Below are 57,671 nucleotides of genomic sequence, written 5' to 3'. Positions count from 1 at the left end.
TTGGCACAGAAGACTTCACCGAAGGAACCACGGCATTTCTTGAAAAAAGAAAAGCTGAGTTTTAAGTCAGGTAAAACTATATGATTTAAAAAAGGCTGTAACCATTAGGTTACAGCCTTTTTTATTTTTTAAATCTCCCATCCTTTTCGATACTCACGTTTTACCCAGGCATTTGCCTCTTCATAATTAGTCACGCGCATATTATCTCCATCCCACTTAATGGTGCGACGCCCAGGGTAGTTATATGGATCCCAATCGCCAGACTTTTTGCCAGGTTTAAATTCTTTCTTTTGGTATGCTTTTATAGCAAGATTCCCCATTAAAACAGCCTCGGTAAGTGGCCCGCCATAAGAAAATGGTGATGAGGTGCTGCCTCCATTTATACAAGCTTCTACCCACTCACCTGCGTGACCGGTGGTTACTCTTTTTATAGTTTGTGGTACTGCCGCCATATCTTTCATACGCTCGCTGGGCAATAAGCGAGGGTTGCCGCTATAGGTGTCTGTTATCATAATACCATCACTACCATAAAAGATGCTTCCGCCGCCGTCTTTACCTGGTGTTTCACCTTCGCCTAGTTCGCTTGGTAGGTCAGGCATAATACCGCCATCATACCAGTTAAGACCCACATCACCTTGCGTAGGTGACTTAAACTTAAGTCTTACAATAGAACTAGGAGGGCAGGCTTCTGGATGATCTGCCTCTACAAAATCTCCAGACCAAATGGTGGTACAACTAGCCTCTGCTTCATAAGGAAAACCAAGTTCTAGCGCTTTAAATGGAGTTTCCATAATATGGCAACCCATATCACCCATTGCTCCTGTACCAAAATCCCAAAAGCCACGCCACTTAAAAGGTAGGTAGTTTTCATTATAAGGTCTGTAACTAGCTGGGCCTAGCCATAAGTCCCAATCTAGGTTTTTTGGGATAGGTTGCCCTTCTGTAATATGCTTAAACCCTTGTGGCCACACGGGTCTGTTTGTCCAGCAATCTACACGTGAGACGGTACCTATAACCCCTGCGTTTATCCACTCTTGTGCGGTTCTTATACCATCGCTTGAGGCGCCTTGATTACCCATTTGAGTCACAATACCTTGCTCTTTTGCCACTTGCGCCATAAGCCTAGCTTCATAAATATTATGCGTAAGAGGCTTCTCTACATAGGCGTGTTTATTTTCACGCATAAAGGGTATGGATATGGTGGCGTGTGTATGATCTGGAGTACCCACCATTATGGCATCTATATCGTTAATATGGTTATCATAGAGTTTTCTAAAATCTCTATACGTCTTTGCTTTAGGGTGCATCTTATAACTGGCTGCACCGCGATTATCATCTACATCGCATAGGGCAACAAATTTTACCTTACCATACTGAGTAAGCTCATTTACAACACCGCCACCACGACCGCCCACACCTATGGCCCCTATGTATAACGTGTCTGATGGAGCAACGTGATTACCACCTAAGACGAAGCTCGGGACAATTGTAAAAGCCGCACTTGCTGCAGCAGATTTTTGAAGAAAAGAACGACGTTTCATAGGGTTTAAGTTTTATGCTCACTAAAGATATTAAAATCATTTTAATAGATGTAAACCACTTAATTGATTCATTTATATATGAGGTATTACTATATGACATTGGTTAATAGTGTTTTTGGACTAATTGTTAACTAATTTTTAACGTGTTCGGTTGTTACATAAAAGACTATTTACTGTCATATTTGCACTTCATCAATTAATCAATAAAATGAATCATTTTCGTTTAATTTTTACGCTCTTAGTATCACTACTAAGTTTTTATTCTTATTCTCAAACGGTCTTTAGAGGTGTAGTCCTTGAGGAAGGCTCAAAAAAGCCTATTGTGGCAAAGGTGGGTGTATCTGGTCAAGGTGCCGGTGTGACCTCTGGAACCAATGGCAGATTTCTATACAGAAAATACGACCAAGTCGTTTCTCCAGAAAGTGAACTTGTTATCTCTGCAAAAGGATATGAGTCAGTAAGTATTTCTGGTGATGATCTTCGTAATTTATATAATATCACGAGTACTATTTATTTAAAGCCTGGTGTTTCTAAAGATGTAAAACCGCTTAACGAAGCAAAGGATGTAGTCGTTTTTTGGGACGTCTCTGCTTCGGCAAAGAGCCAAAATAGTAATAAGGCTATAGATTTTGTTAATGCCTACCTAGCAACACTTTCGTCGCCAGTCGTTCGTTTTGTAGCTTTTAATGATAAGGTTGTTTTAGATAAAAAAATCACAGCCGCGGCAGATGGTACTTTCGCTTTAAGCGAAATAATAAAAAATATTAATTACACTGGAGCGACAGATTACTCGCTTATAGATGGAAGTAATACTGATGTTGCTATTGTAGTGTCTGATGGAGAGCAAAGTTTTGGAAACATTGAGTTACCGAGCACAAGCCGTTTATATACGGTAAATACGGTTGCCACTGCAAATCACGAGAGTATGATGGCAGATGCCTCATTTTATAATGGGTCTTATATTCCTCTTTTTTCTACAAATCCAGATAAGGCTATAGCACGTATAAATGCAGGTGGTGTTTTTAAGAAGGCAGATTTTAGTAAAGCACAAGCAACGGTAAAAGGAATTGTGTCTAGTACAAATGGACCTATACAAGGTGCCGCAGTTTCTTTAAGAGGTACGCTTAACGAGTATCTTACTAAAGCAGATGGGACTTTTAATATACCTGCCGTAGAGGGTGATGTGCTTCAAATAAGATATTTAGGAATGTATCCTAAAGATGTGTTGGTTACAAAAGATCCAGTCATACAGGTGGAAATGATACCACAAGCAGATATGCTTGATGAGGTGTTACTTACTGGTAATGCTAAGTCTAAAGAAAAGAAAGTAGACGCAGGAAACGGTGTTGCAAAAACAAAAGAATCTGTAGGTTATGCAGTAAATACGATTACGGCAGAAAATATAAGACCTAGTGCAACATTTCTGGGTGATGCAATACGCGGTAATTTTGCAGGCGTACAAGTACTTGGACCTCCTGGTAGCGAGAAGTTTTTAATACGTGGTGGTAATATGTCTATTAATAATGAGCTACCTCCTCTATGGGTAATAGACGGAGCACCATTTTCTGGCGTACCGTATTATCTCGACCCTCAAAATATTAAAAGTATTACTATTTTAAAATCTGCAATTGCAACAGTACGATACGGTACAATTGCTAGTGGAGGTGCTTTTCTAGTAAAAACAAAGGCTGCAAATCCTGATGCAGTAAAAGGTAAGGGTAATGTAGATCAAGCCCTAGTAAAAGGAAATGATTACAGTGAGACACTAGCAGATATGGTGGTAGAAACTTCACCTTATATTACAGCACTTGATAAAGAATCTACTGTAGCTGCAAAGTATAAAAAGTATCAAGCGCTTTCAAAAAACTTTAAGAATTCGGTTTCCTTTTATGCAGATAATGCAGAGTATTTTCAAAAAATAGCACCCGCAAAGGCAGAGCTTATACGTCTACAACTTGCAGAGGTGGCTGGAGAAAATGTAAAGGCACTGCGCATACTTAGTTACTTATATGAAGCCGCTGGCTCTTATAAACGTAATGCACAAGTAAGTGAGCGCATCGTAGCACTAGCACCTAGAGAGGCACAATCATATCGTGATCTGGCACTAGCATACACCTTAAGCGGTGATTATAATAAAGCGCTAGAGCTATACATTAATATGCTAGGAGAGCGCATACTAGGGGTAGATTTTTCTGAAATAGAAGGACCTCTAGGTAACGAGTTGAGACACCTTGTCGCACTACATAAAGATAAAATTGAATTTAACAGGCTACCTAACGAGTGGCTCACTAATGATCTTGAAATGGACATCAGGTTAGTCATAAACTGGTCTGAGCAAGATGCTCCATTTATTTTCCAGTTTGTAAACCCTAAGAAGAAATTTTACACGTGGGATCACACCTTATTTGATAATAAAGAGCGATTACTTAAGGAGCGTAAAATGGGATTTCAGTTTGAGGAGTTTGTTATAGATGACGCAAAAGCCGGTGAGTGGATTGTAAACGTACAGTACCTAGGAGAAGAGGCCACCTTTGCCATACCTCCTTACTTAAAGTACACGGTATATAGAAACTACGGAACTTCAAAAGAAACTAAAGAAGTAAAGGTTGTAAAGCTATTTGAACAAAAAGACAAGGTGTCTCTGGGTAGAATAAACTTATAAAATCACATCACATATACCGATATCTTAAAATTGTAAGATATATCTTTCAAAAAAGGCTTGCTTTAAAAAAAGTAAGCCTTTATCGGTTATACCCTACAACGCCGACATTTAAGTATCTTTAATTATCTAAAAACCAAACAGATGATTAAAAAGTACATTTGCTTTATTTTCTTAGTTCTTACATTTTTAAGCACTTCTTATTCGCAATATGGATCTCGCGTTACCGTAAAGGGAAAAATTGTAGATAATAAAACCAAAAGAGCAGTAGAGTTTGCAAACATAGGCTTTGTGGGTGCAGCTATAGGAACTGTATCTGATGTTGACGGTAATTTTAGCCTCAGCTTTGCGCCAGGTTTACTTTTGGCTACAGATAAATTTCAGGTATCTGTAATAGGTTATGAGCCACAAATTTTTTCAAAAAATGATGTGCTTAAGCAGGTAGGAAAAGATTTTTTTATTTCGCTTAAAGCGAAACCATATAGCCTAGATGAGGTCATAGTAGGAGAAACAAAACGAACTAAAAGTACCGTAGGTGATCTAGATTATGACGACCGAATTATAGGGTACTGGAAAGATGTAGAAGGACTAGGAGGAGAGATTACTACTAAAATTAAAATACGTCGTAAAAACACAAAACTTCACAACCTCCAGTTTAAGGTTTTAGAAAATGGGGCAGACAGTCTCCTTGTGCGTGTAAATGTGTATGATGTAAATCACTACGGCCTTGTGGGGCAAAATCTCTTATCACAAAGTATAAAACACACCATATCTACGAAACAAGGTCTAGTCTCTATACCTCTTGAAGATTATGGAATCTATGTGCACAGTAATATCATTGTGGGTATAGAACTCCTAAAGGTATATGGAAGACAGATAGGCTTCTCACTAGCGGGTAGTATGAGTAAGGGTACTTCCTTTATACGTTACAAAAGCCAAGATCACTTTAAGCCAGTAGAGAATACCGCTATGGCGTTTAGACTTGACGTTTCAAACCCAGCACGTAAAGGGAGTGGTCCAGAAAAAAGGGATATTCCAAGTATGATTACACTCTACTGGGACGCATCTACAGTGCATAAAAATAGAAACCTTGAAAGTGATATAGCACTAGTGAGTGATCTCCTCAAAAAAACAAAAGAAGCTCAGGTAGATGTGATAAAATTTTCTCAAGGTTATGAAGAGGTAAAAACCTTTTATATGCATAAAGGGAAGGCCGCACCCATAATATCATATCTTAAAAACACAGCCTACGTGGGATCTGCAAACTTTGAAAACCTCACTAGGCCAGAATTAAAAGAGAGTGCCGCTGTCATTTTAGTAACTCAAGGACAAACAGTGATTTCTAAAATAACACCTAGCTTTCCCTGCCCTGTATTTGTTATTTCTAGTAACTATGATGCAAATAAAAAGAGTCTTGAGGACCTGGCTCTATTTACTGATGGCGATTTTCTTGATGCCTCACTAGAGGACAAGAAAGATCTAATAAAAAGATATACGCACTTTATAGAAGATCGACCTGTACAGGAGTTGCCTACTTCTTTTGCTTCGGGTGGGGTAAGTTATCAAGGCAAACAAGGAGAAATAAAACTACAGGGCGCAAAAGTGACATTGCAAAACTCTTTTAGAACCGTAGAGACAGACGTAAATGGGTCATATCGCATTGCTGCAACCCCTGGAGATATATTAGAAATTTCATTCCCTGGTATGGAAAACCAAGCCATAAAAGTAGGAGAAAGAGGCAGGAATAATGTAAAAATGATTGCGACCTATGATGTGCTAGATGAGGTGATTCTGACTTCAAAGAAACAAGAAGAGGTGCTAGTACAAACTACGCAAGGTTTACGCAATGAAGATGCCGTAGGCTACAAAAACAACCTCATAGATGAGAAAGAAATTACAGCAAAGTATACAACACTGGGACAAGTATTACGAAGAGAGGCAGGCGTAGAGGTAAGACTAGACGTTTTTACCCGTAAGGAAGTCTACATCTTTCCGAGAACATTTTATAACTCTATCGAAACACCACAACCACCTATTATAGTTATAGATGGCGTTATCTATAATCAAACAGATGCTACAGAGCTCCCACAATTAGATATGCAAAACGTAAAATCTATAAATACAAATTCATCTCTTATCGCAACAACACTTTATGGTAGTATCGCTGCTGGAGGTGTTATAGAGATTAAAACAAAAACGGGTAACACAACCACAAAGGCGGCAAAGAAAAAGGCATCTGCACTAGCAACGGGTAATACCTATATAGAGCAGGTGCCAGTTTTTGAAAACGCTCGTGTAGTATCTAACACCTATAAAGCATTACAGCAAGGGTCAAGTCTAGAGGATAGTAAAGAAGTGTATTTTAATCTCCTTAAAAGACGCACTAACCCTGGCATCTCATTTTATATGGATGCTTATAATTACTTTAAAGATCAAGACGCACAGTTTGCAGAGCGTATTGTTACCAGTATTATTGCTGTTGCACCAGAAAATAAACAAGCATTGCGCACCGCTACTTTTGCACTTCAAGAGTTAGGACTAGATGATAAAGTAGTGTCTGTAGTAAAGCATATAAAAAGCATAGCACCTCGTGATGTGCAGTCATACCTAGATCTTGCACAAGCATATGATAGTAACGGTGATTATCAAGCTGCTTTTGAGGAGTATAAAACTATTCTAGCAAATCAACTTGAGGGAGTCAACTTTGAAAGCATTCAAGAAACTGCCGAAAATGAACTAAGAAGACTTGTAAAAATGCATAAGTCTAAGGTGTCATTTACAGATTTGCCACAGTCACTTCTTGATGTGTCTTTTTCAAAAAAGAGACGTCTCGTGTTTGAGTGGTCAGATCCATCTGCTCAGTTTGAAATACAATTTGTAAATCCAGAAGGTAAATTTTTTACTTGGGATCATACAATGTATAAAAATCAAGAAGTAATGGCTTCACAACTTAGGACAGGGACTCTTGTAAAAGAGTTTGAGCTAGATGATTTATCACAAGGCAATTGGATAATTAACCTTAATTACGTGGCAGACTCAGCGATTACTAAGACCACACCTTTCCTTACCTACACCAGCTATGAGGATTATGCGACAGACACAGAAAAGAAAAAAGTAAAAATCATCCCGCTAGCTCAAATCACTAGCAAAGTGACAATAGATAATTTCATCATCAATTCATCAAACTATGAGAACTAATGTATACATCATTGCCTGCCTATTGCTGGGAAGCTTATCGCTCAATGCACAAACCATTTTTAGAGGAACCGTGGTCGCAGCGGGGTCAAAAACGCCTATTGAAAATGCAAAAATAGGTATCACAAATCAAGGCGTGGGGGTCACGAGCAATGCCCAAGGAGCCTTTTCTTATAAGAAATATCACGAGACCCTCTCAGACACAGACCAGCTCTTCGTATCTGCACCAGGTTTTGAAACCATACACTTAAACGCGACAGATGTGAGAGCCTTGCTCAATAGATCTAGCGCTATTGTTTTAGAAAAGGGCTCACCACAAGAAACCCCAGCAATTACTCATCTCAAGATATTTTGGGATATCTCTGAGGGTATGCAAGATCGCAACCTCAATAAAGAACTTGCCTTTGTAAAACAATATTTGGCAGCTCTTAATGAGCCTATGGTTACCCTTGAGGTGTTTAATAAGGATATCATAAGAACGGAGGTTTGGAAAAAGTGGGATGGAGATATGGACCGCTTTCGCGAAAGCGTAACCCAGCAAACCTATAATGCCCCGTCTAATTATAGCATACTCAGTCTAGAAGGTGCAGATGCCGTTTTATTACTCTCAAATGGAGTGCCTAACTATGGTAAACTTAATGCAAATCAAGATATTCCAGTTGTACCATTTACCACAGTACAAACTACCGAAGGCCAGCAATACCTCGCTGCACTGGCTAAGTATACTTCTGGCACTGTAAAAAAAGCAGTTGCTCAAGCACCAGTTGTTGAGAATGTAACCCCAACAGTAAATCGCACAAACCGCATATATTCTGGTGAGATAACGTCACTTACTCAAAAAATATCTGGAACCGTAAAAAGCTTAGGGAGACCATTACAAGGAGCAACCATCGTAGTAAAAGGAGATTTAAAAGAATATACTACAGATGCAAATGGTGCTTTTCAAGTAGAAGCAGCAGCTGGAGATATACTACTTGTACAAGCGCTAGGGATGTTTCCTAAGGCAGTAGCGGTACAAGAGCAAAATAATTATGATATAAAAATGCTACCTAGTAGTGATCAACTAGAGGAGGTGGTGCTTACTGCAAGTCGTGAGAAAATTTTTGCAGGTGATAAAATTATAGAAGGTACAAATGAGCCTAATATGCCAGGAGGCATAACGAGCTTAGGAGATTTTTATATTACAGATAAAGACATCACACCAGATGGACAAAGTTTAGAACGCGTATTAAGAAAGAATTTTAAAGGTGTACAGGTTAGTTATACAGAAAGGGGTGAGGTAGTCACCATTTTTGGTAAGAGACCTAATTGGATTGTAAATGGGGTAATGGTGAGACAAGGACAACCTATACCATTATATATTCCAGATAATGAGATTCTCTCTGTAATTATAAAAGACAACCCACTTTCTACAAATATTAAATATGGTGGAGAAGGAGACCGAGGCTTACAAGTACTGGTAACTACAAAGAGTTATAGAAAAGATGCTATTAAAAACACAGCCCTTGTAACCGGTAATGATTATACAGAAGAGGTAAAAGACCGCTCTGTTACTGCGTTACAAGTGACAGGTGTGGTAACAAGTCCCAAAGGGCCATTACAGGGAGCAGAGGTTGTACGTAAGGGCTCCCTAGAAATTGCTTACACAAAGGCAGATGGAACCTTTAATCTCGCAGCAAAAAACGGAGATATCCTCATTATCTCTAGCCTAGGGATGTTTACAAAGGAGATTGCGGTTACAGATAAAGAGGAGTATACGGTAAATTTATTACCCAGTAGTGATTTACTAGACGAGGTAGTCTTAAATGGAGCTAAAACCGCAAGGGAGAAACTCTTCGAGAAAAAGGATGCGATAAGGAGCAAAAGTAGTTTTGCGTCTAATGTATTATTTAAAGAGGAGTTTGAAAATAAAGGGTATTCAAGTCTCATAGATGTGATGAATGGAAAGTTTGCTGGAATGGTATTGAGAGGGAGATATCCTGGGCGATATTTTGATAATACGCGAGGTGGACGACCATACGCTGTTATCATTGATGGTGCTCTACGGGAGCCTACTATTTTAGAAGAGATACCTCCCTCTAGTATAGCAATGATACAGATAACAAAATCAGTAGCCGCTGGAACAAAGTATGGCATACCAACTCCTAACGGATTAATAGATGTTACAACTCAGAGCTTAGCAGATTTTAAGAATAGAGATAAAAAACCTAAATCTGCCCTTGTAACCGGTAATGATTATACAGAAGAGATAGAAGACCGCTCTGCTACTGCGGTACAAGTGACGGGAGTAATAACCTCAGGAGCAAAACCATTAAAGGGAGCTGCAATCACAAAAAAAGGCACCTTTAACGAGGTATATACAGATGCAAATGGCCGTTTTACCATCACCGCAGCTATAGATGATGTCCTTGTAGTGAGTGCACCGGCTATGTTTACAAAAGAGGTGTTGATAGAAACTCAAGATATGGGTGCTATTACCTTAACTTCAAAAAGCAATGACCTAGATGAGGTCGTGCTAGAAGGGCGTGAGCGCGTAGATAACACGGTAGAGACCGCTTATGGTAAAACCAGTGGTGATAAAATAGGCTATGCCACGGGAGAGATTAGTACAAGAAATTATAGTGCTGGGTACACTAGTCTAGACCAGCTCATAAAGGGTAAGGTAAGTGGCGTGACGGTAAACAGTGGTCTACTCACAGGTCAAGCAACAACTTACAAAATACGTGGCGGCTCACAATCTCTTACAAACGAAGTACCTCCTATATGGATTGTAAATGGAACTCCATATCAAGACCCTCCATCATTTTTGGATGTAAACCAGATAGACAATATCTCGGTACTTAAATCTGTGGTCGCAACCTCTCGTTATGGGTCGCTTGCAGCAGGAGGGGCTTTTCTTATAAAAACCAAAGAAGCAAATTTTGAGGCAAAGGCTGCCAAAAATAAACAGAGCGCTCTAGTTTCTGGTAACGAGTATACGGGTGATGTTACTGGTAGTATAGACACCGCATTGCCTTCGTATATTTTACGCTTTCGCGAAAGCGGAACCCCGCAACAGCAATTTGCACTTTACAAGAAGTTGTCTCGTACCCAAGAGTCACCACTGGAGTATTATGTAGATGCCGCACAGTATTTTCAAACCATAGACCCAAAACTTGCAGATGAGGTGCGCTCAGACCTTGCCTATATCGCTCGTAATAATACAAAGGCACTACGTACACTGTCATATCTATATGAACTAGTAAATGATACGGGAAATATCGTGCTTGTAAATGAGCGCATTGCAAAAATTGCTCCAAGTGAGTCTCAGTCTTATCGAGATCTAGCACTGTCTTATCAAAATGATGAGCAGTATGATAAGGCACTTGAGTTGTACATAAATATGCTGGGAGAGCAAATAATGGGCGTAAACTTTAACGGCTTAGAGAAGCCACTGCGCAGTGAGTTGAGCCGTCTAGTTGCATTACATAAAGATAAAATAGATTATAGTAGATTGCCTAATGAGTGGCTACGCACAGACTTTAAGGTAGATATGCGTATGACCATAGATTGGTCTGACAAGTCGGTTCCTTTTGAGTTTCAGTTTGTAAACCCACAAAAGAAGTTCTTTAAGTGGACACACACGCTAGAAGAAACCAGAGACCGCCTTAAAGCCGAACAAAAGGAAGGTTTTCAGACCGAAGAGTTTATTATAGATGACGCTCCTGCTGGAGAGTGGTTAATTAATGTACAGTATCTAGGCAATGAGGGTGATTATGTATTACCTCCATTTTTAAAATACACAGTATATCGCAATTATGGGACTCCAAAAGAAACAAAGGAGGTGCGTGTTATAAAACTATTTAAGCAGGTGGATAAAGTGACACTTGGTAAAGTGACGATGTAAACCCTAAGTCTTAATTTTATATTGTAAAGCCCTCTTTTGAGGGCTTTTTGTATGCTTATACGAGCACACTTCTTAATGCTAGAAAATAAGATTTTTATAACAGCTAAGCATTTTAAAATCGAGTATCTTGTTGTTCTTAAAGAAGAACAAATCTTAGGTGTCTACATATCTTGATACCTTATACCAAACAGATTTAATGAAGACAGAAAAAACACTACCAGGTAATACAGCACTCCCATCTACCGCAGCAAATCTTGCAAAACTCATCGCTCAGGAAGATGGTGATTTTAAATACAAAGTAGAAGATTACTTTCAGACGCCAGAGGCGTACGCTTTTAAACTTTCTCCAGACGGAAATTATCTCTCCTATATGAAGCGTCGTGAGGACGGTAAACGTGATTTGTTTTTAAAAAACACAACCACTCAAGAGGAGCTATTGCTTGTAGAGCAGCAAGAAGATCTAATACGTAGCTACTTCTGGGCGAGCCCAGATAGAATAGTCTACTCTCAAGATAAGGGCGGTGATGAAAATTACCACCTCTTTGGCGTAAACTTAGATGGTAGTGGTAATGAGGAGCTCACGCCTTTTGATAATGTGCGTGTAGGCGTACTTGCCACGCTCAAAGAAGATAAAGACCACGTTATTGTGCAGATGAATAAGGATAACCCTGCGCAAGAAGAGCCTTATAAACTCAACATTAAAACGGGTGCTATAGAGAAGCTGTATACCGTAAAGGAAGGAGATAACCCTGTGGCTGGATACGATTTTGACAAAGATGGAAACCTAAGAGCTATCTCAAAAATTATAAACGGTGTCGATATGGAGCTCTTCTATAATGTAGATGGCGAGTTCAAAAAAATAATGGAAGTTCCCTTTGGAGAGTCCTTTGGTATTATTCGGTTTGATTATGCTTCAGATAATCCAGATGCGGCATATGTAATCTCAAATCTCGAGACAGATAAGATAGAAATACAACGTTACGACTTAAAGGCAAATAAGGTGCTCGAGACAATGTATAGAGATGATACGTATGATGTGAGCGGGATTACGCTTTCGCGAAAGCGCAATTACGAGATTGATTACTACTCGCATAACGGAGAGAAGGCAGTCATTGTACCTGTAAGTGAAACTTATAAAAAAGTGCAGGCACGTTTACAAAAAGATTTTGGCGACAAAGATTTTTATGTAGTAGGAAGAACAGACGATGAGCATAAAATGATGGTCGTAGTAACTAGTGACCGCATTATAGGTGAGTATCATTTATATGATGTAGAAAAGGATACAGTTACCTTGCTTTATAAAATACTCCCACAACTGGAGGAGGAAGATATGGCTGCTATGGAGCCTATCACTTTTACCAGTAGAGATGGTGTGACCTTACACGGGTATCTCACCTTGCCTAATGATATCGCAAAGGGAGAAAAAGTGCCTATGATTGTAAATCCCCACGGTGGGCCTCAGGGTATACGTGATAGTTGGGGTTTTAATGCAGAGGCACAACTTTTTGCTAGTCGTGGCTATGCAACCTTGCACGTAAACTTTAGAATTTCTGGAGGGTATGGTAAGGAGTTTTATACCTCTGGTTTTGGCCAGATAGGCCGCAAAGCGATGGATGATGTAGAAGATGGTGTAGATTATGTGGTAAGCCTAGGAGCAATAGATAAAGATAGAGTAGCCATTTATGGCGCAAGTCACGGTGGCTATGCCGTGCTGCGTGGTATGACAAAAACACCAGAAAAATATGCCTGCGGTGTAGACTATGTAGGGGTGAGTAATTTACACACCTTTATGGGTACGATACCGGCTTACTGGGAGAAGTACCGTGATATGCTACATACCATCTGGTATAACCCAAACAAGCCAGAAGAGAAGAAAATAATGGATGAGGTATCTCCTGCACTACACGTAGATAAAATTGTAAAACCTCTTTTTGTGGTACAGGGAGCAAATGACCCTAGGGTTAATATAGATGAGGCAGACCAAATAGTAGCACAACTACGAGCACGAGGGGTTGAGGTGCCTTATATGGTAAAGTATGATGAAGGCCACGGCTTTGGTAAAGAAGAAAACACCCTTGAGCTGTATAAAGCGATGATGGGCTTCTTTGCAACGCATCTTAAATAAATATTTTAGTAAGAGTTAAAAAGCCCTAAGCACTTATAATGCTTAGGGCTTTTTTATTAAATGCTCGCTAGGTTTATTTTGAACCCTCCCACTCAAGGTAGAATTGCTCCAAAAAACCTTCCATATAAGCGTGACGTTTTTCGGCAATTTTTTTTCCGGTCTTTGTGTTCATACGGTCTTTGAGTAAGAGTAGTTTCTCATAAAAATGATTGATAGTAGGAGCGGTACTCTTTTTATACTCATCTACAGTCATATCTAACTGTGGTTTGACCTCTGGGTCATACAGTTTGCGGTTTTTAAAACCGCCATAGTTAAACGTACGAGCAATGCCTATGGCACCTATAGCGTCTAGCCTGTCTGCATCTTGTACAACATCTAGCTCTGGCGAGGTAAACTCTTGGGCCTTATTACCGCCTTTAAAAGAGATATTTTTTATAATCTGTACCACGTGCTCTATAACGGCGCTGTCACAGTTTTGACTTATAAGGAACTCGGTTGCCATTTTTGGCGCAACGGTTTCATCTCCGTTAAAAAATTTTGAGTCTGCAATATCGTGTAGCAAGGCTCCTAATGCAACTACGAGCTCATCTACAAGCTCACCTTTTGCAATGTGCATTGCATTATTATAAACACGTTCTATATGAAACCAGTCGTGACCACCTTCGGCATTTGCTAGGGTTGCTTTTACAAAGGTGATGGTGTTTTCTATAAGAATTTGCTGTTGGCTCATACTATAATTTAATAATGCTATAAATATGGATTAAAGTTCGTGAGATTTATGGAGAGTAACAAGTCTGCTTTCGCGAAAGCGTGTATAAAAAAAGACCGCTCTATAAAAGCGGTCTTCGTATTGTTACAAGAAGTGTTGTACTAGCTTGCGTGCTCTTCAAAAGCATCCATAAGGTTTTCTGCAATCATCTCTGCAGGTCTTCCTTCAATGTGGTGACGCTCTATCATATGTACTAGCTCTCCGTCTTTAAAAAGTGCCATAGATGGGCTAGATGGAGGAAAAGGTACCATAAAAGAACGAGCAAGATCTGTAGCCTCTCCATCTACTCCTGCAAATACAGTATAGATGTTATCTGGCTTCTTACCATTAAGAACTGCGTGTACAGCCGCTGGACGGGCGTTACGAGCAGCACAACCACAAACAGAGTTTACAACCATAAGGGTTGTACCTTCTTTTTTCATTGCAGCTTGTACGTCTTCTGTTGTATGTAATTCTGTGAAGCCATTTCTGGTAAGGTCTTCACGCATTGGTTTTACTAAATCTGGTGGATACATAATCAATTTATTTTGAGTACAAATATACAAAAAGCATACCTTGATAATAAGACGGAAAAAATGGCAGATTATTACACAGTCTGATTATAGACATACAGGGGAGGCGGTAAGTATGGCGGGATGGCGTAACAATTAAATAGTCCTCACGTCTAATGGTTAGAACCCGTAAATTTGCGGGATAAGAATAGAATGTAAGTATGATTAAATATATAGGTGCTGTAGTAGGTTACTTTTTGGGACGTGGATTTTTTGGAGCTGTAATAGGATACTTTCTAGGTAGTGCTGTAGATATGTTTATGGACCAGGGTAAAAAAACGGGTCAAGGCGGTAGTACAGGCCAGCGTTTTAAAACCGTTTTTGAACAAGCTACACAGCAAAGTGTTTCTCCAGGAGATTTTGAGCTCAACTTGCTGTCGCTTGCTTCTATAGTCATTAAGGCAGACGGGAAGGTAAGTCAGAACGAGCTAGACTACGCTAGACAATACTTTGTAAGAGCGTATGGTAAGGAACGTGCAAATGCTACGTTTAGAACCTTTAACACAGTAATAAAGGATAGGGAGGTCTCTGCCACGCGTATATGTACCTATCTCAATAGTCGTACTCGCTATGAGGTACGATTACAAATTTTACACTTCTTATTTGGTATTGCACAAGCAGATGGTCACGTGAGCCAGCCAGAGGTAAACGTACTAGGTACTATTGCTGGATATTTTAGAATAAATCATCAAGATTTTGAGAGTATAAAAAATATGTTTGTTAAGAAAGCAGACAGTGCCTATAAAATCTTAGAGATAGATAAATCTGCTAGTAATGATGAGGTAAAGAAAGCCTTTAGAACAATGGTAAAAAAATACCACCCAGATAAACTTATGGATATGGACGAAGCCTACAGAGCCGGCGCCGAAGAAAAATTCCGTAATGTACAAGAGGCTTACGAGCAAATCCAGAAGGAACGCGGTATGTAATCTTACTATTTCTTTAAGAGTTCTTTGCGTTGTGGCTGCTTAACTTTGTTTAAAAAGACATAATGAAAAAGCCATCTACCCTATTTTTTGATGTAAATGAGACACTTCTTGATCTTAGTTTCTTAAAAGAAAAAATCACCACTGCACTAGATGATAGAGGAGAGCTCGTCTCGCTATGGTTTAGCACCTTATTGCATTACTCACTCGTGGCAAATACGATTGAGGCTTATAAAGATTTTGGCGAGATAGGCGTAGCCGCACTACAGATGGTAGCTGCTGGTAATGATATCACACTCACAAAACAGCAAGCAGAAGCTGCTGTAATAAAACCTTTTAAAAAGCTCAAGCCTTATAGCGAGGTAAGAACATCGCTGCTAGCATTAAGAGAACAAGGTTTTAGACTTGTAGCGCTCACTAACTCTTCACAAAAAGGCCTTGAAGAAAAACTAGAATTTGCGGGTATTGCAGATTGTTTTGATACCTTGCTTAGTTGTGAGCCCGTTCAAAAATTTAAACCAGCCCCAGAAGTTTATAACTGGGCAATGACTACTATGGGTGTACTACCCGAAAATGCATTGATGATTGCTGCACACGGCTGGGATATTGCCGGAGCGCAAAATGTAGGTATGCAAACCGCTTTTATAAATAGGCCAGGAAAACAGCAGTACCCACTTGTGCCAGAGGCAGATTATGTGGTAGATGATTTGAGCCAACTAGCAAGTGTAATCAAGTAACTCGCTATTTAAAAACAACCTTTAAAGCGGCTTTAAGAAAGGGAATTTTTGGTGCACTTAACACCACTTTTAATTCATCTGCGAGGGATGATTCTTCATCTAGAAATCTAAAAATATGAGCAGCTTTTCCCTTTTTAAACATTCGGGTAAAAATTGAGGCGCCTTGCTCGTTATGTTTTGCCAGCACTTCTAGTAATACAGCATCATAAAAGCGCCACCTGTTTGCAAGGCTATAAGTTGTAAACCTGCTGTCGGTTTTTAAAAAAGTGATGAGATCCTTTGATTTTTTGAGCGTGTGGGTAAATGTGTACCCTGTACTCGCCTTTGTCCAGCCTCCTGCAGTTCCTATGTGTAGTACGTGCGGTGTGTTGTGCTGTGTAAAATCATAGGTAGTCATAGGGATGCTTCCTTGCTCACGATCTATAATCTCATAGTTTTCTACACCTAGATTTTTGAGATAAGTTTTGATAGCATTTTCATATTCGGCTTTAGAGAGGAGCTTTTCAGAAAACAGGGTGTACTCTAAAAGTGCCTCTGTGGTAGATGTAGGTAAAACGTACATAAATCTACAATTTCCCTCCTGAGGAATGCTAAAATCCATATATGTAGCCTGTTTTGGGTCAAAAACAGGTTTTTCGGTCTTGACAAACCATCCTATAAAATGTTGCTGTAGTACAACAGCTTGCGTTTGCTCCTTGAGCAGGCTGGGTTTATAAATGCTATTAAGTACCGCAGGACTCTCAAATATACTTATGTCTGTAGTTACTGTTGCTTTCCCATCTAGTGTGGTTATAGTGCTAACAGATGCTTCTATAAACGTGATATTGCTATGTTGCGATAATTCCGCTTTCGCGAAAGCGTACAATCCAGCGCTTTCTATCTTTTTATACGTGTAAGGCGCAATATCGATATGACTATGCACTCCCTCACCTTTTATTAAAACCGAAGGCCAGTAATATGAAACGATCGCTTCATACATAGAAGGTTCTATCTCCCAGAAGCACCAAGTGCGGTCATTACTTTTATTAAGGTCTTGGTCTATGATGGCAATACTCTTTTTTGAAAAAAAGGGATCTCTTGCCATACGTAAGGCAGTAGTAAGTCCGGAAAGGCCAGCGCCTAGAATGATATAATCATAGTGAGTTTGCACGTGATAAAGATACGTGTAAAAGATGGAGTGCTGTATCTTTGTAAGGTGACAAAAACGAGCATTCATAACAACATATTTACACTCTTACCTACGGGCACAATGTTCTGGGAGGAACAAGAGATTCTTTTTATTGCAGATGTACACTTAGGCAAGGTGGCTCATTTTAGAAAACACGGTAGCGCGGTACCGCAAGAAGCTATACTCAAGAATTTTGAATTACTAGACGAGGCTATTTCTTGTTGTGACCCCAAGGAGGTTTGTTTTTTGGGAGATCTTTTTCACTCGGCAATAAATATAGAATGGCTTTATTTTGAAAAATGGGTCAATGCTCAAGCAGTTCAGATTACACTCGTTACCGGTAATCACGACATCATAAATCCTGAGCGCTTTGAGCAATTAGGTATAAAAATATTTGATGAGCGGGTGATTGATACATTTTTGCTCACTCACATCCCTGAGGAGCGTGAGGGGTATTTTAATTTTTGTGGCCACATACACCCTGGGGTTAGACTAAAGGGTTTAGGAAGGCAAGTAATGAAGTTGCCTTGTTTCTTTAAAAAAGAGAACCAACTTATTTTACCTGCCTTTGGAGAGTTTACAGGTAACTACATACTTGAGCCAGAGGCTGGTGATGAGGTATTTGTTGTAACTCCAGAAGAGGTAATCCTTGTGGAGTAGATTTGTGATTATGTTAATACAGCAAGTCTTTGCACGGCTGTAACTTTACTAAAAATCAGTGATTATGAAAAAGACATATGCGATTGTTAATTTTCTTTCTGTGTTATTAGTCCTAGCTGTAAACGGACTCTCACAAGCCCAGCGCTGGAATAATACTACGATAGGTGAAGCTTCAGATAAGTATGAGAATTTATTTACTCCAGCAGGATATGCATTTTCTATCTGGGGTGTGATTTTCTTAATGCTCATAGGATATTCGCTTTTTCAAATACGTCGTGCCTTTTTTAGCAAGAAAGAATCACCGTTTATTATACAGACCGGCTGGTGGTTTGCTATTGCAAATTTTCTTAACGCAGCTTGGGTAGTAGCATTTACGTATGACTACATAGGATTATCCGTTCTCATTATGCTAGGAATTTTGTCGAGCTTATTACTCGTAATCTGGCGCACTAATATGGAACGTTGGGATGCTCCCGCTGAGGTCATTGGACTTGTGTGGTGGCCTATTTGTATTTACTCTGGGTGGATAGCCGTTGCTACTATTGCAAACTTCTCTGCTTTCTTTTCTAGTATAGACCTAAAGGGTACAGATCTTAACGAGGTTGTGTGGACTATGGTAATGATTACTGTGGCTGTACTTATAAATGTACTTATGGTATGGTTACGTAATATGAGAGAGTTTGCGCTGGTTGCTGTGTGGGCACTTGTCGCGATATTCATAAGACATAAAGATCAATATGAGAGCATCGCTTACTACGCTTTACTAGGAGCAGTAGTATTAGTAATAATTACAATGCTACACGCCTTTAAGAATAAGGAAACCGCTCCTCATTTAAAATTCAAGGAACGGTTTCTTGATAATTAAACCATACTCTGCATATCACTTGCAAATGTAGGATATGCAAAAACCGTCTCTCTAAACTGTGTACAGGTTAGCTTTTGCTGTATTGCCATCGCAAATAAGTTGATCATCTCACTCGCCTCTGGCGCAAGAATCTCGGCGCCAAGTATCTCATCATTTTCACCTTTAAGCGTTTTGTAGCAATAGTTCTTTGAGTTTAATCTTTTTACACTAAACCAATCTGGAACGTGCTCACTTAGTACTTTATAAGAAATGCCTCGCTCTTTTGCTTGGTCTTCTGTGAGTCCTACCATTGCTAGCTGTGGTGTTGTATATACTGCAGTAGGTATTGCCGGAAAATCATATTTGGTATGTGTTCCAGTAGCTAGTTGTATACCTACGTGTCTACCTTCCTTGCTAGACAGTGGTGTGAGTGGCAGAGAACCAGAGTCTGCTACATCGCCACAGGCATATACACTAGGGTTAGTAGTGCTTTGTAAATACTCATTGACCTTAATGCCTCTAGGTGTAGTAGCTACATTTCCTTTGTCAAGCGCAAGCATATCTACAGAGGGTACACGTCCAGAGGTATTAAAAACCATCTCGGCTTTTACGCTCTGCTCTTCGCCATCACGTGTATAAAAAACGCGTGTATTTTTTTGAAGCATTTCGGCGCGGATAACATCTGCATTAAAAATAAAGTTGATTCCTATTTTTTTTGACTCTTCTTCTAAGAGCCCCGTGATACTAGCATCAAACATTTTTAAAACACGCTCCCCACGTTCTATAATTGTTACATCTACACCGCAGCGTGCCGCGATATGAGCAAACTCCATAGCGATATAACCTCCACCCACAAAGATAATGCTCTCTGGCAGGGCTGGTAACTCAAGAAAATCGTCTGAGGTTTTAAACAACTCAGCACCTTCAAAGTGCAGCGGTCTAGGGATAAGACCAGAGGCAATAACCACCTTATCTACCGTCACCTTTTTACCCTCAACGCTTAGAAGACCTTCCTCGATAAATTGAGGCGACTGGTGGTACATTGTAATCCCTAGTTTATCTAGCGATTCTTCCGTTTTTATGGGCATTGCAGAGACAAACTTTTCTTTGAATTTTTGAAGCGCTTGCCAGTCTATTTTTGGGATTTCGGTCACGCCTACCGCTGCCATATCGCTCGTTCTAGCAATGATTTCACTGGCGTTAAGGAGTACTTTTTTGGGGTCACAACCTCTATTTGCGCAGGTGCCGCCATACTCACGATTATCTGCAATGGCTACTTTCATTCCTTCTTTGGCACAACGTGTTGCCACCTGTCTACCTGCACTGCCTGATCCTATTACAAAAACGTCATAATGTTCAAATCCCATACCTTCTTTTTTTATAAAGGTACTGCGGTAATCTGCCTTTGGGTGTTATGGAAATTGTAAAATCTTAATCACGCTTTCGCGAAAGCGTACTCACAACCCATTCAAAATCTGTAAAAAATAATATTACTGCGGGTTTGTAAATCCGTCTACTACAGTCTTTGGTGTACCGTCTATGGCAAACGTATTGTGACGTAAATTTTTAATAAAGATGAAGAAGAAAATTACATAAATCATTTGCGAGCCTACCAGATCCCAGTCTTCCTTAAATGAAGTTCCCGCCATTAATAATGTGATTAATACAAAACTTAGTGCTGCGGCAATACGTGTTTTAAACCCTATAATTAATAAGATGCCCAGTACAAGCTCGACAATAGGTAGTCCAAAAGCGATAGGCTCCACCAGAGCGGGTGGTAACATTGTTCCCTCAAAACCTTTTGATAGTCCGCTGGCAAAGCCTTCCATTTTAGGAAGTCGCACTACCCCGTGCAATAAGAAGTTGATTCCTATGGTAATACGCGCGATTACAAATGCTAGCTGATGATCTGTCCAATGTTTCATACTTTAAAAGTAGAAAATAGAAAAGAGGTGTAATGTTATGAAAATGGTAAAAAGTAAATAGCGCTTTCGCGAAAGCGTACTCAAGACTATCTTTGTAAAAAATCTTATTTCTTGAGTAAATCAGAACTCTCACAGCACTTTGCACAGTCTCTGCCACTGCAGAAACTAGGGGAAGCTATTGCCCATTCTCAACGTATACAAGCAAAAGGTCTCACGGGATCGTCATTATCTTTTGCTGTAAGTCAGCTTTTTGAAGGCCAAGAGCGCCCCGTATTGTTAATTCTTAATGATAAGGAAGAAGCGGCCTATTATCTCAATGATCTTGAAGCCCTGCGCAAGGAAGAAAACGTACTCTTTTACCCTGGCAGTTACAGGCGTCCTTACCAAATTGAGGAGACAGATAATGCAAATATCTTGTTGCGTGCAGAGGTGCTTAATCGTGTAAACTCACGTAAAAAGCCAGCTCTTATCGTGACGTATCCAGATGCGTTATTTGAAAAAGTAGTGACACGTAAGGAGCTAGATAGACAAACGCTCAAGGTGACTGTAAATGATAAGTTATCGCTAGATTTTATAAATGAGATGCTCTTTGAGTATCGTTTTAAAAGAGTAGATTTTGTAACAGAGCCGGGTGAGTTTTCGGTGCGTGGAGGTATTGTAGATGTATTTTCATTTTCGCACGACAGGCCGTATCGTATAGAGTTTTTTGGCGATGAGGTAGATAGTATTAGAACCTTTGATGTTGAGAGTCAGCTGTCGTTAGACCAAGTAAAGAAAATATCAATAATGCCTAATGTGGAGAACAAGGCATTAGAAGAAACAAGAGCTAGTTTCTTAAAATATATCTCTGCAAAGACAGTCGTTTTTATTAAAAACAGGTCGTTGTTATATGATCGCACAGATCAAAACTTTTCTAAAGCCGAAGAAGCTTTTGAAAACCTCTCACAAGAGGTAAAACGCAACTCACCAGAAGAGCTTTTTTGTCACGGTAAAAATCTAAAAGAACAACTTGACTCTTTTACCACTATAGATTTAGGAAGTAGTGCAGAGGTAGGTGAGATAGAACATAGCATCACCTTTGATGTGGCGCCACAGCCATCTTTTAATAAGCAGTTTAACCTCCTTATAGAAAACTTAAATGATAACCACGCTCGTGGTTATAAGAATATTATCACTTGTAGTAGTGAGCAACAAGCAAAGCGTTTTCAAGACATTTTTGATGATGCAGATGCTATTGTATCATCCTATGAGACCATTGTGCTATCACTTTATCAAGGTTTTGTAGATAATGACACAAAAATGGTGGTGTATACAGATCACCAGATCTTTGAACGCTACCATAAGTTTAATATCAAAAATGGCTATGCAAAAAAGCAAGCCATCACGCTCAAGGAGCTTACTAATCTAAGTGTAGGTGATTATGTCACGCACATAGATCACGGTATAGGAAAATTTGGCGGACTCAAAAAGATAGACGTTGAGGGTAAAATGCAAGAAGCCATCAAGCTCATTTATGGTGAGCGTGACATCTTATACCTGAGTATACACTCATTACATAAAATCACCAAGTACAACGGTAAAGATGGTAAGCCGCCACAAGTATATAAACTAGGAAGCCAAGCCTGGAAAAAGCTTAAAGCCAAAACAAAATCTAAGGTAAAACACATAGCCTTTAACCTTATAAAACTCTATGCAAAACGCCGCCTGCAAAAGGGATATGCCTTTGGGCCAGACACCCATATGCAGCACGAGCTAGAAGCGAGTTTTATATATGAAGACACTCCAGATCAAAGCAGCGTTACAGAAGATGTAAAACGCGATATGGAGAGCGATCGCCCTATGGATAGACTAGTGTGTGGTGATGTAGGTTTCGGTAAAACAGAGGTTGCCATACGTGCCGCGTTTAAGGCGGTAGATAACGGTAAGCAGGTAGCAATACTAGTTCCTACCACAATACTTGCCTATCAACACGCGCGTACGTTTAAAGAACGCCTTAAAGGTTTCCCAGTGACGGTAGAGTATCTCAACCGTTTCCGTACAGCCAAGGAAAAAAGAGAAGTGCTCGCCGGCCTCGAGAGTGGCGCGGTAGATATAGTGATAGGTACGCACCAGCTCACTAGTAAAAATGTCATTTTTAAAGACCTAGGTCTTCTAGTAATTGACGAAGAGCAGAAGTTTGGTGTAGCCGTAAAAGATAAACTCAAGACTATCTCAGAAACGGTAGACACGCTCACACTCACAGCAACACCTATACCTCGTACCTTACAATTCTCACTTATGGCGGCTCGTGATCTTAGTACCATCACCACGCCACCACCTAACCGTTACCCTATAGAAAGTAATGTTGTGCGCTTCTCAGAAGAGGTGATACGAGATGCAGTCTCGTATGAGATACAACGTGGTGGGCAGGTATTTTTTATTCATAATCGTATAGAGAATATAAAGGAAGTCGCTGGCCTCATACAGCGCCTTGTGCCAGATGCAAAAGTGGGCGTAGGTCACGGCCAGATGGAAGGTAAAGCCCTAGAGGCAAAAATGCTCTCGTTTATGAATGGGGAGTTTGATGTATTGGTCTCAACCACCATTATTGAGAGTGGTCTTGATGTCCCTAATGCAAATACCATTTTTATAAACAATGCAAATAACTTTGGACTCTCAGACCTACACCAGATGCGTGGTCGTGTGGGACGAAGTAATAAAAAGGCCTTCTGTTATTTTATCACACCGCCATACTCTGTAATGACCGAGGATGCTAGAAAACGTATCCAGGCGCTAGAGCAGTTTTCTGTATTAGGAAGCGGTTTTAATATCGCGATGAAAGATCTTGAGATACGTGGTGCAGGAGATTTATTAGGAGGAGAACAGAGCGGCTTTATTAATGAAATAGGTTTTGATACCTATCAAAAAATCCTCAACGAGGCCATAGATGAACTCAAAGAAGATGAGTTTGCAGAGCTTTATAAAGATGATCCCGCTTTCGCGAAAGAAGAAAGAGAATACGTAAAAGACACCGTACTTGATACCGACTTTAGTCTTCTCTTCCCAGATGATTATGTAAATAGCATTACAGAGCGTCTAAGTCTATACACTGACTTGAATAATGTAAAAACCGAAGAACAGCTTGATGCCTTTGAGGCAAAACTTGTAGATCGTTTTGGACCCTTACCAGATGAGGCCGAAGACTTGCTGGACTCTGTGCGCATTAAGTGGGTAGCAACTAAGATAGGCCTAGAGAAAGTAGTAATGAAAAATGGCAAACTCACAGGCTTCTTTATAGCAGACCAGCAGAGCTCTTTTTACCAGAGTCCTACCTTTGGCCGTGTGCTTAAGTTTGTACAAGAAAATGCATACCGCGTGAGCATCAAAGAAAAGAAACTGTCGAAAGGACTTAGACTTCTCTTAAAATCTGACGATGCAAAAACTGTAAATGACGTTGTCGCATTATTAAGACCATTAATGCCAAAGAGTACTCAAAAAGTAACCGCAAAGACCTCAGGAGGTGATGAGTAAATCCTGGAAAAATTCGCTTGCGGTAATCGCTGCAATTATTACCATTATAGGCTTAGTAACTGGGAAGTTTCTGTTCTTTGTGATTTGGTTACCCTTGGGATGGCTATTTAACTCAAAAAAGGAAGATCGTGTGGACTAAGTATTCTTTTTTCTCAATGTGTATCTGTGTCTTGCTACAGACATCAGTGAGTCGTGCGCAAGTACAAGATGCCGTAAAAACCGAAAGAGAATACCGAATTAAACCCGAGCTTGTACCGCAAAAAGCAAAAGATTTTATTACCACCTTTGAGATAAATCGTTCTGTAAAATGGTTACAAGAAGTAGGTGATGATGGCGCTAGTATTGAAGCAAAGTTTAAATACAAAGGACAACGTCACAGTGTAGAGTTTACAACAGATGGTGTGCTAGAAGATGTAGAAATTATCATTGGCTTAGGAGATTTACCAGAAGATACTAAACAAGAGATAACCAGCTATTTTGAGCAAGAATTTGATTATTTTAAGGTAGAAAAAATACAAGCGCAGTATAACAATACGGTAAACGAAATAATAAATAGAACTGCAAAAAAGCTCGTAGCCTCAACACTCATTCCGTATTATGAGGTCGTTGTAAAAACACGTAATTCTGGTAAAAAATCAAAGCGTTATGAAGTTCTTTTTAACGAGAAAGGAGCCTTCATAAGTAGGTCTCAAGTAAGCATACGACGTGATAATATTTTACGCTTTTAAGTATGTTTAAATTCTCATCCTTTATACTCATATTTCTTACGAGCACGTTGCTTTACGGGCAATCGCTTTATGAAGTGGGTATACTTCCAGAAGTAAATATTGGCACAAAAATCAATGCGCTGTGGAACATCAATATAGAATTTGCGCCACGTTTTGAAGTAAGTGAAGGCGATTTTAAGGGTACTAATAATACAGATGTGTTTTACTCCTTGCTAGATGTCACCACCGTTGCCACGCGCACTGTGGGAGTAGATGCAAAAGTGGGGATAGGATATTTGGCTCGCTTCCGTGACAAGGACCTTATACACCGTGCGATACAACAGTACTCATTTACCGTACCTTATTTTGGTTTCCGTTTGGGGCATCGCTTCCGTACAGATCAAACATTTAATGCTAGGCAAAAAGTTGAGTTTAGAGCGCGATACAGATTATCTTCAGATATATCGCTCAATGGTGAGTTTATAGATCCAGGAGAAGTGTATTTAAAACTAGGGAACGAGTATGTATTTTCCATTCAAGGAGATGCAACAGATCTTGAGGTCAGGTTTGTGCCTACTTTGGGGTATTATGTAAACGATGCAAATAAACTAGAGGTTGGCGTAGACTACCGTATGGATTCATTTCTTAAAGCTACTGCAAATCATAGATTCTGGATAAATCTGGGGTATTACTTGAGTTTGTAGGGTTGCGCTTTCGCGAAAGCGTAAATAGCACAACGCATCATCAAACAACTTCTAAAGACTAGCCAACTTTTTTGAACTTTGAGGATTCAGATACCTTTTTAAAACTCCTCCTTTTACATTATTCACGTCAAACTCTACGATAAAAGCATCGGGATCGCAGGAGGCTATGAGCTTGTGTATTTTACGCAGGTGTATACGATTTATCACGGTTTGTATCACGCGGCGTTCATTATTTTGACCCGTACTGCCGTAACCTGCCGCCGCTTTGTAGACGGTGATACCAGTGCCTAGTTGGTTAAGAATCTTTTGTTCTATTTCTTCAGATGACGGTGATATGATAGTAATACCTATAAAGTCTTCAAATCCCTCTATAAAAAAATCGATAAATTTTGCTGTCACGATATAGGTAAGTATGGAATACAGAGCAACCTCTACACTAAGTACTAATGCAGTGATAATAAATAGAACAATATTGAATGCCAAAATGGTCTTACCTATACTTATTCCAAAAAGATCAAAGACATAAATTCCTAGAATTTCAGATCCGTCAAGTACCGCACCGTTGCGTATACTGATACCAATACCAGCTCCTAAAAACATACCGCCAAAAATCGCAATGAGCAACTTATCTTCAGTGATAATAGGAAATGACTCAACACCTATAAGGACTGCTAGTATTAAGATGGACATTGTACTTTTTAAAAGAATATTTCGCGAAAGCTTATAAAAACCCAACACTAGAAACGGAATACTCACAATAAAGAGCAGTAAGGAGATGTCTAGATCTAACTTTTTACTTAATAAAATAGCGATACCCGTTGCTCCACCATCCAGAAACCCATTAGGTAGCAAGAAAGCCTTGAGGCCTATACTCGCGAGGGCAATACCTATAGCAATTTGTACATACTCAGAAAGTGATTTTAATATCTTTGCCATACCTTTTGGTTTTATGTTAAGATAGTTATTTCTCTTTCTTTTCTAAGCTCATTACAAAATTTATGAGGTCTGTATCTGCATCTTTACCATAGGCACTGGTAAGGCAACCTTTTATAGAATCATTAGTCTCTATCAAAAATAAAATCGAACTATCCCCTGGGTCATTCATTCCCTCGTGCCTGCAATATTCTATAAGTGTGAGGTCTTCTATTTGATACCAGCGATTATTAGTTCTACACAATAAACGCCCCTCTCTATACATAAAATCTGAGGTAAAACCCGAGACTCTCGCTGCTGCTATATCTTCTGTTAGGGTATTGCTTTGTGAGAGAATCATAAAGTAAGGTTTTAGTACGCTTTCGCGAAAGCGTAATTAAAAATTATATTAGCTCCAGTTTATAATGCAGAGGTAAAGCGGCATTCCCAGTGTGATGTTAAAGGGAAAGGTAATGGCAAGTGCCATAGGTAAGTATAGGCCTTCGTTTGCTTTAGGTGCAGCGAGTTTCATAGCGGCAGGGACTGCAATATAAGAGGCACTTGCTGCAAGTATGGCAAAAAGCAATCTGTTACCTACAGATTCTGTTATAAAACCACTTAGTAAACTTACGATAATACCATTTACAATAGGGACGGCGATTGCAAATACATAAGGAAAAGCGCCATACTCTTTGAGGCTTCCTATTTTTTTACCACTTGAGATTCCCATATCTAGTAAAAAGACAGCTAGAAAACCTTTAAAAATATCTGTGGTAAAAGGAGCAATGCCTTGTGCTTGTGCATCGCTTGCCATAAAACCTATGACGAGACTTCCTATAATTAATAGTACACTCCCATTAGTCACAGAGTGCTTGATAATACTGCCCATAGAGATAGTTTTATCTCTGTTTGCCGTAAATAGCATCATAAGAAGCACTCCTATTATAATAGACGGCGCTTCCATAATGGCCATAACTGCAACCATATACCCGCTATATGCAATTTGCTCCATATCTAGATAAGCGACTGTGGTAACAAAGGTTACAGCACTTACAGAGCCGTATGCCGCGGCTATCGCCGCAGCATTTTGAACTCCGACGCGCTTTTTGAGCGTAAAAAACGCATACAGGGGAACTGAAAGAGCAAGGACTACTCCAAAAATTAATGACCAGACAATCTCCATATTAAACGCTGAGTGAGCGAGCTCTTGTCCTCCTTTAAATCCTATAGAAAGTAGGAGATAAAGAGAAATAAACTTTGAAGAACTAGGCGGTATGGCTAAGTCACTTTTGAGTTGTACCGCTAGTAATCCTAAAAAGAAAAACAAGAGTGCAGGGTTGGTCAAGTTATCAACCAGTAGATGTAAGTCCATAAAAGAGGGTTAGGTGTCTTAGTGTGGTAATTACTTTTTGATGCGTATCTCTACAGTGCTTTTTATTTCTAGTTTACCTCCATCTGCACGTACGTCACTTAAAAAGCTTTTTAATTTTCCTTTCTCATCTAGTAACTCTATAATACGTCCACTATCATACTCACAGGCATCATCTATATTACCTTCGGTGCGGCTTAAGCGTTGTAATTTGTGAAAGTTGATCTTCTTATCAAGCATTGCGTGTAAAATATCTCCAGCTTCGGTTGCTGTAAATACTCCATCTATGAGGTTGATTTTTTGATCTGTCATTGTTGCAGTTTCTGTTTGTAATGTTTTCATAGTAAATGATTTTTTTAAATGAATAAGAGATTAAGATGCTCTACTAGCAATGTTTATAAACACTAGAAGGGTTATTAAAAAACTAGCAGATAGAATTTCTGTAAGAAACAGGTAGTCTGAAAAAATGGAGAGTGTAATGGCTACCATAGGGATAGCAAGTAGCATCAAATTTTTTAAGACAAAAAATAGAGCCGTCCAGTTTATGGTTATACTGGTCTTCATCTCTTGAGGTGTGTACCTGTCATTTCTAAACGAGTCAATTTTTAGTTTTTGTAACATAGGTTCTCATTGTTTTGATGGTACAAAGATGTGGGCTAGAGTTCATATATTTTTATTTATATTTATAATGAATTACATAAATAATTTTAATGTATTATACATTGCACCAGCTTCAAGTCTTCTTGAAGGTCACAGAATTTAAGAGCATTACAAAAGCTGCAGAGGAGCTACATCTCACGCAGCCAGCGGTCTCGATACAGATTAAAAACTTTCAAAATCAGTTTCCTATTCCGCTTACGGAGGTTGTGGGGAGGCAATTATTTGTAACAGATTTTGGAGAAGAAATTGCAGCTGCAGCACGTAAAATAATTGCCGAAGTAGATGCAATTAATTACAAAACGATGGCTTATCAAGGTCAGCTCTCGGGTAAATTAAAGATATCAATCGTCTCTACGGGTAAATATTTGATGCCCTATTACATCACAGATTTTATGAATATGCATCCTGGTGTCGATCTAGAGATGGATGTGACAAACAAGACCAGAGTGGTACGTCATCTTGAAAAAAACGAAACAGATTTTGCTCTGGTATCTGTAGTTCCAGATCATATCGCGATAGATAAAGTGAGACTCATCCCTAACAAACTATTTTTAGTAGGAGGTAGGCAGCACACGTACTCAGGTAAAACCATTTCAAAAAAGGATTTTGATAAACTACCCGTGGTGTATAGAGAAAAAGGATCTGCAACACGGGCAGCTATGGAAAATTATATTGCAGACAGACAACTTCCTACTCGTAAAAAAATAGAGCTTACCTCAAACGAGGCGGTAAAGCAAGCAGTGATTTCTGGAATAGGGATTTCTATACTTCCGCTAGTGGGGCTTAAAAATGCACTTACGAGCGGTGATGCTCAAATCATCCCGAGCAAAGGATTGCCTATCACCACACACTGGAATCTCATCTGGCAAAAAAGCAAGCAGCTTTCTCCCACCGCACAAGCCTTTGTTAGTTACCTCGAGGAGCATAAAACAGCACTCAATGAGAAGCATTTTGGGTGGTTAGATACGTATTAAAGGGTACGCTTTCGCGAAAGCGTAAAACGTGAAAAACGCTGTCTTTACTGAAGTGACGTGCAAATGTCGGGTTAAATACTGCTCAAAAAATGAAACAAATCATAAATGAGCCATACTATTGCAGTGTAGAACTTCTTGTACATTTGATGCGCATCATTACAAGGCAAAACATTTATGATGAAACAACCAGAATTAGGACAAAAGATTTTAGAACTGCGCCAGCAAAAGGGATTAACGCAGGAAGAACTTGTAGCGCAATGTAATATCTCTGTGCGCACAATACAGCGCATAGAAGCTGGAGAAACAATGCCACGCGTTTACACGATTAAAACCATACTCTCTGCGCTAGATCGAGATCTAGATGACCTGCAAGAAGACACCATTTTTGAGGCCAAAGTAAAAATGGCAATGCTTTTTGAAATAGATGAAAGTAAGGATGTATCATATCTATTTAAACAACTTCACATAGGCTGGGTTGCTGGTATTTTGAGTATGATTGTGTTCATATTTCAGATTTTTGACACTTATTACTACGAGACTGAAAATGTATATTTTGCTGGAGATATAGGTTTTAGACTGCTAGCTCTTTTTGCAATCGTATTTTTTATATTTCATATGAGGGCTTTCATTTTAATAGGAAACCTCTTTAAGGCGAGTATACTAAAAGCGGCTGCACTAGTTTTTATCACGGTAGAGATTATTGCAAACTTAATTACCATTATAGATGTGCACGGCACGTATATCTCAGATATCGCTTATGGTATTATAACCTCAGTTTTGTATGGTGTAGCTTTTCTCGTTTTTGGATATGCGTTGTATAAGCTTAAAGGGCTAGGAGCCTTATCTCAAGGCACCGGTATCGGGTATATTATATTAGGTGTTTTCTTTTGCACAATAATTTTGGCCATTGTAGCACTGCCATTAAGTATCGTGGCACAAGTGTTTAATATCCTTATTATTTTAAAGGCGATTGATATGATCAAAAAGCAAGTAGGTTAATAAGAACTATCATTTTAAAAAAAGTAAAACGCATCCGCAAAATGCTCAAGGCGTTCTTGCTTTGAGTTTTTGAGTACTGCGATAATGTCAAAACGTACTTCGACATCTAGGTCATTTTCTAGTACGTATTCATTTGACACTTTTACGATAGACTTTTGCTTACCAGTACTCACAAAACTCTGCGGATCGCCAAAGAAATCTGAGTTACGCGCCTTTACTTCTACCACTACGAGGACGCCTTCCTCCTTCTGGCAGATAATGTCGACCTCATTTTTTCCAAAAAACCAATTACGTTCAAGAATCGTGTAACCCTGCTTTATTAAATGCAGGGTTGCTAGTTCTTCGCCGTATTCTCCTAGTTCTTTTGGGGTCATAATTTAGTTGTGTGATTAGTACCCATAATAAGCTCGTCTTAGCGCATCAACTCGTTTTTTTAACTTCCAAGGAGCAAGACCTACTGCAACACGCCTTTTGTCAACATTTTTAAAATCAAGAATATTGGTGCTATCCACATTGTCATAAATCCCATAATCATAAAAACCACGAGAGCGCTGTCTACTGTCGATCATTTTACCTAATATGTCTGCTGGAGCTTCACCATTCTCAATCATTTTTAGAAGCACTGGTTTAAAATATATCGTGTCGTCAAAATGAAAAAACAATGTTTTTATATCTACACGCTCACCTTGATCAAAATTATCTTTGCCCACAAGTTGAGCTGAAGGATATCCATATTGATTAAAAATCTCTTTGATTCTCTTTTGATGAACGCTATCTACGCGCTCCATCTCTATAAAATCTATAGGAGACTGTCTTACTTCTTGATCAAGACGGTTAATCGCAATAATCTCTGCTCTCAAATCTTGGTCAATATTTGCGTTAAACTCATCTTCGTAAGAAGAAGCGTTATGCGCTAGATAATTCCACTCTTCATATTCCTTGAGGATATTATATATTTCATTATTTTTAAAAGTATCAAAACTCATTCCTTCTTTAAGCATACGCTCCATATAAGGAAAGGCTTTTTGAGGTTCACCTACTTTGATGGAGAGTTTTGCCATCATTTCAGGCTCTCTAATGAGCGTCTGGTTCAATAGACCACAACGAGCTTCTACCTCTTTAAAAATATCATAGGCTTTCTGATAGTCTTCTTCATAAAATGCCAGCTCTGCTTGATAAACATCTTGATAGTAGGATTCTATAAAATTGCAAGAAGGTTTATCCACACAAGAAAACAAAAACATCATTATAAGTATAGAGAGAATTCTATTCATATTGTATACTTGTTTTAGTTGCTGTTACTTCAAGCGTAATCTCACTCCCCAACTTCAATGCGTTATTATTATCTACGTGACCTGCTGGGAAGTCAAACGCTACTGGGAAGTCACATTCTTTTACAGCATCTAGCACAATCTCTTGAGCCGTTTTCCCAAAAGGGATTCTGTTATCGTGCATCTTCGTCATACCACCTACTACCATACCCGCACAGTGATCCAGCATCCCGTTGCGTTTTAGGTTTACTACCATTCTATCTATGTGATAGAGGTACTCATCCAGGTCTTCTATAAATAAGATTTTACCCGCTGTATCTAGATCAGAGCTACTGCCACAAAGGCTGTAAAGAATAGAGAGGTTTCCGCCTACAAGCGTGCCTTTTGCAGTGCCTAGTCTATTAAGTTTATTTGTGGTGTTGTAACTAAAGTTAGGTTGCTCGCCAAAAAGCGATTGTTTTAATGACGCTTTCGCGAAAGCGGTATTATCTTCAAGAGATACAGGCATCGTAGCGTGTATCGTTTTGAAGCCTATTTTATGAATGTGACTATGTAACACTGTCACATCTGAGTAACCCACTACCCACTTTGGGTATTTGACAAATTTGTAAAAATCTATGTCATCTACTATGCGCACGGTTCCGTAGCCGCCACGGGCGCACCAGATGGCTTTAATCTCCGTATTATCCATCATTTGCTGAAAGTCTTGTGCTCTCTCAAAGTCTGTCCCAGCATACTGATTATCTTCTAGGCCAATGGTGTTGCCTAGCACGGGAACTAAGCCCCAATTTTCAAGAAGCGCGATGCCCTCTTCAAGTTCTTTTTTAGAAATTTTACGTGCCGTGGCAACTATTCCGACTTTATCGCCGTATTTAAGATATGGAGGTGTAACCATTGATTTATTTTTCACACCTCAATATACTAACATTTAAACTTTTTGGGTTTATAATGATCATATACCTAAGTCCCCACTTTTTGTTATATTGAAGTGCTCTAAATCAACCCCTTATGGAAATTATCTCCTCTTGCAACACAGCTTCCATAACCCCATATGTGCCTAGCACAGGTAATCCTTGGGATGTTATGAAGGTAAAACACTTATATAAAAGACTCGCATATGGTGCCACGGCTACAGTGCTAGATGCGGCCTTGTCACAAACGCCTCAAGAAGTTGTAGATGCACTGTTGCTAGATGCTCAAACTACGCCTAACACCACTGCACCTGCTTGGGCTTATTGGGATTTGAATGACTTTAATGATTATGATACAGAAAATAATGAGTTTATAAGCCAGTGGTATAGACAAGCGGCAAAAGATATAAGAGATAAAAACTTAAAAGGGCGTCTCACATTTTTCTGGCTCAATCATTTTGTGACGCAAATAGAGACCTACTTCTACGCGCCTTATACCTTTCAATACTGGGATATGCTGCAAACGCATTGCTTAGGTAATTTTAAAACCTTTGTAAGAGAGATGGGGCTTAACCCTGCGATGCTTCTTTTTCTCAACGGTTTTGAAAACTCTAGCCAAAACCCAAACGAAAACTATGCGCGTGAACTTTATGAGCTTTTTACACTAGGTGAAGGTAATGGCTACACACAGCAAGATATAGAAGAAACCTCCAGAGCGCTCACGGGATATAACCACTGGGTAGAGTACGGTGCTGCCATCACATTTGATGAGAGCACCTTTGATAGTTCAGAAAAGACAATTTTTGGACAGACAGGTCCCTGGGGATATGATGATGTAATAGATATTCTCTTTGAGCAAAAAGCGAGTATTATAGCCACTACAATTTGTACTAAATTATATACATACTTTGTAAGTCCAGACGTAAATGATACTATCGTAGCAGAGATGGCAACGCTATTTATGGACCAAAACTGGGAGATTAAGCTAGTGTTAGAGATGCTTTTTAAGAGCGAGCATTTTTTTGATCAAGATGCGATAGGGATGATTGTAAAAAGTCCGTATGATCTCATAATGACCTTTTATAACGAGCTAGATTTTGCCTATAATGATACAGATGATGGCTTTGCGAGTTATGCAAATTATATCTCAGATATGCTGGGTCAAAATTTATTTCAACCTATAGATGTAGCTGGCTGGCAGCGCAACCACGACTGGATAAACTCTAGCACTCTTACCGGGAGATGGCTAAGCCTTGAGAACCTAAGTTGGAATTTCTGGCTAGAGACCGGTTATCAATATCGAGATTTTGCGCAAGCCCTTACAAACTCAAGTACAGACCCAGTAGTAATTACAAAAACAATAGTAGACTACTTTTTATCACGACCACTGTATACAGAGGCAGATTATGAGATAGCAGAGGCTATTTTTAAATGGGAAACACCAGAAAATTACTGGGAAGATGGCATATGGAACTGGAATTTTGATTCGGCGGCATATCAAACCATCTTGCTTATTCACCATATTTTCAGAATGCCGGAATTTCAACTAAAATAACCCCGCCCTATGTGTACTCACGATAAGAATCACGCTTTCGCGAAAGCAAAAAAAAGAACAGCAACGGGACCTACAGCAAGTCTTAAAGACGCACACCACGATGATGAGCATAGCACTTGGAATAGAAGAAGTTTTATGCAGGCTCTAGGTCTAGTAGGTGGCGGAAGCATTATGCTTGGAGGTACAAATCTTACAGCATCTGCACCCTCAAGATTAACAACAGCCCTCACCACTGCCGAAAATGAAGACCGCGTACTCGTTCTAGTACGTCTTAAAGGTGGTAATGATGGTCTCAATACAATTGTGCCGGTTTATGATTATGATTTTTATGCAAATAATAGACCGTCTATAAGACACACAGAAAACAGTTTGTACAATCTCAATGCAGATTTTGGGATACCACAATCTATGGCAGACTTACAGTCATTATGGGGAGATGGTGCAATGCGTGTGGTGCACGGTGTAGGCTACCCAGATCAAAATCTGTCACACTTTAGAAGTTCAGATATCTGGGCATCTGGAGATGCTGTAAACTATGAGGAGACGGGCGTGCTGGGGCGTTATTTTGAAAATTTGTATCCAGATTTTCTTATTAATCCTCCAGAGATTCCTGCGGCTATACAGATAGGGAGTCAGGGTAATCTCATTTTTGATGGGGTAGATAATAGCTATGCATTTTCTGTAGCAAATCCTGCGCAGCTATCTAGCATTGCCGAAAATGGGGTGCTACACGATGTGCTAGATGTACCGGGATGCACCTTTGGTGAGCAGTTAGAATTTATGCGTGGTATGACTAACACCACATTTACCTACGCGAGTACCATAAACGAAGCTTATGAAAATGCGACAAATGCCGTTGAGTATGATACGCAAAGCTTAGGGAGGCAACTCGCTATTATCTCAAGAATGATCAAGGGAGGTCTAGGTACAAAGGTATATCTAGTGACGCTAGGCGGTTTTGATACGCACGCAAACCAGCAAGAAACCCACGATAATAGAATGGAGCAAGTAGCTCGTGGTATGAAAGATTTTTTTACAGATCTTGAGGCAAGCGGTATGCACACTAATGTGATGGCAATGACTTTTTCAGAATTTGGACGTCGTATAGAAGAAAACGGATCAAATGGAACAGACCACGGGGCGGCATCGCCTGTTATGGTTTTTGGCCCAGCGATGCAGGGCAACGGTTTTGTGGGTACGCATCCAGATTTACAAGATCCAGATCAAGTAGGAAATTTAAAGTACAGTACAGATTTTAGACAAGTGTATGCTACAATGCTTAAGCAATGGCTATGTATCGACGGCGGGCTGGTAGATGAGGTGTTGCTCGGGCAATCTTTTGAGAGTGTAGACCTAGGTTTTGACTGTGAGTCTCTCTCTTCTGGAAGTTTTGATATAGCAGATACTTTTCAGCACTGGAGCAGTGTGCAGGGTAATGACACCCTTATAGAGTTTACGATGAACAGCACGGCAAAGGTGACCGTTACCTTATACAATCTACTAGGGCAAGAAGTGGGTACAGTGGTAAATGACTTTATGTACGAAGGACCACAAAAGTTTAATGTTAAAGAACGCATTAATAAGCGATTGTTTACAGGACAATACATCTATCAGATTCAGTTTTCGGGTAAAAAATACAGTAAGAGTATTCTTGTAAAATAAGCAGTTTTATGTAGTTGTGAGTCCGCTTTCGCGAAAGCGTAATAAATCCCTCTCTACTTTGCATCATCTCAAGTTGCAGCTATTGTGACCTGGCTTGTAAAAGCTGTAGGTACTAGCTTGTTTTTCTTTATTTTTGTCGCTTCTTAAAGAACACAATATGTCTCAGAATCCACAACGATATACAATTACAGCGGCACTGCCGTATACTAACGGACCTATACACATAGGCCACCTTGCAGGAGTGTATGTTCCAGCAGATATTTATGCGCGTTACCAGCGTATGCAAGGAGCAGATGTTGCTTTTATATGTGGAAGTGATGAGCACGGTGTGCCTATCACCATCAAAGCAAAAAAAGAGGGCGTTACCCCTCAAGATGTGGTAGATAAGTACAATGCGATAATCAAAAAATCTTTTGAAGATTTTGGGATTACCTTTGATAACTACTCACGTACCTCTGCAAAAATTCACCACGATACAGCGTCTGAGTTTTTTAAGAATATGTACGACCAAGGTAAGTTTATAGAAGAAACAAACGAGCAACTGTATGATGCAGAGGCAAACCAGTTTCTTGCAGACCGTTTTGTGACGGGAACTTGCCCTAAGTGTGGTTATGAGGAGGCTTACGGAGACCAGTGTGAAAACTGTGGTACCTCCCACAACGCAACAGACTTAATTAACCCAAAGAGTGCGATTACGGGAGCTGTACCTACACTTAAGGAAACAAAGCACTGGTTTTTACCACTAGATCAATACAATGACTTCTTTAAGGAGTGGATCATAAAAGGACATAAAAAAGACTGGAAAACTAATGTGTACGGGCAATGTAAGTCTTGGATAGATGATGGACTACGACCTCGCGCCGTAACTCGTGATCTAGACTGGGGAATCCCAGTTCCAGTAGAAGGAGCAGAAGGTAAAGTGCTGTACGTTTGGTTTGATGCGCCTATAGGTTATATCTCTTCTACAAAGGAGTGGGCAGCACGTGAAGGTAAAGACTGGGAGCCGTACTGGAAGGATGAAAACACAAAGCTACTTCACTTTATCGGGAAGGATAATATCGTTTTTCACTGTTTGATTTTCCCTGCGATGCTCAAAGGTCACGGCGAGTATATTTTACCAGATAACGTGCCTGCAAACGAGTTTTTAAATCTTGAAGGGCGCAAGCTTTCTACTTCAAAAAACTGGGCAGTATGGTTACACGAGTATCTTGAAGAATTTCCAGATCAGCAGGATGTGTTGCGTTATGTACTTACAGCAAACGCACCAGAATCTAAGGACAACGACTTTACTTGGAAGGATTTCCAAACTAGAAATAATAGCGAACTTGTAGCGATTTTCGGAAACTTCATTAACAGAGTTACCGTACTTACGCACAAATATTATGATGGTGTTGTCCCTACCCCAGGAGTACTTAATGAGCTTGATAAACAGACTCTTGCAGAGATGGCTGCATATCCAGCAGTGATAGGTAGCAGTATAGAAAAATACCGCTTTCGCGAAAGCCAAACAGAATTTATGAACCTTGCTCGCCTAGGAAACAAATACCTAGCAGACGAAGAGCCGTGGAAGACAATCAAAACAGATGAAGAGCGCACTAAAACAGTAATGTATGTAGCCTTACAAATAGCAGCTGCACTAGCAAGTCTTAGTGAGCCTTTCTTACCTTTTACGAGTTCAAAGCTTAAAGGGATTTTAAATCTTGATGAAGATTTAAACCTTTATAAAAAGTCAGAAGAACCTTTTAACAACATTAAAGGAGATGATCTATCTATGAATGTACGTAAAACTACAAGAGAGATGCCATTACCTGCAGGTCACACCATTAACAAATCTCAATTACTCTTCTCAAAAATAGAAGATAGTCAGATACAAGTACAGCTAGATAAGCTAGAAGCAAGCAAAGCAGCAAACGAAGCAGAAGCCGCTGCCGAAAATGCAGTTGTAGAGCCACAAAAGGATACTATTACGTTTGACGATTTTACAAAACTCGATATGCGAGTAGGTACCATTATCGAAGCAGAGAAGATGAAGAAAACGAAGAAACTTCTCATCTTAAAAGTCGATACAGGTATTGATGTACGTACCATCGTTTCTGGTATCGCAGAGAGCTTTACTCCAGAAGAAGTAATAGGGAAACAAGTAACCGTACTCGTAAACCTGGCTCCTAGAGCATTACGTGGTGTAGAGAGTGAAGGAATGATCTTAATGACAGAGGATGCTAGTGGGAAATTGGTTTTTGTAAATCCTGATGCCGAAGGAGTGGTTAATGGGAATATGATAAGTTAAACGTGTGGAGGTTTTACAATACGTAATCAAAAGCTCAGGCTTATCAGAAAAAGGTGTAAAAAATACACTAGATCTCCTCAACGAAGACTGCACACTCCCTTTTATAGCGCGCTACCGCAAGGAAGCGACGGGTGGACTTGATGAGGTGGAGATAGGAAAGATTATCGAGCTCAAAGAGCAATTTGAAACCTTAGAAAAGCGCAAAAAATCAATTCTTAAATCACTAGAAGAGCAAGACGTTCTTACTAGCCAACTCAAAGATAAGATTGAAAAAACGCAAGATCTTACTACGCTAGAAGACTTGTATTTACCATACAAGAAAAAGCGTAAAACGAAAGCCGAGACAGCACGTGTAAACGGACTAGAACCACTTGCCAAAATCATAATGTCTCAAAATGCGCAAGACCCAGAAGGACTAGCGCATCGATATACTAATAAGGAGGTTCCAGATGCACAAAGTGCGCTAGAAGGAGCACGTCACATTATAGCCGAGTGGATTAATGAGCGTGCAGATATACGTAATAATATACGTGAGCAGTTAAAACGTTTTGCCACCATAGAGACGAAGGTGGTTAAGAAAATGGCAAACGATGAGAAAGCTCAGAAATTCCGTGATTATTTTGACTGGTCTGAGTCATTAAGTCGCTGTCCGTCACACAGACTACTTGCCATTTTAAGAGCTGAAAATGAAGGTTACATCCGTGTAAAGGTTGTCATTGACGATGAGCGCGCGCTTGATAAAATAGAACGCAAACTCATACGCTCTCGTGGCGACAGCGCCACACAGATTGAACTTGCTATAAAAGATGCTTACAAGCGACTATTATTTACTGCTTTGAGCAATGAGCGCCTCTCAGAAGCAAAGAAAACAGCAGATGAAACTGCTATTCAGGTTTTTGCAAAAAATTTAAAACAATTACTCCTTGGTTCACCGCTAGGTGAGAAGCGTATTCTTGCGCTAGACCCAGGTTTTAGAACAGGTTGTAAGCTGGTGTGCCTCGATGCACAGGGGCAGTTATTACATAATGAAACTATCTATCCACACGCACCAAAAAACGATGACAAAGGTGCGATAAAAAAGATCTCAAGTCTTACAGATGCTTATAAAATTGAAGCAATCGCCATCGGGAATGGTACGGCTTCCCGCGAGACCGAAAGACTCGTAAAGCGTATTCATTTTAAGAATGCAATGGAGGTTTTTGTAGTGAGTGAGGCAGGAGCTTCTATTTACAGTGCAAGCAAGATTGCCCGTGATGAGTTTCCTAATTATGATGTGACAGTTCGTGGCGCGGTTTCTATAGGTCGTAGGTTGCAAGACCCGCTGGCAGAGCTGGTGAAGATAGATGCAAAGTCAATTGGCGTCGGGCAATATCAGCACGATGTAGATCAGACAGCACTTCAAAAATCGCTAGATCAAACGGTAGAAAACTGTGTAAATGCCGTGGGTGTCAATATAAATACGGCAAGTGCCCCGCTATTGAGCTATGTGTCAGGTATTGGACCAAAACTTGCTGAAGGTGTAGTACGCTTTCGCGAAAGCGAAGGACCCTTCAAAACACGTCAAGAGATTAAAAAGGTGCCACGTCTTGGTGGAAAAGCATTCGTACAAGCCGCAGGTTTCTTGAGAATCACAGGTGCCGAGAATCCATTAGATAACTCGTCTGTACATCCAGAAAGATATAAATTGGTTGCAAGTATAGCCAAAGATCAAAAAGTGTCTGTCGCCGAAATGATTGGAAACACAAGCCTTCTTAAATCGATAGACCTTCAAAAATATGTAACCGATGAGGTAGGACTTCCTACACTCACTGATATTATAAGCGAACTAGAAAAGCCTGGGCTAGACATTAGAGAAAAAGCAAAGGTGTTTACTTTTAATCAAAACATACGCACCATAGAAGATGTACAGCCTGGACAGTTACTGCCAGGAATTGTAAATAATGTAACAGCTTTTGGAGCTTTTGTAGACATTGGTATTAAAGAAAGCGGTCTCATACACATCTCAAACTTGGCAGATGGGTTTGTGAGTGATGTAAGTGCACACGTAAGTTTACAACAGCAGGTAATCGTAAAAGTGCTAGAAGTAGATATCGCAAGAAAGAGGATACAATTAAAGTTGGAGAAGTAGAATTTAAGATCCATTTTGAAACTTACCAAAATAATAGTTGATGGCATACCAACTTTTGTAATATTATTTATCTGACCTTATAGAAACGATGTTTTTAGATTTAGGTTGTCAAGTATCTCCTTTGCAGTTTATATTTGAGTTTTAAGACATCAATCAATCAAATCATTTATGAAATCATTTTTCACCATTCTATTTGTACTAATTGTTTCACTAGTTTCAGCACAGAAGGCCGTTGTGCAAATTAAAGATGTAATAGGCGATGGAAAAGGTAAATTAAAAGAATCAATGACAGTAGTCAATAAGGAAGATGGTTCTTTTGTCCTTTTTCTTTTAGGGTCAAGGTCTACTGAAGCAATTTTATATGATAAGGATTATAAGAAAGTTTCTACCATAAAAGGAGATAAAGTCCTGAAAAAGGATGTTGCAGTAATGGGTTATACGATAAGCAATAACCAGTATCAACTAATTTCTAAAGGGTTTGATACGGGTTCACTCACAAGTACGGTTTTTGATTTTGAAAATCATAAAGTGACAACAAAAACCTTAGACCTAAATCTCAAGAAACAAACATTTATAGAGTTTTTTAATTTAGGGGATAAAATGTACTTGTTAACCTTAGATAAGAATTCTTCTAATTTAATACACTACAGTATTGATGATCAAGGTGTGGCGACACGTAATGAGATTGTAATAGAAAATACTTTTTATAGCTCTAAGGGTTTTGAGATGAATTTAAAGAAGATCCTTAGAAATAAGTATACTTCAAAAGTTTTGCCCGATGATAAAACGACAATGAAGCAAGCGGCAGAACTGCTTAAATTTTATTTAATTAATGATAATCATCTTGTATTTACCGTAGACTATAGTAATACTGTAGTCAATATTTTTGATATCTCTTTGAAGACTTTTGAAGTAAGGGAACAAACCTTTTTTAGGCCAAGACCAAAAATTCAAGAATATGGCTGGAAGGCAAATTCATTTTTAAAAGATCATTATTTGTTTCAAATTGTTTCTTCTAAAAAGGAAATGATTGTGACTGTTACAAATAGAAGGGATAGCATGCTAGTTAAACAATTTGGTGTGGAAAAAGATGATAAAATGGATTTTACTAATTCCTCAATTATATTAGCAAAAACAGAAGATGATAAATTAATTGAAAAAACATCTCAATTTCTTAGAAAAATAAGTAGTGATCGTAATGGTATTGCTGTCTCATCTGTAAATGGAAATTACCAAATCACCTTAGGAGGTAAACAGCTTATGAATGGCGGCGGAGGAGTAGCAATGATGAATCCTGCGGCAGGAATACCAATTGCCTCAGTAGGAGCATTTACTTTTGCATTTAATCCTTCTTTCTTGATGATGGATACAAATTCTGTAACACATTATACTAGTGTAGAGTGTGTGTTTGATAAGTCATTTAATCATTTGCCAGATGTAGAAGCTTCTTCACTTATGTTGAAGAGAAGAGACTTCCTTAGTCCTGATATAAAAAATGTAGCAGAGACATTTTTCAATATAGAAGACGACTATTTTTTGGGAATGTATTATAAAGAGGCAGATATGTATGTAATTAGAAAATTCTAGTCTTGCTCAAAATCGCATTCCACCCCATTTACAAACACCCGTTGCCGGAGGGACACCGCTTCCCTATGGAGAAGTATGATTTGCTTCCTAAGCAGTTAGTGTATGAAGGGACGTGTACAGAGGATAACTTTTTTGAGCCGGTACAGGTAGATAACGAGCATATTGTACGATGTCACACTACAGAATATGTAGAGAGTCTTAAAGCACTTACTATTGACCCAAGAGCACAGCGAAAAACCGGTTTTCCGCTCTCACAAGAACTTGTAGACAGGGAATTAATTATCACTCAAGGCACCATTGATGGGTGTCACTACGCGCTTGAAAATGGAATTGCGATGAATATTGCTGGTGGTACGCATCACGCTTATACAGATCACGGAGAGGCTTTTTGTCTTCTCAACGACCAAGCAGTCGCTGCAAGATATTTACAAGAAAAAAGACTTGCTAAAAAGATACTTATAGTAGATCTCGATGTACATCAAGGTAATGGTACGGCAGAGATTTTTACGGGTGATGACTCGGTGTTTACGTTTTCTATGCACGGTAAGGCAAACTATCCTTTTAGAAAAGAAATCTCAGATCTTGATATTGCATTAGAGACTGATACAGGCGATGTGGAGTATCTCGATACTCTCAAAAAAACATTGCCAAATCTCATTAAAGAACAACAACCAGATTTCATCTTTTACCTATGCGGAGTCGATATTTTAGCGAGTGACAAATTGGGTAAATTGGGGTGTAGCATAGAAGGTTGTAAAGAGCGCGATTGGTTTGTTTTGCAAACCTGTTATGATTTAAAAATCCCCGTGCAATGTAGTATGGGCGGCGGCTATTCTCCAGACATAAAAGTGATAATTGACGCCCACGCAAATACCTTTAGAACGGCACAAGATATTTACTTTTAGAACAATCTTTCGTAGGGCTGTTATTTCTTTTTTCGCATCAACTTCGCAGTCATCTTCTTGATTCTGTCGGCTAGTTTTTCGCTGCTCAATTTTTCGCGTAAGCGGTCTGTAATTATTGGAAAAGATAAAGGCGTAGGTTGCTCGCAATCCATCCAGACAATTTCTTGCGTCTCTATACGCTCAAGCGCTTGCTGCAATCGACCTTCTTCTAGCTGATGCTCAAAAGTCTCTGTAAATGCTTGTTGAAATAATAAATTATCTGCCTCATAATCACGGAACACATCAAAAAACAGCTGACTACTACTTTGTAGATGTTTCTGCTTGATTTGCTTGTTTGGGAAGCCAGTAAAAACAAGCCCAGAAATTACCGCGATATCTCTAAATTTACGCCTGGCCATCTCTGTAGCATTGAGACTATTTTGCAAGTCATCGTGCATATATGCCGTCGTAAATAGGTCGTTATCTAGTAGCTGCTGTATGTCTATAGGTTGGTCTGAAAGCAGCTCAAAACCATAGTCATTAAAGGCGAGAGAGAAGGTGATAGGATCTAGCAAACTAAGACGGTACCCAAGTAAACTTCCCATAGCCTCGTGCACAAAACGACCTTCAAAAGGGTAAAAAACGTGATGGTAGCCATCGCGCGTTTTAAAAGTCTCAATGAGCAGTTGCTCATCACTCGGGATGATGCTCTCTACCTTTTGCTGTCTAAAAATATGCTCTAGCGCATTAATCTCTAGAGACCGCTTTCGCGAAAGCGAATTACCAGTATAAAGTTCCTCCCGTAACAGTTGAGACATCTGGCTACTTAAAGTGAGCCTTCCGCCCATCCACGAGGGGACTTTATTGGTTTTCTTTGAGCTGTTGCGCACGTGCACTTCCATATTTTTAATACGGATAAATTCTAGGTTGCGACCAGCAAAAGTAAACACATCACCACGCGTTAACTTACTGATGAAAAACTCCTCAATAGTGCCTATGTAACCACCTTTTTGATATTTGACTACAAGATTTGCATCGCTCACAATCGTCCCTATTTGCAGGCGATGACGCATTGCCACCATACGAGAATTCACTTTAAATCTGCCGTCCTCAAGAATCTCCACTTTCTTATACTCATCATAAGCTTGCAGGGATTGTGCACCCATTGTCATAAAATTAAGGCACCATTTCCATTGCTCTTTTGTCATTGCTTGAAAGCAAAACGTAGTCTGTATCTCTGGCCAGATATCTTCGGGTAAAAATCCGTCAGACACGGCTAGCGTCACGAGATACTGAATCAGGACGTCAAAACTATTGAGATACGGAATTCTATCTTCTACCGTGTTTTCCTTAACGGCGCGCTGCAAAGCAGAGGCTTCTACCAGCTCTATGGCGTGTGTAGGCAAAAAGTAAATCACACTCTCCTTGCCAGGGCTGTGACCAGATCGCCCAGCACGTTGTAAAAAGCGTGCGACACCCTTTGGGCCGCCTATTTGGATAATGGTTTCAACAGGCGCAAAGTCTACTCCTAGATCAAGGCTAGAAGTACAAACTACCGCCTTGAGAGATCCGTTCCGAATGGCGCCCTCAACCCACGTGCGCGTCTCTTTATTGATACTCCCGTGATGCATTGCAATCTCACCAGCATACTCAGGATGTGCCGCAAGAATACGCTGAAACCAGATCTCACACTGGCTTCGCGTGTTTGTAAACAGTAAGGTCGTCTTACTATTATTGATAATGGGTACGACGTATTCTAGCAAATGCAATCCCAAATGACCACGCCAAGGAAAGGTTTCCATCTCGTCTGGAATGATAGACTTAACAGTAATTTTTTTGTTGATGTTTGCTTTGATAATTACGCTTTCGCGAAAAGCGTCACTTTCATAACCCAGCAATACTTCTCGAGCTTGCTCAAGATTTCCAATCGTTGCCGAAATTCCCCAGATACGCATATCTGAAGCGACTGTTTTCAATCGGCTCAACGCGAGTTCCATCTGTACACCTCTTTTTGTGCCTAGTAATTCGTGCCACTCGTCAATAATTATAGCCGAACAATTTTTGAAAACTTTCTCATACCCTTTGGAAGCAATTAAGAGCATCAAGCTCTCGGGTGTGGTGATGAGCAAGTCAGGCATAGAACGCTTTTGCTTTGCACGTTTAGACTGAGAAGTATCGCCATTGCGTATTCCCACCGTCATTTGTGTGCCGAGATCTTGTGTGATACGAGAAGCCGAAAGCTCAATCTCATTAGAAAGCGAGCGCAGCGGAGTGATCCAAATGGCCTTTAATCCTTTTTTATGTTTGGTCTTGTAATCAGGATTTTTCTTGATGTAATTAAGAACCACCGGAAACCAAAGTGCATATGTCTTACCACTACCCGTAGGCGCATTAAGCAATCCATTTTTACCCGCCAGAAACGCCTTCCACGTTTGTTTTTGAAACGGAAAAGGTTTCCAGTCTTGCGACTGGAACCAGTTATTTGCGATATCGAGTAGTTCTTTATTATTCATAATTACGAGTGTAGCGAAGTAATCTGTTGCAATCCAATAACCACCAAACCAAATACACCTTTTACCATATTTCTTTTATTAAATAATCTTCACTTCCAAGCGAAGCGTAGGAACTTGCCAAATCTAACCAGTCAGGATTTTTACTTTCGATTAATGAAATTTTCCGTTTTCTATTTCCAGATTTTAACTGCTTTTCTCTTGCGAGAGCTTCATTATGCGTTTCAAATAATTCGTAGTACATCAAGTTGTAGCAATTGTATTGCGCGCTAAAAGACTTGGGGTAATATTTAGTCTTATGTTGAACCATTCGTATTTTAAGATTGCGAGTCGCTCCTACATAAAGAACAGTTTTATTCTTATTAGTTAGTATGTAAGTGTAATATGGCATCTTAATGAAGTTGATATTGTGAATGTTCTTACTCTTATGCGGAGATTTATATGTTGCTTTCTAGCATCATTATTTTGTGGGCGGGAGAGATTCCTTCACAACTTGCCCTTCGGCCTCGTTGCTCGGAATCATCCCTTTCAAATCCTCTAGTGTATTTGCATCTTCTATCTTCTTGTCGTGTCGCCAGCGCAGCATTCTTGGGAAGCGCGTGGCTATACCACTTTTGTGTCTTTTGGATAACGCTATACCTTCAAAGGCAATTTCAAACACGTGATGCGGAGTTACAGATCTCACTGGGCCAAAACGTTCTAACGTGTTTTTTTTAATCCAGTTGTCTACTTTTCTAAACTCGGCATCCGTTAGTCCTGAGTAAGCTTTTGCAAAAGTAACGAGCTCGGTTTTATCTTCATTCCATAAACCAAAGGTGTAATCTGTAAATAAATTACTTCGTCTACCGTGACCACGCATTGCATAGGTGAGTACCGCATCAATAGTGAGCGGATCTACTTTCCATTTCCACCAGTCGCCTTTTTTTCTACCTACGCGATAGGGGCTGTCTTTACGCTTAATCATTAATCCTTCAGAGCGCATCTCTCTACTACGGTCTCTTTCTTGTGCCATCGCTTCCCAACTATCAAACTCCATCGTTTCAGAAATCCCTATAGGTAGACCTTTATCTGTGATATTGCGATATAACGATTCGAGTATTGTTCTCCTTTTCGCGAAAGCGGTCTCACGCAAGTCTTTTCCTTCCCATTCTAAAATGTCATAAGCCTTGATAATTACAGGCACTTCTTTGAGCATTTTCTTGCTCACCGTCTTACGTCCTATACGCGCTTGTAAGTCGTTAAAAGTACCAATCTGCCCATCATAAAAAGGCAGTAACTCACCATCTATGACCGTTCCGTCTGGTATGTGTTCTTTGAGAATCTCTAGTTCTGGGTACTTATCTGTAACTAGCTCTTCACCGCGGCTCCAGATAAAAATCTCGCCATTACGAAAGATGGTTTGTGAGCGTATACCATCCCATTTATGTTCGGCAAGAAAGTCTGTCACATCACCCAGCGCCGAAGGTTCATCTTCAACTGCATAGGCAAGGTAAAATGGATACGGCCTTGAAAACTCTTGACTTGCATCTTCTTCGATAACCAGATCGTGAAAGGTGACCGTCTGCGGTTTCCAGTCGCCCATTAATTTATAAGCAAGCACGTCTTCTTCTATATCTGTTGCTTGTGATAATGCACGAGTCATCAACTTTTGACTCACGCCTATTCTAAATCCTCCGGTAATAAGCTTTGTAAATACAAAACGTTCATAATAATTGAGATTTGCCCAGTTGTCAAAGAGGTATTCCTTTTTCTCTTCATCGGTTTTTCGCTTAAGCGAAATCATCTCTTCCAGAAACTGAGTAAGCGACTTCTCAGAAGATGCTGTTGCTGCGGGAACCACAAGTGCAATCGTTTCTGCAAGGTCACCCACGATGTGATAACTTTCTTCAAAAAGCCATAATGGGATGTTTGATAGTTCGCTCGCCCACTCCCTAAGTAAGGTTGTGTTTACGGGTCTTGGAGGGCGACGGTGCGATAAGATAGCAATCGTCCAGACCTTGTCTTTATCTGGCGCTTCCCTAAAATAACGCGCAAGTGCCTTAACCTTTTCGTTAGTCTTATTTGTGGAATCTAGTGTTTTTATGAGTGCTGCAAAAAGTTTCATACGCTAGTTTCCTCCTCCTCTTTTTTTGCATCTCCTTCTGCTAGTTCGCCTTCATATTGCGTTTCTTCTGTACGAGCATCATAACCCCGACCGCGTAAATAGCGTGAGAAAATATCTGTATAGCCGTGTGTACAGATAATTTTTTCTGCTCCTGTAGCTTCTATACTTTGTAGTAAGCTAGGCCAGTCACAGTGATCACTCAGCACAAAGCCTTTGTCAATCGCTCTGCGTCTTCTTGCTCCTCTAAAAGCCATCCAGCCGCTTGCACTTGCAGTTACGTATGGCACCATCTTGCGTATCCACGTACTGCCGTGAGTGGCTGGTGGTGCAAGGACGATACTTCCTTTAAAATCTTCTTTTTTAGTATCTCTAGTGATTAATTCTGTTGCTGGCATATCGATCATAGGGCGCAGTACTTCGGTCATTTTTTCAATAGCGCCGTGCGTGAGTATCTTGCCTATACTCGGGTCAAGGTGTTTCAATAGCCGTTGTGCTTTACCTAAGCTGTAAGCAAAAAGGACAGAGCACTTTCCTTCAGCTTTGTTTTGCGCCCACCAAGTATTAATATCGTGCATTACTTCGGCTTGTGGAGTCCACTTAAAGGCTGGGAGTCCAAAGGTGCATTCGGTAATGAAAGTGTTGCATTTTACGGGTTCGTAGGGTTGAGAGATACCATCTACTTCAGTCTTATAATCGCCTGTAAATACCCATACTTCGCCCTTGTGTTCTACACGTATCTGACTAGACCCAGGAATGTGACCTGCAGGATGAAAGGTAAATTTTACGTTGTTGATGTTTACGCTTTCGCGAAAGCGTACCCCAGAAACATTGATATCTCCCAATCTATGAGAAATAATAGGCACATTGTTCTCGTGAGTGATGTACTGTTTATGTCCCCACCGACTATGGTCTGCGTGACCGTGCGTGATGAGTGCTTTATCTACAGGTTTCCACGGGTCTAGATAGACCTTTGCGGGCGGGCAGTAGATGCCCTTATCTGTAAATTCTAGAAGTGGTTTTTTCAACACTGGGTTGGGTTTTTTAGTAAAGGTAAGGGAGAAGATGTATTAGTCAAATATCACGTGTAGAAGTAGTCCTTGGTTTGAGGTCTCACCTTCTGTCGCAGTGTTCTTGTACTTAACTTTAAACTTCTCGCCTGTTACTTCATTTGCTTGCAACTTCTTAAGTGAGATGCTTGCTTGTGAATCGCTCACAAGAATGAGAGGTTCTTGTTGCTCATCTGTAAAGAAGAAGTAACCTCCCTCATAAGCATCAAAAGTGAGCGTTTCTGTAAGTACTTCTTTTTTGCTCGTACTAATCTCTGGTGAGAGCATTGTAAAAGAGATGACTGTCGTAAGTAATAGTATGATGGATTTCATAATAGTAGTGTTATGTTATAAGCTTTTCTTTATCAATTGTTTTGAAGAAGTTACTCTTCTTCTATCATAAAGATAGGGAGGCGCGTAGCTTTTATTTTATTTATTAACCTGGTTTTGTGACTGCTAGTTAATGGTTTGTGAAAGACAAGTGGCTGTGGATGCTTCTTTTTTATTACATAAATAACTTTTGGCATCAGATTTGTAACATTCAAAAAAAGAACGTGTCTCTTATGTAAATCAAAAAGCAAAACAGTATGAACACATCAGTAAAAAATCGCCCGTCTAATTATGACCAGGCAACCGAAAATATAAAGCGCAATCTTGAAAGATACGGTAGATTACTGCATATGAAAAAGTTCAGAAATCCTGCTTTCACATTTGTAGACCGTCACTAGATATATATTATTTGAATTAGCTTTAAAAGCCCTAGATTTTTAAGAAGTCTAGGGTTTTTATGTTGTAGTGCAATCTCGTAGCTTTACGATAAGTAACTACTATATGAATCTTACCTTAAGTATACCGGCTCTTTTGTTTCCTGCAATCTCTTTAACAATGCTTGCATATAACGCTCGCTATCTCGCTATTGCAGCACTTATTAGAAACTTGCACGCCTCTTACCAAGAGACAGGCTCTGAAGACGTGCGTCTTCAAGTAACTAAGTTAAGAAAGCGTCTATCTATCATTAAAAATATGCAGGCGGTGGCGATTGTAAGCTTTTTACTAGCGGTGATAACGATGTTTCTTATTTATATAGATATCACCTTCTGGGCAAACTTAGTGTTTGCTGTAAGTCTGGTTGCTCTTATGACCTCCCTTATTTTGTCACTTGTAGAGGTGCAGTTGTCTACAAAAGCGTTGAGTATACAACTTAAAGATATGGAGCAATAAAAAAGCCCCTATCTGTGAGATAAAGGCTTTCTTGTACCGAAAGTGGGAATCGAACCCACACTCCAAAGGAACGCGAGTTTGAGTCGCGCGCGTCTACCAATTCCGCCATTTCGGCTAGTGGAAACAACCGCTTGGGTTGTTTAGAGAGCACAAAATTAAAGAATATTTTTATCTACCCACCACAAAAGCACGCTTTTTGTACTGCTGCACTCATTTTTAATTACTATTTTTGCACCTCCTTAGAGGAAACATAACAACCGTAACTCATTATAAATGACTGCTACCGCACCGCAACCGAAGATTTTTGCTTGTCAACAAAGCAAGCCACTGGCTGAAAAGATTGCAAAAGCTTTTGGGCAACCATTAGGAAACGTAATCACATCAACATATAGCGACGGTGAGTTTCAGCCTTCTTTTGAAGAGTCTGTACGTGGATCACGTGTGTTTATTATAGGGAGTACGATGCCATCATCAGATAATATGATGGAAATGTTATTGATGCTAGATGCTGCAAAGCGTGCAAGTGCAAGACACATTACTGCCGTGATACCTTATTTTGGGTGGGCGCGACAAGATCGTAAGGATAAGCCACGTGTGCCTATTGCTGCAAAGCTTATGGCAAGCCTACTAGAAACAGCAGGTGCTACACGTATTATCACAATGGATTTACACGCAGATCAAATACAAGGATTTTTTGAGAAGCCAGTAGATCATCTATTTGCAAGTACAATTTTCCTTCCTTATTTAAAGGGGTTAGGATTAGAAAATCTTACCATCGCATCTCCAGATATGGGAGGTAGTAAGAGAGCTTATGCATATAGTAAAGCAATGGAGAGTGACGTAGTTATTTGTTACAAGCAACGTGCAAAGGCAAATGTTATCTCACATATGGAGCTTATAGGTAGTGTAGAAGGACAGCACGTAGTACTTGTAGATGATATGGTAGATACTGCCGGAACACTTACAAAAGCTGCAGACCTAATGATGGAAAAAGGAGCATTAAGCGTACGTGCAATATGTACACACGCCATCTTAAGTGGTAACGCTTATGATAAAATAGAAAATAGTCAACTGGCAGAATTGATCGTAACAGATTCAATCCCGAGAGACCATAAAAGTGATAAGGTAAAGGTATTAACTTGCGCCCCACTTTTTGCAGATGTAATGCACCGTGTTAACAGTAACACGAGTATCGCATCTAAGTTTATTATGTAATATATTTTTTTAACTATAATTATTTAACAATGAAATCAGTTTCGATCCAAGGATCTAAAAGAGAAAGCGTAGGCAAGAAAGCTACAAAAGCCTTACGTAATGCTGGACTGGTACCTTGCGTAGTATACGGAGGGGACGAGCCATTACATTTCAGCGCACCAGAACTAGCGTTTAAAAATTTGGTTTACACTCCAGACGCGCACACTGTAGAGATAGAGCTAGACGGTGTAACCGTACAAGCTATCTTACAAGACATACAGTTTCACCCGGTAACTGATCGTATCTTACACATAGACTTCTACCAGATTTTTGAAGGTAAAGAAGTAACTATGAACATCCCAGTACACTTTACAGGTAACTCTAAAGGTGTTCGTAATGGTGGTGTTTTACGTAAAACAAACCGTGTACTACGTGTGAAAGCACTTCCTAAAGATCTTCCAGATTTTCTTGAGGCAGATATTACTGAACTTAAAATTGGAAGTAAATTATACATAGGAGAACTTCCACAAGAGAACCTTACACTTATGCACCCAGACAACACAGTTGTATGTCAAGTGAGAACTTCACGTACTGCCGTTGTTGACGATGAGGATGAGGATGAGGATGATGTTCCATCAACAGAAACAGATGACGCTGCTGCAGTTGCAGAATAAGCAAAGCCTGTTATATTTATACAAAAGCATCTCGTTCTTCGAGATGCTTTTTTTATTTTTATACATTAGTGACTATCGGTATCCCATAACAAAGCGATTACCTTGTCATTGCTATTAAACTCCTAACTATGCTCGCTTTTTTTGGAAGACTTTTTAATAAATCTAAAGAAGATGAAGCAGCAGTAGACCCTATGAAAAAATTTCTCATCGTTGGTTTGGGTAACATTGGTCCCAAATATGAAAACACACGTCACAATATAGGTTTTAAAGTAGTAGACGCTTTCGCGAAAGCGCAAGAAACCACCTTTGAAACCGAAAAGCTAGGTGACATCGCGCGCACTAGAGTAAAAGGTAAAACAGTAATACTGCTGAAGCCTAATACCTTTATGAATCTAAGCGGTAAAGCCATACGTTACTGGCTACAACAAGAAAAAGTCCCTGTAGAAAACCTACTAGTTATCACAGATGATCTTAACCTAGAGTTTGGAACCATACGTGTAAAAACCAAAGGCTCAGACGGAGGACACAACGGTCTTAAGGATACGCAAGCACAGCTCAATACCACTAAGTATAATAGATTCCGTTTTGGGATAAGTGATCAGTTTTCAAAAGGGAGGCAGGTAGATTATGTGCTAGGTGAGTGGACGGCAGATGAGAACGCAGCACTACCAGAACGACTAGATAAAGCCAGCGAGGTCATAGCCTCGTTTGTAAAAGCTGGGATAAATAATACAATGAACGCCTACAACGGAAAATAGTAGTGAAAACTCATAACAGCGCACATACATTTACCTCTCAAAAAGGAACCGTGGTGACTATAGGCACCTTTGATGGCTTGCACCTAGGTCACAGAAAGATTATAAACAGAATTAATGAGAGCGCCCGCGCAAACGGCTGGGAGTCGTGCGTACTTACTTTTTTTCCGCACCCGCGTATGGTGTTACAAAAAGACACCTCGCTCAAGCTTATAAACACCATTGCAGAGCGTGAGCAACTGCTTGAGAGTTTAGACCTTGATCACCTGGTAATACACCCTTTTACACTAGATTTCTCTCGTTATCACGCAGAGACTTTTGTAGAAGAAATACTGGTAAACAGTCTTAATGCAAAAAAAGTGATTATAGGGTATGACCACCGTTTTGGCCGTAATCGTAATGCAAATATTGAAGATCTAAAGCGTTTTGGAAAAACGCTGGGCTTTGAGGTAGAGGAAATCTCAAAGCAAGAACTAGAAGATGTAGCCATAAGCTCTACTAAGGTGCGCAAGGCACTAGTAAGTGGTAATGTTGCACTGGCAAATAGTTATCTCAGTGCGCCTTTTATGCTTAATGGAGTTGTGGTAAAAGGTAAAAGCCTAGGTAGAACCATAGGCTACCCCACTGCAAACCTAGAAATAGCCGAAGATTATAAACTCATCCCTGCACAAGGCGTTTATGTCGTAAAAGCAATCATAAACGGTAAGCCAGTATTCGGGATGATGAATATAGGTACAAACCCTACGGTAGGAGGAGAGAAGCAAACTATAGAGACCTACTTCTTTGATTTTGATGAAGACCTTTATGGGCAACAGCTGGAGATACAACTACTAGAACGTATAAGAGAAGAAAAAACCTTTGACACTATAGATGAACTTGTCGCAGCGATGAAAACTGACGAAGCGTTTTCTCGTAACTACATAGCATCACTAGAAGAATCAAATTCTCAAAACGCTTAACAAATGGGAATTAACAAGCTACTCTTTACAAGAATAGATAACAGCGCACTCATCGTTTTTAGAGTGTTTTTTGGTTTTCTTATTACTTGTGAGGCTTGGGGAGCACTCATTACTGGCTGGGTACGTCGCATACTTGTTGCACCAGATTTTACATTTAACTTCATAGGCTTTGACTTTTTACAAACCTTCCCTGGCCCTGGACCACAAATGTATGCTTGGTTTGGGTTAATGGGCATTTTTGGGGTGATGGTAATGCTAGGCTTTAAGTATCGTGTGGCGATTGTAGGCTATGCGATTATGTGGAGCACGGTATATTTTATGCAAAAAACCGCATATAATAACCACTACTACCTCTTGATGTTATTGCTCTGGATTATGGCTATACTGCCTGCGCACAGATCTTTCTCACTAGATGCACGCTTTCGCGAAAGCGTAAGAGACCTCTCTATGCCACGATGGGTCACACTATTTATAATATTACAGCTGTGGATTGTCTATACCTACGCCTCTATTGCCAAAATATATCCTGACTGGCTAGATGCTACGGTGCCAGAAATATTAATGCGCGGTAAGAAAGATTACTGGCTCGTGGGTGGTGTATTGCAACAAAAGTGGACACACTGGGTGATTGCCTACGTAGGAATCCTTTTTGACGGATTAATTATCCCAGCATTGCTTTGGAAAAAGACGCGTAAGTGGGCATTTTTTATCTCTATTTTCTTTCATCTCTTTAACTCGTTTGTCTTTCAAATTGGGATTTTCCCATATATGTCACTGGCGTTTACCGTGTTCTTTTTTGAGCCAAAAACCATACACCGTATTTTCTTAAAAAGGTGGAAACCTTATTATGACAACACAAGTGGCGAGGTTATACTACCTAAGTATAAAGGAGTTCTTCTAGCGGTGTTTGCCGTGTATTTTATCTTTCAAGTAGGTTTGCCACTGCGCCAGCATTTTATACCAGATAATGTTCTGTGGAGCGAGGAGGGACATCGCTTGAGCTGGCGTATGATGCTACGTTCTAAAAGCGGTACAGTAAAGTTTACGATAGAAGACAAGGCAACAGGAAAACGTACTCCGCTAGACCACAAAGAATATCTTACTAAAAACCAACAGCGCAACATACGTTCTAAGCCAGATGTGATTTGGCAATTTGCACAGCATATAAAACGTCTTAAAGCTACTCAAGGAGAAGATGTGGCTATCTATGTGCGCTGTAGAGTGCGTATTAATGGACGCCGTTCTAAATTATTGATTGATCCCAAGGTAGATATTGCGAGCGTGAGCTGGCAATGGTTTGAGCATAATAGCTGGGTGCTAGAAAGTGAGGATTATCTCAACGACAAACCATTTTTTCCTAATGTAGGCTCTTTAGAAAAGCAGGAAGATCTTCGTGACTCCACGAGAGTTCGCCCTCCACTAAGATAACAGGAGTGTTAATCGTACCAGTTACACCTTGTGCCTCTAGCAGGTCCCACATTAATTTATGGTTCTTTTTATTGTCTGTTATATTGAGAAGCTTAAATGGCACATTATTATCTAGTAAATATGCGGTAGATCGCTGGCAGCGAGGGCAATATGTATTATCAAAAATCACAATACCTGTATTAATCTTTGAGAGATCTCTTAATACTTTGCCTTTCGTTCTGGCAGCAATGACCTCTTTTCTGACCTGTTGTTCTTTGATGTTAGGCACTTCCTTCCAGCTCGTGCTATATTTGTAATTGTAAGCGCCTGCGATGGTAAATGATGCAAGTGTAGTTGTAGTGCTAGGAGCAACCTTTTTTGTGATAGGTCTGGTATAGCCGCGCAACCCTTTTCGCTGCGTGAGTGTAAGTGTTACCTCTTGTGTTATAGCAGAGTTATTTGTGCAAATAAATACTAGCTTTTGACCCTGCTCTGTTGCTTCTATTTTTACAGGTTGGTTTTGAGCGGTTGTAAACGTAGTGGTAATGAGGAGTAGTACTAGTGTTAATTTCATTTGAGTCTTTTTTATAAAAATAATTCTAAAACCGCTCTGGGGGAGCGGTTTTAGAATTATAGTCTACTTAATTTATCTCAGAGCTTGGTAAAGTTGCTATGATTTTTTTCATATTTTTTCTAAAATTAGGACTCTATTCTACTTTTTTCCAAGTTATTCCAGACCTCCTTGAAGTCAAATACATTTTACTATTTGAAAAATCAAGAGTATCTCTAGCTTCTATAAATGGGAGTCCTTTGGTTAGTTTATTGGCTAGATATATGTCAATAAAGTGCTGACCATTGTTTTTTACGCTCACATATAAATTATGATAACCAGGATGTGAAATTTCAAAAACTAGGTATTTTTCCGAATTTTCTAACTCAAATAAACACTTTCCGAGATGATCTGCCACTTTACCACTTTTCCTTCCTGCAAGAATTACGTTTGTCAAAGGAATATATTCCAATGTTTCTTGATCCCTAATAGATATTGCAATAAATGTAGAATCATTTTGGGTTATTCTATTTTGACGATCTTTATAGTAGCCTAATAGCACAGGTTTATTGTTATAATTAACTATTAAGAGTTCATCTTCGGTAAACGTATATTTACCTACACTTATTTGTTTAATACCCAGACTACTTCCCTTTTCTCTCGTAAATGATCCGTTCGTTTCAAATATCAAAAGGTCATTCGAGTGACCATCTATTAATGCGTTGTATGTTGAGGAAAGTTTCTCCTGTGCAAACGCTCCTGAACTACCAAGTGTAAATAGAATAATTATGTTAACAACCTTTATCCAGCGCATCTTCGTTATTAGTTCTCTCATTAATAGTGATTTGTTCTATCTCTGTGGTGGTCGCTAGATGAAAAATAGATTTTAAATTATTTCTTACTGCTTAGTCAATGTCATCTCTGTTGGTAATGACCACTCACCTGTGTAGTTTGTATAAATTTTAACACCTTCACTAGTATAAAAAGATACCTCTGCTTCTGTAGGGGATGTTAGTATAAATTTACCTATTCTCACTCTATTACTTGCCGCATCTTTAATAACTAATCCATAAGCGGTTGGACTTTCATAATACAGGCTAAAGTCATTATCCATACCAGCGGTAATTGTTGTTCTTTCAGAAATTATAACGCCATTATTAATGTACTTATATTTGCCATTTAGGGCATCATAAAATGTGTTACTCTTAATTGGATGAGATACCATTTCAAATTTCTCAAAAGTTACTTCAAATGAGCTTGAGCCGTCTGTATATAACCATTCTCCTTCAAGTTGAGTTAGATCATTATTTATATCCTTTACGTAGTAATTGTTATCAGGCCAATCAAGAACACTAGTTCCTAATGGGAATATTTCTTGAGCTGTTAGCGTAGAAGTTATTGAAGCCAGTATTATGATTAAAAAATTTTTCATTTATCTGTCTTGAAAACACATTTGTTATTGCAACGTCATAATGTAGGTTTGATACGGTATTCTAGGAATTAAATCTTGGTCACTCCCCTCGCCATAGGTAAGATAATGCCGCATTTCTAATTTTTCAACCCCATTTTCTTGAAAACGTCTTAATACAGATGAACTTCTAAGATTACGTTTTTCTGGATCAATCCAGAAAAGCATCAATCTTCTATCATCCGGCTGGCAATTACCGCAAGGTGGTCTGTGGTAATTTGCCATTAATAAATTACCTGATACATAATGCTTATGTCCGATAATTGTTGGATCGTCAAGTAAAGGGAGGTAATCCATTATAGTTTGACCATCTTCAACATATTTATATTCTCCTACGATTAAATCTTCGCTAGTCGTTTCAAAAGAATTTGTAATATTCTCTTTTTTTAGTAGTCTAATGGTTAGTGTTTTGGTGCCATCAGTCCATTCCCACACTCCTTCAAAATTATCTAAATCATTATCTAGGTCTTTAAAATATGAACCGTCAGGAGCATCTGGATCTGCCTGCCACAAGGGCGTAATTTGTGCTTTACAGCTTAATGCTAAGCAAGCAAATGCAATGATATATGAGAGGTGTTTACCAATATCCATAATTGAGATTTCCTATTTTAAACCAGTCGTTATCTTTGTACACATATAACGCGCATTGGCTCGTAATTCCAGATAGATTTGAGTTG

Annotated in this window: 52 protein-coding genes and 1 tRNA gene (2 of these 53 only partly in view); 28 read left to right on the top strand and 25 right to left on the bottom strand. The window is 39.6% G+C overall.

Annotation, left to right across the window (positions count from 1 at the left end; genetic code table 11):
- Positions 1-65: the final stretch of an enoyl-CoA hydratase-related protein gene (locus tag Q0948_RS05135; RefSeq protein ID WP_298349476.1), read on the top strand. 706 nt of this gene lie to the left of the window's left edge; 65 of the gene's 771 nt are visible here — the last part of the coding sequence; its start codon lies off the left edge, out of view; the stop codon is at positions 63-65.
- A 63-nt stretch (positions 66-128) separates the two neighbouring features.
- On the opposite strand, the gene Q0948_RS05130 is transcribed toward Q0948_RS05135, so the two are convergent.
- Positions 129-1,541: a Gfo/Idh/MocA family oxidoreductase gene (locus Q0948_RS05130; RefSeq protein WP_298349473.1), complete on the bottom strand. Its 1,413-nt coding sequence runs from the start codon at positions 1,539-1,541 to the stop codon at positions 129-131.
- 208 nt (positions 1,542-1,749) lie between these two features.
- Here Q0948_RS05130 and Q0948_RS05125 point away from each other — a divergent pair, with 208 nt between their 5' ends.
- The 4 genes from Q0948_RS05125 (at position 1,750) to Q0948_RS05110 (ending at position 13,406) form a co-directional block, all read left to right on the top strand.
- Positions 1,750-4,203, top strand: coding sequence for a TonB-dependent receptor plug domain-containing protein (locus tag Q0948_RS05125; protein ID WP_298349470.1), 2,454 nt, complete (start codon positions 1,750-1,752; stop codon positions 4,201-4,203).
- Between the two features lie 141 nt (positions 4,204-4,344).
- Positions 4,345-7,398, top strand: coding sequence for a carboxypeptidase-like regulatory domain-containing protein (locus Q0948_RS05120; RefSeq protein ID WP_298349467.1), 3,054 nt, complete (start codon positions 4,345-4,347; stop codon positions 7,396-7,398).
- On the top strand, positions 7,388-11,281 hold the full coding sequence (locus Q0948_RS05115) for a carboxypeptidase-like regulatory domain-containing protein (RefSeq protein WP_298349464.1): 3,894 nt from the start codon (positions 7,388-7,390) through the stop codon (positions 11,279-11,281). Before Q0948_RS05120 ends, Q0948_RS05115 begins: the two co-directional genes overlap by 11 nt.
- Positions 11,282-11,477: 196 nt before the next feature.
- Positions 11,478-13,406 (top strand): S9 family peptidase, encoded by a 1,929-nt coding sequence (locus Q0948_RS05110; RefSeq protein ID WP_298349462.1) that lies wholly within the window; start codon positions 11,478-11,480, stop codon positions 13,404-13,406.
- Positions 13,407-13,479: 73 nt separating this feature from the next.
- Here the strand turns inward: Q0948_RS05110 and Q0948_RS05105 are convergent, their stop codons facing one another.
- A complete protein-coding gene (locus Q0948_RS05105; RefSeq protein ID WP_298349459.1) occupies positions 13,480-14,136 on the bottom strand; it encodes an HD domain-containing protein in 657 nt (218 codons plus the stop codon).
- A 140-nt stretch (positions 14,137-14,276) separates the two neighbouring features.
- Positions 14,277-14,690 (bottom strand): BrxA/BrxB family bacilliredoxin, encoded by a 414-nt coding sequence (locus Q0948_RS05100; protein WP_298349456.1) that lies wholly within the window; start codon positions 14,688-14,690, stop codon positions 14,277-14,279.
- A gap of 197 nt (positions 14,691-14,887) precedes the next feature.
- Here Q0948_RS05100 and Q0948_RS05095 point away from each other — a divergent pair, with 197 nt between their 5' ends.
- Together Q0948_RS05095 and Q0948_RS05090 are read left to right on the top strand one after the other, a co-directional pair.
- Positions 14,888-15,655, top strand: coding sequence for a TerB family tellurite resistance protein (locus Q0948_RS05095; protein ID WP_298349453.1), 768 nt, complete (start codon positions 14,888-14,890; stop codon positions 15,653-15,655).
- Between the two features lie 62 nt (positions 15,656-15,717).
- On the top strand, positions 15,718-16,389 hold the full coding sequence (locus tag Q0948_RS05090; RefSeq protein ID WP_298349450.1) for a haloacid dehalogenase type II: 672 nt from the start codon (positions 15,718-15,720) through the stop codon (positions 16,387-16,389).
- A gap of 4 nt (positions 16,390-16,393) precedes the next feature.
- Here Q0948_RS05090 and Q0948_RS05085 read toward each other — a convergent pair whose 3' ends face one another.
- Complete coding sequence (locus Q0948_RS05085) at positions 16,394-17,605, bottom strand: lycopene cyclase family protein (RefSeq protein ID WP_298349447.1); 1,212 nt, start codon at positions 17,603-17,605, stop codon at positions 16,394-16,396.
- Here Q0948_RS05085 and pdeM point away from each other — a divergent pair.
- A complete protein-coding gene (gene pdeM / locus Q0948_RS05080; RefSeq protein WP_298349445.1) occupies positions 17,585-18,217 on the top strand; it encodes a ligase-associated DNA damage response endonuclease PdeM in 633 nt (210 codons plus the stop codon). The genes Q0948_RS05085 and pdeM overlap by 21 nt on opposite strands.
- 64 nt (positions 18,218-18,281) lie before the next feature.
- Entirely contained in the window at positions 18,282-19,082 is an 801-nt protein-coding gene (locus tag Q0948_RS05075; RefSeq protein ID WP_298349444.1) for a tryptophan-rich sensory protein, read from the top strand.
- Here the strand turns inward: Q0948_RS05075 and Q0948_RS05070 are convergent.
- Together Q0948_RS05070 and Q0948_RS05065 are read right to left on the bottom strand one after the other, a co-directional pair.
- Complete coding sequence (locus Q0948_RS05070) at positions 19,079-20,428, bottom strand: NAD(P)/FAD-dependent oxidoreductase (protein WP_298349442.1); 1,350 nt, start codon at positions 20,426-20,428, stop codon at positions 19,079-19,081. The two genes, Q0948_RS05075 and Q0948_RS05070, sit on opposite strands and share 4 nt — an antisense overlap.
- Positions 20,429-20,551: 123 nt before the next feature.
- Positions 20,552-20,986 (bottom strand): DoxX family protein, encoded by a 435-nt coding sequence (locus Q0948_RS05065; RefSeq protein WP_298349439.1) that lies wholly within the window; start codon positions 20,984-20,986, stop codon positions 20,552-20,554.
- 111 nt (positions 20,987-21,097) lie between these two features.
- On the opposite strand from Q0948_RS05065, the gene mfd reads away from it, so the two are divergent.
- The 4 genes from mfd to Q0948_RS05045 are packed head-to-tail and all read left to right on the top strand — an operon-like array spanning position 21,098 to position 25,907.
- The gene (gene mfd / locus Q0948_RS05060; protein ID WP_298349437.1) at positions 21,098-24,496 is read left to right on the top strand and encodes a transcription-repair coupling factor; all 3,399 of its coding nucleotides are present in this window, start codon (positions 21,098-21,100) and stop codon (positions 24,494-24,496) included.
- Positions 24,489-24,635 (top strand): hypothetical protein, encoded by a 147-nt coding sequence (locus Q0948_RS05055; protein WP_298349430.1) that lies wholly within the window; start codon positions 24,489-24,491, stop codon positions 24,633-24,635. The genes mfd and Q0948_RS05055 overlap by 8 nt, the downstream gene beginning before the upstream one ends.
- A 31-nt stretch (positions 24,636-24,666) precedes the next feature.
- The gene (locus tag Q0948_RS05050; protein WP_298349427.1) at positions 24,667-25,224 is read left to right on the top strand and encodes a hypothetical protein; all 558 of its coding nucleotides are present in this window, start codon (positions 24,667-24,669) and stop codon (positions 25,222-25,224) included.
- Positions 25,225-25,226: 2 nt separating this feature from the next.
- Positions 25,227-25,907: a DUF2490 domain-containing protein gene (locus tag Q0948_RS05045; protein ID WP_298349425.1), complete on the top strand. Its 681-nt coding sequence runs from the start codon at positions 25,227-25,229 to the stop codon at positions 25,905-25,907.
- A 51-nt stretch (positions 25,908-25,958) separates the two neighbouring features.
- Here the strand turns inward: Q0948_RS05045 and Q0948_RS05040 are convergent, their stop codons facing one another.
- From Q0948_RS05040 to Q0948_RS05020, 5 genes are read right to left on the bottom strand one after another with little or no spacing between them, the layout of a single operon-like run.
- The gene (locus tag Q0948_RS05040) at positions 25,959-26,843 is read right to left on the bottom strand and encodes a YitT family protein (RefSeq protein WP_298349422.1); all 885 of its coding nucleotides are present in this window, start codon (positions 26,841-26,843) and stop codon (positions 25,959-25,961) included.
- Between the two features lie 25 nt (positions 26,844-26,868).
- Positions 26,869-27,180 (bottom strand): hypothetical protein, encoded by a 312-nt coding sequence (locus Q0948_RS05035; RefSeq protein WP_298349420.1) that lies wholly within the window; start codon positions 27,178-27,180, stop codon positions 26,869-26,871.
- Between the two features lie 48 nt (positions 27,181-27,228).
- Positions 27,229-28,191, bottom strand: a complete 963-nt coding sequence (locus tag Q0948_RS05030; RefSeq protein ID WP_298349417.1) for a sodium-dependent bicarbonate transport family permease — start codon at positions 28,189-28,191, stop codon at positions 27,229-27,231.
- 30 nt (positions 28,192-28,221) lie between these two features.
- Positions 28,222-28,530 carry a hypothetical protein gene (locus tag Q0948_RS05025; RefSeq protein WP_013750507.1) on the bottom strand — a complete coding sequence of 103 codons (309 nt, stop codon included), beginning with the start codon at positions 28,528-28,530 and terminating at the stop codon, positions 28,222-28,224.
- A 30-nt stretch (positions 28,531-28,560) separates the two neighbouring features.
- Positions 28,561-28,809, bottom strand: coding sequence for a hypothetical protein (locus Q0948_RS05020; protein ID WP_298349414.1), 249 nt, complete (start codon positions 28,807-28,809; stop codon positions 28,561-28,563).
- Between the two features lie 89 nt (positions 28,810-28,898).
- Between Q0948_RS05020 and Q0948_RS05015 the strand changes: the two genes are divergently transcribed.
- Together Q0948_RS05015 and Q0948_RS05010 are read left to right on the top strand one after the other, a co-directional pair.
- A complete protein-coding gene (locus Q0948_RS05015; protein ID WP_298349411.1) occupies positions 28,899-29,822 on the top strand; it encodes a LysR family transcriptional regulator in 924 nt (307 codons plus the stop codon).
- Between the two features lie 174 nt (positions 29,823-29,996).
- On the top strand, positions 29,997-30,821 hold the full coding sequence (locus Q0948_RS05010; protein ID WP_299231086.1) for a helix-turn-helix transcriptional regulator: 825 nt from the start codon (positions 29,997-29,999) through the stop codon (positions 30,819-30,821).
- A gap of 14 nt (positions 30,822-30,835) precedes the next feature.
- Here the strand turns inward: Q0948_RS05010 and Q0948_RS05005 are convergent, their stop codons facing one another.
- The 3 genes from Q0948_RS05005 to Q0948_RS04995 are packed head-to-tail and all read right to left on the bottom strand — an operon-like array spanning position 30,836 to position 32,987.
- Positions 30,836-31,195: a YraN family protein gene (locus tag Q0948_RS05005; protein ID WP_298349405.1), complete on the bottom strand. Its 360-nt coding sequence runs from the start codon at positions 31,193-31,195 to the stop codon at positions 30,836-30,838.
- A gap of 15 nt (positions 31,196-31,210) precedes the next feature.
- The gene (locus Q0948_RS05000) at positions 31,211-32,095 is read right to left on the bottom strand and encodes a hypothetical protein (RefSeq protein ID WP_298349402.1); all 885 of its coding nucleotides are present in this window, start codon (positions 32,093-32,095) and stop codon (positions 31,211-31,213) included.
- Positions 32,088-32,987: an LD-carboxypeptidase gene (locus Q0948_RS04995; RefSeq protein WP_298349399.1), complete on the bottom strand. Its 900-nt coding sequence runs from the start codon at positions 32,985-32,987 to the stop codon at positions 32,088-32,090. Before Q0948_RS04995 ends, Q0948_RS05000 begins: the two co-directional genes overlap by 8 nt.
- Before the next feature lie 113 nt (positions 32,988-33,100).
- Between Q0948_RS04995 and Q0948_RS04990 the strand changes: the two genes are divergently transcribed.
- The 6 genes from Q0948_RS04990 (at position 33,101) to Q0948_RS04965 (ending at position 43,127) form a co-directional block, all read left to right on the top strand.
- Positions 33,101-34,558 carry a DUF1800 domain-containing protein gene (locus Q0948_RS04990; protein ID WP_298349397.1) on the top strand — a complete coding sequence of 486 codons (1,458 nt, stop codon included), beginning with the start codon at positions 33,101-33,103 and terminating at the stop codon, positions 34,556-34,558.
- Positions 34,559-34,567: 9 nt separating this feature from the next.
- Complete coding sequence (locus Q0948_RS04985) at positions 34,568-36,220, top strand: DUF1501 domain-containing protein (protein WP_298349395.1); 1,653 nt, start codon at positions 34,568-34,570, stop codon at positions 36,218-36,220.
- A 157-nt stretch (positions 36,221-36,377) separates the two neighbouring features.
- Positions 36,378-38,507: a methionine--tRNA ligase gene (gene metG / locus Q0948_RS04980; protein ID WP_298349392.1), complete on the top strand. Its 2,130-nt coding sequence runs from the start codon at positions 36,378-36,380 to the stop codon at positions 38,505-38,507.
- Positions 38,508-38,511: 4 nt separating this feature from the next.
- Positions 38,512-40,635, top strand: coding sequence for a Tex family protein (locus Q0948_RS04975; RefSeq protein WP_298349390.1), 2,124 nt, complete (start codon positions 38,512-38,514; stop codon positions 40,633-40,635).
- A gap of 168 nt (positions 40,636-40,803) precedes the next feature.
- The gene (locus tag Q0948_RS04970; protein WP_298349387.1) at positions 40,804-42,222 is read left to right on the top strand and encodes a hypothetical protein; all 1,419 of its coding nucleotides are present in this window, start codon (positions 40,804-40,806) and stop codon (positions 42,220-42,222) included.
- Positions 42,223-42,224: 2 nt separating this feature from the next.
- Positions 42,225-43,127, top strand: coding sequence for a histone deacetylase (locus Q0948_RS04965; RefSeq protein ID WP_298349384.1), 903 nt, complete (start codon positions 42,225-42,227; stop codon positions 43,125-43,127).
- 20 nt (positions 43,128-43,147) lie between these two features.
- Here the strand turns inward: Q0948_RS04965 and Q0948_RS04960 are convergent, their stop codons facing one another.
- The 5 genes from Q0948_RS04960 to Q0948_RS04940 all read right to left on the bottom strand — a co-directional run bounded on the left by Q0948_RS04960 (position 43,148) and on the right by Q0948_RS04940 (position 49,099).
- A complete protein-coding gene (locus tag Q0948_RS04960; protein ID WP_298349382.1) occupies positions 43,148-45,619 on the bottom strand; it encodes a ligase-associated DNA damage response DEXH box helicase in 2,472 nt (823 codons plus the stop codon).
- Positions 45,620-45,680: 61 nt separating this feature from the next.
- Positions 45,681-46,007 (bottom strand): GIY-YIG nuclease family protein, encoded by a 327-nt coding sequence (locus Q0948_RS04955; RefSeq protein WP_298323005.1) that lies wholly within the window; start codon positions 46,005-46,007, stop codon positions 45,681-45,683.
- A 69-nt stretch (positions 46,008-46,076) separates the two neighbouring features.
- Positions 46,077-47,720, bottom strand: coding sequence for an ATP-dependent DNA ligase (locus tag Q0948_RS04950; protein ID WP_298349378.1), 1,644 nt, complete (start codon positions 47,718-47,720; stop codon positions 46,077-46,079).
- Positions 47,717-48,745 carry a ligase-associated DNA damage response exonuclease gene (locus Q0948_RS04945; protein WP_298349375.1) on the bottom strand — a complete coding sequence of 343 codons (1,029 nt, stop codon included), beginning with the start codon at positions 48,743-48,745 and terminating at the stop codon, positions 47,717-47,719. Before Q0948_RS04945 ends, Q0948_RS04950 begins: the two co-directional genes overlap by 4 nt.
- Positions 48,746-48,787: 42 nt before the next feature.
- On the bottom strand, positions 48,788-49,099 hold the full coding sequence (locus Q0948_RS04940; protein ID WP_298349373.1) for a hypothetical protein: 312 nt from the start codon (positions 49,097-49,099) through the stop codon (positions 48,788-48,790).
- A 254-nt stretch (positions 49,100-49,353) separates the two neighbouring features.
- Here Q0948_RS04940 and Q0948_RS04935 point away from each other — a divergent pair, with 254 nt between their 5' ends.
- Together Q0948_RS04935 and Q0948_RS04930 are read left to right on the top strand one after the other, a co-directional pair.
- Entirely contained in the window at positions 49,354-49,494 is a 141-nt protein-coding gene (locus tag Q0948_RS04935) for a hypothetical protein (protein ID WP_298349369.1), read from the top strand.
- A gap of 103 nt (positions 49,495-49,597) precedes the next feature.
- Entirely contained in the window at positions 49,598-49,987 is a 390-nt protein-coding gene (locus tag Q0948_RS04930) for a DUF2721 domain-containing protein (protein ID WP_298349366.1), read from the top strand.
- 34 nt (positions 49,988-50,021) lie between these two features.
- Here Q0948_RS04930 and Q0948_RS04925 read toward each other — a convergent pair.
- Positions 50,022-50,102: transfer RNA gene (locus Q0948_RS04925), tRNA-Leu, on the bottom strand.
- A gap of 158 nt (positions 50,103-50,260) precedes the next feature.
- Here Q0948_RS04925 and Q0948_RS04920 point away from each other — a divergent pair.
- The 5 genes from Q0948_RS04920 (at position 50,261) to Q0948_RS04900 (ending at position 54,997) form a co-directional block, all read left to right on the top strand.
- Complete coding sequence (locus tag Q0948_RS04920) at positions 50,261-51,202, top strand: ribose-phosphate pyrophosphokinase (RefSeq protein WP_038597861.1); 942 nt, start codon at positions 50,261-50,263, stop codon at positions 51,200-51,202.
- A gap of 29 nt (positions 51,203-51,231) precedes the next feature.
- Positions 51,232-51,855, top strand: coding sequence for a 50S ribosomal protein L25/general stress protein Ctc (locus Q0948_RS04915; protein ID WP_298349361.1), 624 nt, complete (start codon positions 51,232-51,234; stop codon positions 51,853-51,855).
- Positions 51,856-51,983: 128 nt separating this feature from the next.
- Positions 51,984-52,613 carry an aminoacyl-tRNA hydrolase gene (pth, locus tag Q0948_RS04910; protein WP_298349358.1) on the top strand — a complete coding sequence of 210 codons (630 nt, stop codon included), beginning with the start codon at positions 51,984-51,986 and terminating at the stop codon, positions 52,611-52,613.
- A 2-nt stretch (positions 52,614-52,615) separates the two neighbouring features.
- The gene (locus tag Q0948_RS04905; RefSeq protein WP_298349355.1) at positions 52,616-53,569 is read left to right on the top strand and encodes a bifunctional riboflavin kinase/FAD synthetase; all 954 of its coding nucleotides are present in this window, start codon (positions 52,616-52,618) and stop codon (positions 53,567-53,569) included.
- A 3-nt stretch (positions 53,570-53,572) separates the two neighbouring features.
- Positions 53,573-54,997, top strand: a complete 1,425-nt coding sequence (locus Q0948_RS04900; protein WP_298349353.1) for an HTTM domain-containing protein — start codon at positions 53,573-53,575, stop codon at positions 54,995-54,997.
- Here the strand turns inward: Q0948_RS04900 and Q0948_RS04895 are convergent.
- The 5 genes from Q0948_RS04895 to Q0948_RS04875 all read right to left on the bottom strand — a co-directional run.
- A complete protein-coding gene (locus Q0948_RS04895) occupies positions 54,927-55,550 on the bottom strand; it encodes a glutaredoxin domain-containing protein (RefSeq protein ID WP_298349350.1) in 624 nt (207 codons plus the stop codon). The two genes, Q0948_RS04900 and Q0948_RS04895, sit on opposite strands and share 71 nt — an antisense overlap.
- 133 nt (positions 55,551-55,683) lie before the next feature.
- Positions 55,684-56,361 carry a hypothetical protein gene (locus Q0948_RS04890; RefSeq protein WP_298349348.1) on the bottom strand — a complete coding sequence of 226 codons (678 nt, stop codon included), beginning with the start codon at positions 56,359-56,361 and terminating at the stop codon, positions 55,684-55,686.
- A 63-nt stretch (positions 56,362-56,424) separates the two neighbouring features.
- Complete coding sequence (locus Q0948_RS04885) at positions 56,425-56,958, bottom strand: DUF6705 family protein (protein WP_298349346.1); 534 nt, start codon at positions 56,956-56,958, stop codon at positions 56,425-56,427.
- Positions 56,959-56,982: 24 nt separating this feature from the next.
- Entirely contained in the window at positions 56,983-57,585 is a 603-nt protein-coding gene (locus tag Q0948_RS04880) for a DUF6705 family protein (protein WP_298349344.1), read from the bottom strand.
- Positions 57,572-57,671, bottom strand: partial view of a hypothetical protein gene (locus Q0948_RS04875; RefSeq protein ID WP_298349342.1) — the 3' portion only. 524 nt of this gene lie beyond the right edge of the window; 100 of the gene's 624 nt are visible here — the last part of the coding sequence; its start codon lies off the right edge, out of view; it ends in the stop codon at positions 57,572-57,574. Before Q0948_RS04875 ends, Q0948_RS04880 begins: the two co-directional genes overlap by 14 nt.

Origin of the sequence: uncultured Dokdonia sp. (assembly GCF_947496725.1) — a bacterium.
Taxonomy (GTDB): domain Bacteria; phylum Bacteroidota; class Bacteroidia; order Flavobacteriales; family Flavobacteriaceae; genus Dokdonia.
Note: the sequence above shows the minus strand (reverse complement) of the source record. Positions and strands in the feature narration are given on the sequence as shown.

What these genes read in the sequence shown, in the direction of transcription:
- Q0948_RS04940 (WP_298349373.1), bottom strand. Translation starts at nt 49,099, where the DNA reads ATGAAATCCATCATACTATTACTTACGACAGTCATCTCTTTTACAATG.
- Q0948_RS05055 (WP_298349430.1), top strand. Translation starts at nt 24,489, where the DNA reads ATGAGTAAATCCTGGAAAAATTCGCTTGCGGTAATCGCTGCAATTATT.
- Q0948_RS04950 (WP_298349378.1), bottom strand. Translation starts at nt 47,720, where the DNA reads ATGAAACTTTTTGCAGCACTCATAAAAACACTAGATTCCACAAATAAG.
- Q0948_RS05030 (WP_298349417.1), bottom strand. Translation starts at nt 28,191, where the DNA reads ATGGACTTACATCTACTGGTTGATAACTTGACCAACCCTGCACTCTTG.
- Q0948_RS05075 (WP_298349444.1), top strand. Translation starts at nt 18,282, where the DNA reads ATGAAAAAGACATATGCGATTGTTAATTTTCTTTCTGTGTTATTAGTC.
- Q0948_RS04955 (WP_298323005.1), bottom strand. Translation starts at nt 46,007, where the DNA reads ATGCCATATTACACTTACATACTAACTAATAAGAATAAAACTGTTCTT.
- Q0948_RS05070 (WP_298349442.1), bottom strand. Translation starts at nt 20,428, where the DNA reads ATGGGATTTGAACATTATGACGTTTTTGTAATAGGATCAGGCAGTGCA.
- Q0948_RS05120 (WP_298349467.1), top strand. Translation starts at nt 4,345, where the DNA reads ATGATTAAAAAGTACATTTGCTTTATTTTCTTAGTTCTTACATTTTTA.
- Q0948_RS05000 (WP_298349402.1), bottom strand. Translation starts at nt 32,095, where the DNA reads ATGAATAGAATTCTCTCTATACTTATAATGATGTTTTTGTTTTCTTGT.
- Q0948_RS04970 (WP_298349387.1), top strand. Translation starts at nt 40,804, where the DNA reads ATGAAATCATTTTTCACCATTCTATTTGTACTAATTGTTTCACTAGTT.
- Q0948_RS05015 (WP_298349411.1), top strand. Translation starts at nt 28,899, where the DNA reads ATGTATTATACATTGCACCAGCTTCAAGTCTTCTTGAAGGTCACAGAA.
- Q0948_RS04960 (WP_298349382.1), bottom strand. Translation starts at nt 45,619, where the DNA reads ATGAATAATAAAGAACTACTCGATATCGCAAATAACTGGTTCCAGTCG.
- Q0948_RS05110 (WP_298349462.1), top strand. Translation starts at nt 11,478, where the DNA reads ATGAAGACAGAAAAAACACTACCAGGTAATACAGCACTCCCATCTACC.
- Q0948_RS05100 (WP_298349456.1), bottom strand. Translation starts at nt 14,690, where the DNA reads ATGTATCCACCAGATTTAGTAAAACCAATGCGTGAAGACCTTACCAGA.
- Q0948_RS04885 (WP_298349346.1), bottom strand. Translation starts at nt 56,958, where the DNA reads ATGAAAAATTTTTTAATCATAATACTGGCTTCAATAACTTCTACGCTA.
- Q0948_RS05045 (WP_298349425.1), top strand. Translation starts at nt 25,227, where the DNA reads ATGTTTAAATTCTCATCCTTTATACTCATATTTCTTACGAGCACGTTG.
- Q0948_RS05065 (WP_298349439.1), bottom strand. Translation starts at nt 20,986, where the DNA reads ATGAAACATTGGACAGATCATCAGCTAGCATTTGTAATCGCGCGTATT.
- Q0948_RS05115 (WP_298349464.1), top strand. Translation starts at nt 7,388, where the DNA reads ATGAGAACTAATGTATACATCATTGCCTGCCTATTGCTGGGAAGCTTA.
- Q0948_RS04880 (WP_298349344.1), bottom strand. Translation starts at nt 57,585, where the DNA reads ATGGATATTGGTAAACACCTCTCATATATCATTGCATTTGCTTGCTTA.
- metG (WP_298349392.1), top strand. Translation starts at nt 36,378, where the DNA reads ATGTCTCAGAATCCACAACGATATACAATTACAGCGGCACTGCCGTAT.
- Q0948_RS04920 (WP_038597861.1), top strand. Translation starts at nt 50,261, where the DNA reads ATGACTGCTACCGCACCGCAACCGAAGATTTTTGCTTGTCAACAAAGC.
- Q0948_RS04985 (WP_298349395.1), top strand. Translation starts at nt 34,568, where the DNA reads ATGTGTACTCACGATAAGAATCACGCTTTCGCGAAAGCAAAAAAAAGA.
- Q0948_RS04995 (WP_298349399.1), bottom strand. Translation starts at nt 32,987, where the DNA reads ATGGTTACACCTCCATATCTTAAATACGGCGATAAAGTCGGAATAGTT.
- Q0948_RS05090 (WP_298349450.1), top strand. Translation starts at nt 15,718, where the DNA reads ATGAAAAAGCCATCTACCCTATTTTTTGATGTAAATGAGACACTTCTT.
- Q0948_RS04900 (WP_298349353.1), top strand. Translation starts at nt 53,573, where the DNA reads ATGGGAATTAACAAGCTACTCTTTACAAGAATAGATAACAGCGCACTC.
- Q0948_RS05130 (WP_298349473.1), bottom strand. Translation starts at nt 1,541, where the DNA reads ATGAAACGTCGTTCTTTTCTTCAAAAATCTGCTGCAGCAAGTGCGGCT.
- Q0948_RS05035 (WP_298349420.1), bottom strand. Translation starts at nt 27,180, where the DNA reads ATGATTCTCTCACAAAGCAATACCCTAACAGAAGATATAGCAGCAGCG.
- Q0948_RS05105 (WP_298349459.1), bottom strand. Translation starts at nt 14,136, where the DNA reads ATGAGCCAACAGCAAATTCTTATAGAAAACACCATCACCTTTGTAAAA.
- Q0948_RS05085 (WP_298349447.1), bottom strand. Translation starts at nt 17,605, where the DNA reads ATGAATGCTCGTTTTTGTCACCTTACAAAGATACAGCACTCCATCTTT.
- Q0948_RS05125 (WP_298349470.1), top strand. Translation starts at nt 1,750, where the DNA reads ATGAATCATTTTCGTTTAATTTTTACGCTCTTAGTATCACTACTAAGT.
- pth (WP_298349358.1), top strand. Translation starts at nt 51,984, where the DNA reads ATGCTCGCTTTTTTTGGAAGACTTTTTAATAAATCTAAAGAAGATGAA.
- Q0948_RS05020 (WP_298349414.1), bottom strand. Translation starts at nt 28,809, where the DNA reads ATGTTACAAAAACTAAAAATTGACTCGTTTAGAAATGACAGGTACACA.
- Q0948_RS04890 (WP_298349348.1), bottom strand. Translation starts at nt 56,361, where the DNA reads ATGAGAGAACTAATAACGAAGATGCGCTGGATAAAGGTTGTTAACATA.
- Q0948_RS04930 (WP_298349366.1), top strand. Translation starts at nt 49,598, where the DNA reads ATGAATCTTACCTTAAGTATACCGGCTCTTTTGTTTCCTGCAATCTCT.
- Q0948_RS05095 (WP_298349453.1), top strand. Translation starts at nt 14,888, where the DNA reads ATGATTAAATATATAGGTGCTGTAGTAGGTTACTTTTTGGGACGTGGA.
- Q0948_RS04915 (WP_298349361.1), top strand. Translation starts at nt 51,232, where the DNA reads ATGAAATCAGTTTCGATCCAAGGATCTAAAAGAGAAAGCGTAGGCAAG.
- Q0948_RS05040 (WP_298349422.1), bottom strand. Translation starts at nt 26,843, where the DNA reads ATGGCAAAGATATTAAAATCACTTTCTGAGTATGTACAAATTGCTATA.
- Q0948_RS04895 (WP_298349350.1), bottom strand. Translation starts at nt 55,550, where the DNA reads ATGAAATTAACACTAGTACTACTCCTCATTACCACTACGTTTACAACC.
- Q0948_RS04935 (WP_298349369.1), top strand. Translation starts at nt 49,354, where the DNA reads ATGAACACATCAGTAAAAAATCGCCCGTCTAATTATGACCAGGCAACC.
- Q0948_RS05025 (WP_013750507.1), bottom strand. Translation starts at nt 28,530, where the DNA reads ATGAAAACATTACAAACAGAAACTGCAACAATGACAGATCAAAAAATC.
- Q0948_RS05005 (WP_298349405.1), bottom strand. Translation starts at nt 31,195, where the DNA reads ATGACCCCAAAAGAACTAGGAGAATACGGCGAAGAACTAGCAACCCTG.
- Q0948_RS05010 (WP_299231086.1), top strand. Translation starts at nt 29,997, where the DNA reads ATGATGAAACAACCAGAATTAGGACAAAAGATTTTAGAACTGCGCCAG.
- Q0948_RS04990 (WP_298349397.1), top strand. Translation starts at nt 33,101, where the DNA reads ATGGAAATTATCTCCTCTTGCAACACAGCTTCCATAACCCCATATGTG.